At 29.7% G+C, this 57671-nt stretch carries 54 protein-coding genes and 1 tRNA gene (2 of these 55 cut by a window edge); 31 read left to right on the plus strand and 24 right to left on the minus strand.

What is annotated here, in order from left to right; all coding sequences use genetic code 11:
- Both selD and aroB read right to left on the minus strand, forming a co-directional pair.
- On the minus strand, positions 1-773 hold the 5' portion of the coding sequence (selD, locus tag MKD34_RS03615) for a selenide, water dikinase SelD (protein ID WP_407933857.1). The gene continues 205 nt to the left of window position 1, outside the view; the window shows 773 of its 978 coding nt (coding positions 1-773); it begins with the start codon at positions 771-773; its stop codon lies beyond the left edge, outside the window.
- Positions 774-869: 96 nt separating this feature from the next.
- Positions 870-2849, minus strand: coding sequence for a 3-dehydroquinate synthase (gene aroB / locus MKD34_RS03620; RefSeq protein ID WP_240219772.1), 1980 nt, complete (start codon positions 2847-2849; stop codon positions 870-872).
- Between the two features lie 141 nt (positions 2850-2990).
- Between aroB and MKD34_RS03625 the strand changes: the two genes are divergently transcribed.
- The 7 genes from MKD34_RS03625 (at position 2991) to MKD34_RS03655 (ending at position 9801) form a co-directional block, all read left to right on the plus strand.
- A complete protein-coding gene (locus MKD34_RS03625) occupies positions 2991-4583 on the plus strand; it encodes an FAD-binding protein (protein WP_240219774.1) in 1593 nt (530 codons plus the stop codon).
- 105 nt (positions 4584-4688) lie between these two features.
- Positions 4689-5525 carry a zinc metalloprotease HtpX gene (htpX, locus tag MKD34_RS03630; protein ID WP_023049606.1) on the plus strand — a complete coding sequence of 279 codons (837 nt, stop codon included), beginning with the start codon at positions 4689-4691 and terminating at the stop codon, positions 5523-5525.
- A gap of 65 nt (positions 5526-5590) precedes the next feature.
- Entirely contained in the window at positions 5591-5743 is a 153-nt protein-coding gene (locus tag MKD34_RS03635; RefSeq protein WP_023049607.1) for a hypothetical protein, read from the plus strand.
- A gap of 91 nt (positions 5744-5834) precedes the next feature.
- Positions 5835-6683, plus strand: a complete 849-nt coding sequence (locus MKD34_RS03640) for a DUF2156 domain-containing protein (protein ID WP_240219775.1) — start codon at positions 5835-5837, stop codon at positions 6681-6683.
- A gap of 12 nt (positions 6684-6695) precedes the next feature.
- Entirely contained in the window at positions 6696-8114 is a 1419-nt protein-coding gene (locus tag MKD34_RS03645) for a leucyl aminopeptidase (protein ID WP_240219776.1), read from the plus strand.
- 51 nt (positions 8115-8165) lie between these two features.
- Positions 8166-9308 carry a GNAT family N-acetyltransferase gene (locus MKD34_RS03650; protein ID WP_240219777.1) on the plus strand — a complete coding sequence of 381 codons (1143 nt, stop codon included), beginning with the start codon at positions 8166-8168 and terminating at the stop codon, positions 9306-9308.
- A gap of 25 nt (positions 9309-9333) precedes the next feature.
- A complete protein-coding gene (locus tag MKD34_RS03655; RefSeq protein ID WP_240219778.1) occupies positions 9334-9801 on the plus strand; it encodes a DUF2628 domain-containing protein in 468 nt (155 codons plus the stop codon).
- 34 nt (positions 9802-9835) lie between these two features.
- Here the strand turns inward: MKD34_RS03655 and MKD34_RS03660 are convergent, their stop codons facing one another.
- Both MKD34_RS03660 and MKD34_RS03665 read right to left on the minus strand, forming a co-directional pair.
- Positions 9836-10513 (minus strand): SIMPL domain-containing protein, encoded by a 678-nt coding sequence (locus MKD34_RS03660; RefSeq protein WP_240219779.1) that lies wholly within the window; start codon positions 10511-10513, stop codon positions 9836-9838.
- A 9-nt stretch (positions 10514-10522) separates the two neighbouring features.
- The gene (locus MKD34_RS03665) at positions 10523-11101 is read right to left on the minus strand and encodes a nitroreductase family protein (protein WP_240219780.1); all 579 of its coding nucleotides are present in this window, start codon (positions 11099-11101) and stop codon (positions 10523-10525) included.
- 140 nt (positions 11102-11241) lie between these two features.
- Between MKD34_RS03665 and MKD34_RS03670 the strand changes: the two genes are divergently transcribed.
- Positions 11242-13752 carry an AMP-binding protein gene (locus MKD34_RS03670; protein WP_240219782.1) on the plus strand — a complete coding sequence of 837 codons (2511 nt, stop codon included), beginning with the start codon at positions 11242-11244 and terminating at the stop codon, positions 13750-13752.
- 125 nt (positions 13753-13877) lie between these two features.
- A complete protein-coding gene (locus MKD34_RS03675; protein WP_240219783.1) occupies positions 13878-16340 on the plus strand; it encodes an AMP-binding protein in 2463 nt (820 codons plus the stop codon).
- A 36-nt stretch (positions 16341-16376) separates the two neighbouring features.
- Here the strand turns inward: MKD34_RS03675 and MKD34_RS03680 are convergent, their stop codons facing one another.
- From MKD34_RS03680 to MKD34_RS03695, 4 genes are all read right to left on the minus strand, one after another.
- Positions 16377-16721, minus strand: a complete 345-nt coding sequence (locus MKD34_RS03680) for a histidine triad nucleotide-binding protein (protein WP_023049616.1) — start codon at positions 16719-16721, stop codon at positions 16377-16379.
- 25 nt (positions 16722-16746) lie between these two features.
- Positions 16747-17175, minus strand: a complete 429-nt coding sequence (gene rpiB, locus MKD34_RS03685; RefSeq protein ID WP_023049617.1) for a ribose 5-phosphate isomerase B — start codon at positions 17173-17175, stop codon at positions 16747-16749.
- Positions 17176-17207: 32 nt separating this feature from the next.
- A complete protein-coding gene (locus tag MKD34_RS03690; RefSeq protein WP_023049618.1) occupies positions 17208-17693 on the minus strand; it encodes an FKBP-type peptidyl-prolyl cis-trans isomerase in 486 nt (161 codons plus the stop codon).
- A gap of 95 nt (positions 17694-17788) precedes the next feature.
- Positions 17789-18382 (minus strand): DJ-1/PfpI family protein, encoded by a 594-nt coding sequence (locus tag MKD34_RS03695; RefSeq protein WP_240219785.1) that lies wholly within the window; start codon positions 18380-18382, stop codon positions 17789-17791.
- A gap of 157 nt (positions 18383-18539) precedes the next feature.
- Here MKD34_RS03695 and MKD34_RS03700 point away from each other — a divergent pair, with 157 nt between their 5' ends.
- Positions 18540-20891, plus strand: coding sequence for an aminotransferase class I/II-fold pyridoxal phosphate-dependent enzyme (locus tag MKD34_RS03700; protein WP_040405904.1), 2352 nt, complete (start codon positions 18540-18542; stop codon positions 20889-20891).
- Between the two features lie 17 nt (positions 20892-20908).
- Positions 20909-21754 carry a MurR/RpiR family transcriptional regulator gene (locus MKD34_RS03705; protein ID WP_240219787.1) on the plus strand — a complete coding sequence of 282 codons (846 nt, stop codon included), beginning with the start codon at positions 20909-20911 and terminating at the stop codon, positions 21752-21754.
- Between the two features lie 25 nt (positions 21755-21779).
- Here MKD34_RS03705 and MKD34_RS03710 read toward each other — a convergent pair whose 3' ends face one another.
- On the minus strand, positions 21780-21917 hold the full coding sequence (locus tag MKD34_RS03710) for a hypothetical protein (protein ID WP_023049622.1): 138 nt from the start codon (positions 21915-21917) through the stop codon (positions 21780-21782).
- Between the two features lie 181 nt (positions 21918-22098).
- On the opposite strand from MKD34_RS03710, the gene MKD34_RS03715 reads away from it, so the two are divergent.
- Positions 22099-23427, plus strand: coding sequence for an APC family permease (locus MKD34_RS03715; protein WP_240219789.1), 1329 nt, complete (start codon positions 22099-22101; stop codon positions 23425-23427).
- Positions 23428-23469: 42 nt separating this feature from the next.
- Here the strand turns inward: MKD34_RS03715 and MKD34_RS03720 are convergent, their stop codons facing one another.
- The 7 genes from MKD34_RS03720 to MKD34_RS03750 form a co-directional block, all read right to left on the minus strand.
- Positions 23470-24852 carry a short-chain fatty acid transporter gene (locus MKD34_RS03720; protein ID WP_282441578.1) on the minus strand — a complete coding sequence of 461 codons (1383 nt, stop codon included), beginning with the start codon at positions 24850-24852 and terminating at the stop codon, positions 23470-23472.
- A gap of 78 nt (positions 24853-24930) precedes the next feature.
- Positions 24931-25938, minus strand: coding sequence for an electron transfer flavoprotein subunit alpha/FixB family protein (locus MKD34_RS03725; RefSeq protein ID WP_240219791.1), 1008 nt, complete (start codon positions 25936-25938; stop codon positions 24931-24933).
- A 22-nt stretch (positions 25939-25960) separates the two neighbouring features.
- A complete protein-coding gene (locus MKD34_RS03730; protein WP_023052071.1) occupies positions 25961-26746 on the minus strand; it encodes an electron transfer flavoprotein subunit beta/FixA family protein in 786 nt (261 codons plus the stop codon).
- Between the two features lie 19 nt (positions 26747-26765).
- Positions 26766-27911 carry an acyl-CoA dehydrogenase gene (locus MKD34_RS03735; protein WP_023052072.1) on the minus strand — a complete coding sequence of 382 codons (1146 nt, stop codon included), beginning with the start codon at positions 27909-27911 and terminating at the stop codon, positions 26766-26768.
- Between the two features lie 20 nt (positions 27912-27931).
- Positions 27932-29140 (minus strand): acetyl-CoA C-acetyltransferase, encoded by a 1209-nt coding sequence (locus MKD34_RS03740; protein ID WP_240219793.1) that lies wholly within the window; start codon positions 29138-29140, stop codon positions 27932-27934.
- 24 nt (positions 29141-29164) lie between these two features.
- Positions 29165-29830 (minus strand): 3-oxoacid CoA-transferase subunit B, encoded by a 666-nt coding sequence (locus MKD34_RS03745; protein WP_240219795.1) that lies wholly within the window; start codon positions 29828-29830, stop codon positions 29165-29167.
- On the minus strand, positions 29831-30481 hold the full coding sequence (locus MKD34_RS03750; RefSeq protein ID WP_023051636.1) for a CoA transferase subunit A: 651 nt from the start codon (positions 30479-30481) through the stop codon (positions 29831-29833).
- Between the two features lie 265 nt (positions 30482-30746).
- On the opposite strand from MKD34_RS03750, the gene MKD34_RS03755 reads away from it, so the two are divergent.
- Complete coding sequence (locus MKD34_RS03755; RefSeq protein ID WP_240219797.1) at positions 30747-31319, plus strand: TetR/AcrR family transcriptional regulator; 573 nt, start codon at positions 30747-30749, stop codon at positions 31317-31319.
- A gap of 49 nt (positions 31320-31368) precedes the next feature.
- Here the strand turns inward: MKD34_RS03755 and MKD34_RS03760 are convergent, their stop codons facing one another.
- Positions 31369-32208 carry a 3-hydroxybutyryl-CoA dehydrogenase gene (locus tag MKD34_RS03760; protein WP_240219799.1) on the minus strand — a complete coding sequence of 280 codons (840 nt, stop codon included), beginning with the start codon at positions 32206-32208 and terminating at the stop codon, positions 31369-31371.
- 27 nt (positions 32209-32235) lie between these two features.
- Positions 32236-33015, minus strand: coding sequence for an enoyl-CoA hydratase-related protein (locus tag MKD34_RS03765; RefSeq protein WP_023051633.1), 780 nt, complete (start codon positions 33013-33015; stop codon positions 32236-32238).
- Between the two features lie 298 nt (positions 33016-33313).
- Between MKD34_RS03765 and MKD34_RS03770 the strand changes: the two genes are divergently transcribed.
- From MKD34_RS03770 to MKD34_RS03815, 10 genes are read left to right on the plus strand one after another with little or no spacing between them, the layout of a single operon-like run.
- Positions 33314-34810: a Na+/H+ antiporter NhaC family protein gene (locus tag MKD34_RS03770; RefSeq protein ID WP_023051632.1), complete on the plus strand. Its 1497-nt coding sequence runs from the start codon at positions 33314-33316 to the stop codon at positions 34808-34810.
- A gap of 30 nt (positions 34811-34840) precedes the next feature.
- Positions 34841-35227: a 3-aminobutyryl-CoA ammonia lyase gene (gene kal / locus MKD34_RS03775; RefSeq protein ID WP_023051631.1), complete on the plus strand. Its 387-nt coding sequence runs from the start codon at positions 34841-34843 to the stop codon at positions 35225-35227.
- Between the two features lie 3 nt (positions 35228-35230).
- Complete coding sequence (kce, locus tag MKD34_RS03780; RefSeq protein WP_240219801.1) at positions 35231-36049, plus strand: 3-keto-5-aminohexanoate cleavage enzyme; 819 nt, start codon at positions 35231-35233, stop codon at positions 36047-36049.
- A 10-nt stretch (positions 36050-36059) separates the two neighbouring features.
- Complete coding sequence (gene kdd, locus MKD34_RS03785) at positions 36060-37094, plus strand: L-erythro-3,5-diaminohexanoate dehydrogenase (RefSeq protein WP_240219803.1); 1035 nt, start codon at positions 36060-36062, stop codon at positions 37092-37094.
- A gap of 60 nt (positions 37095-37154) precedes the next feature.
- On the plus strand, positions 37155-38396 hold the full coding sequence (kamA, locus tag MKD34_RS03790; RefSeq protein ID WP_240219805.1) for a lysine 2,3-aminomutase: 1242 nt from the start codon (positions 37155-37157) through the stop codon (positions 38394-38396).
- 28 nt (positions 38397-38424) lie between these two features.
- Complete coding sequence (kamB, locus tag MKD34_RS03795; RefSeq protein WP_240219807.1) at positions 38425-39447, plus strand: lysine 5,6-aminomutase reactivase subunit KamB; 1023 nt, start codon at positions 38425-38427, stop codon at positions 39445-39447.
- Entirely contained in the window at positions 39437-40771 is a 1335-nt protein-coding gene (gene kamC, locus MKD34_RS03800; protein WP_240219809.1) for a lysine 5,6-aminomutase reactivase ATPase KamC, read from the plus strand. Before kamB ends, kamC begins: the two co-directional genes overlap by 11 nt.
- Positions 40772-40782: 11 nt before the next feature.
- A complete protein-coding gene (kamD, locus tag MKD34_RS03805; protein WP_240219811.1) occupies positions 40783-42342 on the plus strand; it encodes a lysine 5,6-aminomutase subunit alpha in 1560 nt (519 codons plus the stop codon).
- Positions 42342-43130, plus strand: coding sequence for a lysine 5,6-aminomutase subunit beta (kamE, locus tag MKD34_RS03810; protein WP_023051624.1), 789 nt, complete (start codon positions 42342-42344; stop codon positions 43128-43130). The genes kamD and kamE overlap by 1 nt, the downstream gene beginning before the upstream one ends.
- 51 nt (positions 43131-43181) lie before the next feature.
- The gene (locus tag MKD34_RS03815; protein WP_240219813.1) at positions 43182-43976 is read left to right on the plus strand and encodes a PhzF family phenazine biosynthesis protein; all 795 of its coding nucleotides are present in this window, start codon (positions 43182-43184) and stop codon (positions 43974-43976) included.
- 7 nt (positions 43977-43983) lie between these two features.
- Here MKD34_RS03815 and MKD34_RS03820 read toward each other — a convergent pair whose 3' ends face one another.
- From MKD34_RS03820 to MKD34_RS03840, 5 genes are all read right to left on the minus strand, one after another.
- Positions 43984-44577 (minus strand): amino acid ABC transporter ATP-binding protein, encoded by a 594-nt coding sequence (locus MKD34_RS03820; protein WP_240219815.1) that lies wholly within the window; start codon positions 44575-44577, stop codon positions 43984-43986.
- Positions 44577-45203 (minus strand): amino acid ABC transporter permease, encoded by a 627-nt coding sequence (locus MKD34_RS03825; RefSeq protein ID WP_240219817.1) that lies wholly within the window; start codon positions 45201-45203, stop codon positions 44577-44579. Before MKD34_RS03825 ends, MKD34_RS03820 begins: the two co-directional genes overlap by 1 nt.
- Before the next feature lie 26 nt (positions 45204-45229).
- Positions 45230-45991 carry an amino acid ABC transporter substrate-binding protein gene (locus tag MKD34_RS03830; RefSeq protein ID WP_240219818.1) on the minus strand — a complete coding sequence of 254 codons (762 nt, stop codon included), beginning with the start codon at positions 45989-45991 and terminating at the stop codon, positions 45230-45232.
- 306 nt (positions 45992-46297) lie between these two features.
- Positions 46298-46744: a hypothetical protein gene (locus MKD34_RS03835; RefSeq protein ID WP_240219819.1), complete on the minus strand. Its 447-nt coding sequence runs from the start codon at positions 46742-46744 to the stop codon at positions 46298-46300.
- 14 nt (positions 46745-46758) lie between these two features.
- Positions 46759-47010: a glycine zipper 2TM domain-containing protein gene (locus tag MKD34_RS03840; protein WP_240219821.1), complete on the minus strand. Its 252-nt coding sequence runs from the start codon at positions 47008-47010 to the stop codon at positions 46759-46761.
- 140 nt (positions 47011-47150) lie between these two features.
- Here MKD34_RS03840 and MKD34_RS03845 point away from each other — a divergent pair.
- The 6 genes from MKD34_RS03845 to MKD34_RS03870 all read left to right on the plus strand — a co-directional run bounded on the left by MKD34_RS03845 (position 47151) and on the right by MKD34_RS03870 (position 54256).
- Positions 47151-47237, plus strand: a tRNA-Leu gene (locus MKD34_RS03845).
- Between the two features lie 97 nt (positions 47238-47334).
- Positions 47335-48732 carry a BglG family transcription antiterminator gene (locus MKD34_RS03850; RefSeq protein WP_240219823.1) on the plus strand — a complete coding sequence of 466 codons (1398 nt, stop codon included), beginning with the start codon at positions 47335-47337 and terminating at the stop codon, positions 48730-48732.
- A 148-nt stretch (positions 48733-48880) separates the two neighbouring features.
- Positions 48881-49573: a TIGR00266 family protein gene (locus MKD34_RS03855; RefSeq protein WP_240219825.1), complete on the plus strand. Its 693-nt coding sequence runs from the start codon at positions 48881-48883 to the stop codon at positions 49571-49573.
- 115 nt (positions 49574-49688) lie between these two features.
- Positions 49689-51011: an MATE family efflux transporter gene (locus MKD34_RS03860; RefSeq protein WP_240219827.1), complete on the plus strand. Its 1323-nt coding sequence runs from the start codon at positions 49689-49691 to the stop codon at positions 51009-51011.
- A complete protein-coding gene (gene gshAB, locus MKD34_RS03865) occupies positions 51008-53335 on the plus strand; it encodes a bifunctional glutamate--cysteine ligase GshA/glutathione synthetase GshB (RefSeq protein WP_240219835.1) in 2328 nt (775 codons plus the stop codon). Before MKD34_RS03860 ends, gshAB begins: the two co-directional genes overlap by 4 nt.
- 21 nt (positions 53336-53356) lie before the next feature.
- Entirely contained in the window at positions 53357-54256 is a 900-nt protein-coding gene (locus MKD34_RS03870) for a L,D-transpeptidase (protein WP_240219838.1), read from the plus strand.
- A gap of 93 nt (positions 54257-54349) precedes the next feature.
- On the opposite strand, the gene MKD34_RS03875 is transcribed toward MKD34_RS03870, so the two are convergent.
- On the minus strand, positions 54350-55867 hold the full coding sequence (locus MKD34_RS03875) for a Na/Pi cotransporter family protein (RefSeq protein WP_240219839.1): 1518 nt from the start codon (positions 55865-55867) through the stop codon (positions 54350-54352).
- A gap of 395 nt (positions 55868-56262) precedes the next feature.
- Between MKD34_RS03875 and MKD34_RS03880 the strand changes: the two genes are divergently transcribed.
- Entirely contained in the window at positions 56263-57006 is a 744-nt protein-coding gene (locus tag MKD34_RS03880; RefSeq protein ID WP_240219840.1) for a hypothetical protein, read from the plus strand.
- Between the two features lie 9 nt (positions 57007-57015).
- On the plus strand, positions 57016-57671 hold the 5' portion of the coding sequence (locus tag MKD34_RS03885; protein WP_240219841.1) for a cation:proton antiporter domain-containing protein. Its footprint extends 1027 nt past the window's final position; only the first 656 of its 1683 coding nucleotides appear in the window; it begins with the start codon at positions 57016-57018; the stop codon falls past the right edge of the window.

A 57671-nucleotide genomic window follows, 5' to 3' on the forward strand; every position in this document is an offset into this window, starting at 1 on the left:
TAGTTTCTATTTTTTTGTCCCATAGAGTTTATATAAAACTCTTTGGCGAACTCTTTAGCAATATCTAAATATGGAATAAGTTCTTGTTCTAAAACAAAAGTTTTTTCAGAAGCTACTGCCATTTCATATGCGTGTCCTAAAAATCCAAATCCTGTAATATCTGTACAAGCAGTTATTGGGTAGTTTCTTATAATTTCAGCAGAGTATTTATTTAAAGTTGTCATTATTTCAATCCACTCAGTTTTTACTTCATCAGAGAGAGTTTCAACTTTAGAAGCTGTAGAAATGATACCTGTTCCAAGAGGTTTTGTAATGATTAAAACATCCCCTTCTTGAGAACCGTAATTTTTAAAAACTTTATCAGGATGTACAAGTCCAGTTACAGAAAGACCATATTTAATCTCAGGATCATGAATAGAGTGTCCACCACTTAGAACAGCTCCAGATTCAGCAATTTTTTCAGCTCCACCTCTTAAAATTTCGCCTAAAATTTCGATATTTTCCTTTTCAGGAAAACAAACTATATTCATAGCTGTTCTAGGTTCTCCTCCCATTGCATAAACATCACTTAAAGAGTTAGCCGCAGCTATTTGTCCAAATATATATGGATCATCAATCATAGGTGTAAAAAAGTCTAAAGTTTGGATTAAAGCTATATCATCTGTTAATTTATATATAGCAGCATCATCAGATTTTTCAAAACCAACAATTAAATTTTTATCTTCCACACTTGGAAGGTTTTTTAATAAACTTGAAAGAACCTCCGGTCCTATTTTGCTTGCTCAACCACCAATTGAGCATCTATCTAATAAAAGTTTCATTTAGCGCCTCCTTATTCATAAAAAATGAACCTATAAATTATACCACAATTATATATTTAATACCATACCGCCTTCTAAATTATCAACTGTTGAAACTGTGATACTATTTTTATTTAAAATATCTAAAAGAGTTAATAATATTAGATTTCCAGCAATAATAACATCAGCACGGTTAGGTTCTAAACCAATAATTTTTTTACGATCTTCTAAAGTTTTACTTAAAAATAGATATAAGTTTTCTTCTAAATCCATTTTTGTTAAAACATAGCCGTTTATCTCTTTTTCATCAAACTTAGGAAGCTTTTTAACAATAGAAACGTTAGTTGTAACAGTGCCTGCAACTCCTATAATTTTAAAGTTATTACCTTCAAACTTAATTAATTCGTTAAAAAATCCTTTTAAATAGTTACGAGCAGATAAAAGAGTTTCCTCATTATAGTTTTCATCTGAAAAAAACATCTCTGTTAATTTAACAACTCCAATGGGGAAACTTTTGATATAGTCAATTCCATTGTAATCACCAATGGTAATTTCACTACTACCGCCTCCTACATCAATAGTTGCTATTTTTTCTCTATAGATGTTGCTATTTCCATTAAAACTTAATTTCGCTTCAATTTCTCCAGGAATAACTAAAGTATTTATATCAAATTCATTTTTTATTCCTTGAACAAACATACTACCATTGCTAGCCTCTCTTGTAGCAGCAGTAGCAAATGCAATCAGCTCAGTTACGCCCATAGAATCAGCTTTTTCTTTAAATCTTTTAATAATATAGTATGTTTTTTCAATAGATTCTTTTGAAAGAACACCAGTTTGATTAAGGTTTTTTCCCAATCTAGAAACTTCTAAATCCTTATATAATGGTGTAATAATCTCTATTTTATTATCAGTTTTTTCAATCTCTGCAATAAAAAGTCTACAAGAGTTAGTTCCTATATCTATAACACCTTTTAAAATTCTATTTTTAAAAGAGTGGTTAACTTCAGAGATAATCTCTTTAGAAATTGGCATATTTTCAAGAGTTCCATTTTTATCGATAATAAATTTAATTTTATCATGGGTATTTTTTTTATCTTTTTTCATAACATTTATTAAAGTTTCTTCCTCTATATATATAGGAGTGGGATCAATTTTATAAAGACTGAAAAGTTCTTTGATAGAATTAATGTATTCATCTGTAGAAAAACCTAAAAACTTAGAGATTTGCATTTCAAAAAGTATACCTTTAGCTACTCCTTCGCCGTGAGAGATATGTTGATAATCAAAAAGAGTTTCTAAAGCATGACCATAAGTATGACCTAGATTTAAAAAGGCACGATCACCTTTCTCAAATTCATCTTTTTCAACAAACTCTTTTTTTATTTTACAAGATTCATAAATCATTTCAATTAAAACTTCAGGTTTTAACTTTAAAATATCTCTATATGATTCAATTAAGAAGTTAAAATAACTTTTATCTTTTGCAATGATACTATGTTTAATAACCTCTCCCATACCAGACCTAAATTGGCATAAAGGTAGAGTTTTTAAAAAATTAATATCTATAATAACTCCAATAGGTTGTTTAAAAGAACCGATTAAGTTTTTTCCAAGAGAGTGATTAATGGCAACCTTACCTCCAATACTAGCATCAACTTGAGCTAATAAAGAAGTGGGAACTTGTAAAAAATCAAGACCTCTCATGAAAGTAGAAGCAATAAATCCTCCTAAATCGCAAACAACTCCACCTCCAACACATATGATTAAAGAGTTTCTAGAAAAATTATTCTCTATTAAAAATGAAAAAATTTCCATAGAAGTTTCCATATTCTTATATACTTCACCGTCTTCAATTTTATAGACATAGGTTTTTTTCTTTGGAAGATTACTTAAAATCTTTTGACCATAAAGTTCACCTATAGTTTTATTTGTAAGTAGTAGTATTTTGTCATAATTTTCAGTAAAATCATTAAGTCTATCTATTGTATTTTGTCCAATAAAAATGTCGTATGAATTTATAGAAGTCTTCATAACTAAATTTTTCATAATATTGGTCTCCTTTTGTTTAATTTTCTATAGTTAAAGTATAATATTTTTATAAAAAAAAAGCAAATTTACCAAAAAAATGTTTGCAGAAAAGACAAAAAATATTATAATATGAACATACAAATGATTTTGGAGGGGAAAATGAAAAGGAAAGTATTATTTTTTACAGCATTGAGTGTACTGGCGTTTGGTCAAAGTGAGAAATCTTATATTGGAAAAGGAAATGGTTATGGTGGTGAGTTAAAAGTAAATGTAAAAACAAAAGGGGAAGAGATTGTTGATTTAGAATTAATATCTCATAAAGAAACATCACCAGTTGTAAAAAGAGCATTTCCTGTTATTAAGGAGAGAATCATAGAAGCACAAAGTCCTATTGTGGATAATGTATCAGGGGCAACTTACACATCTTTTGGAGTAAAAAGAGCAGTAGCACAAGCTTTAAAAGCTCAAGGAAAAGACTATGGTAAGATTACAGTAAAAACAGGTGGACCAAAAGAGGAAATAGCATATTTAGAACCGGTAAATACAGATATAGTTATAGTAGGAGGGGGACCTGCAGGTCTTGCAGCAGCAATATCAGCTAAAGAAGCTGGAGCTAAAAATATAATATTAATAGAAAAATTAGATATTTTAAGTGGAAATGGAAAGTTTGATATGAACTTTTTTGATTTAATAAATTCAGAAGCACAAAAGAAAAATGGAACATTTGATACTGTAGAAGCTTTTGTAAAAGATAAGGCAAATAAAATGGATACGATTGAAAGAACTCAAGCTCAAGCTGAAGGAGCATTTAAACTTGATGCTTGGTTAAGAAGTATGGGAATAGAATTAAACCATAACTACGGTTTAAGAAATCATATGGCTGAGAAAGATGCATATGCTGGAGAAGAGATTCAAGATGGGCTAGAAAAGAAAGTAAAAGAGTTAGGAATAGATGTAAGAACAGGAACAAAAGGTTTAGACTTAATTGTAAAAGATGGAGAAGTAACAGGAGTTAAGGTTCAAAACAAAAATAAATTTTATGATATAAATGCTAAGGCAGTTATCCTTGCAACAGGAGGATTTTCTCATAATAAAGAACTACTTGCAAAATATGCACCTGGTTCAGAGACGTTAGCAACATCAAATCAAATGTCAGCAACAGGAGATTTTATTCCTGTATTTGAAAAGAATAATTTAAAGATGGATAACTTAGATATTTTAAGCATATTCTCTTTTATACTTGTTCCAAGTAGAGATTTAACAGGAGGAGGAGACGGGTATATACTAGTTAACCAAGAGGGAAAAACATTCTTAAAAGATAAACCAACGAGTATGGAAAGAGCTAAATCTATTGAAGCTCAAACTGGTAGTTATGCTTATTATATATATGATCAAGATTTATATGATTCTTTTTATCGTTTACAAAAACATAATAATTTAGGACTTCATACAAAGGCTAAAACAATTGAAGAGTTAGCTAAAAAGTTAAATATTCCAGTGGAAGAGTTAAAAAATTCAACAAAAACATTGAGAAAAGAGGGACCTTATTATGGAGCTAAGGTTCAATCAGCTATTCATATGACAAAAGGTGGAGTAGTAGCTGACGAAAAAACACAAGTTATAAATACAAAAGGTGAAAAGGTAAAAGGACTTTATGCAGCTGGAGAAGTTACAAGTACTAGTGCAGCATATAGTGCAGCAGTTGTATTTGGACGTATTGCAGGTGAAGAGGCTGCAAACTCTATAAAATAGCTAAAAGAAGAGGGATATTAGATTAAATATATCCCTCTGTTTATTTACAAAAAATAAAAAATATGGTACTTTATAGAAAAAAGTCAAAAAGACTGGAGGTAAAAAATGCAAGGTTTTAAAACGTTTATATTAATGCTAGTAATGACCTTATTGCTATTATTTATAGGAGGAGCTATTGGTGGAAAAACAGGAATGACAATAGCTTTAGTTTTAGCAGGAGTAATGAATTTTGTATCATATTGGTTTAGTGATAAAATTGTACTATCAATGTATGGAGCGCAAGAGATACCAGAAAACAATAAAGTTTATTGGATAACAAAGAAGTTAGCTGACAATGCAGGATTACCTATGCCAAAAGTATATATGATAAATCAAAGTCAGCCAAATGCATTTGCAACAGGAAGAAATCCTCATCATGCAGCAGTTGCAGTAACAAGAGGATTGGTTGAACTTATGGACGATAATGAGTTAGCAGGAGTAATAGGACATGAATTAGGACACGTTTCTCATAGAGATATACTAATTCAAAGTGTGGCAGCAACTTTAGCAGGAGCTATTGCATATATGGCTAATATGGCAAAGTGGGCAGCTATTTTTGGTGGGGGAAGAAGAGATGAGGATGATAATCATGGTGGAATTTTTGGGTTATTGGCAATAAGTATTTTTGCACCTTTAGCAGCAATGTTGGTTCAAATGGCTATATCTAGAAGTAGAGAGTATAAGGCTGATAATTTTGGTGGGAAAATTTGTGGTCATCCAAGATATTTAGCAAATGCTTTAAGAAAATTAGAGTCATATGCTACAAGAATTCCCATGGATGCAGCACCAGCTACAGAAAATATGTTTATTGTTTCACCTTTGGCAGGAAGTAAGATGGCAAATTTATTTAGTACTCATCCAAGTACTGCTGATAGAATAAGAAGATTAGAGGAAATGGAATAAAATAAAATTTGACAAATCCAATAATATGAAGTAAATATAAAAAGTAAAGAGATGGAGGAATAGTTATGGAAAAAACTGTTATTTCTCAAAAAATTCTACTTATATTTACATTAATATTATTGACTTATCTTATTGTTGTTCTATTTGAAAAAGATATAAACACCTTTGATGAATTAGAAAGAATTCTTCTTTTTAGACATTTTAGGCTACATATGTAGAGAGTCAGAGTTATATCTGACTCTTTTTAATTTGACACTAAAGCCTTATTGGTATATACTTGCAATAGTATATTAAGGCGGTGTAGAATAAATGGACTGGAAAAAATTAACAATAGATAGTAGAGAGGAACTACAAAAGTTTTTAAAAAATAAGTTTGAAACTTCAGATATGAATTTTACAAATCTTTTTTTATGGAGTTTTAGTGAAAACATTCAATATATAGTTGAAAATGAGATACTGTATATAAAAGGATTTTATGAAGGTAATGAATACTATTTTTCACCTGTTTCAAAAGATGATAATAAAGATAAGATGATAGATGCTGTAAAAAAAATTAAAGAAAAGAATGGGAAGATACTTTTCATTCCTGAAATATATAAAGAGTTCTTAAAAGAGGATTTTATAGTGACAGAGGAGAGAGATTCCTTTGATTATATCTATTTGCAAGAAGATTTAGCAGAACTTAAAGGAAGAAAATTTTCTTCTAAAAAAAATAAAATAAATAAATTTAAAAAAACATATAATTTTACCTATGAAAAAATATCAAGAGAAAATATAGAGGATATAAGAATTTTTCAAAGAAAATGGACTGAAAATAGAAAAGAGGATACAATTATAGTATCTGAAACTATGGGTATAGAAGAGCTTCTTAATAACTACGAAATTTTAGAATTAAGAGGAGGAGTTATAAAAGTTGATGGGAAAATAGTGGCTTATGCTATTGGAGAAAAATTAACAGAAAATATGGGAGTTATCCATATTGAAAAAGGGATATTTGATTACCAAGGAAGTTATCAGATGATAAATATGTATGTTGCAAAAGAGGAGTTTTCAGATGTTAAACTTATGAATAGAGAAGATGATTTTGGAAGCTTAGGATTAAGAGAAGCAAAACTTTCTTATCAACCAATTGAATTTATAAAAAAATACAGTATATAGAGGAGGAGTGCTATGTTTAAAGTTATCAACAAAATTGAAAAAGGTTATGATTTAAATATTGTATTATGTTTTGAGGGACAAGTTAATATTTGTGAACACATATCTTCAACAAACAAGGATTTAATAGAAAAGTTAATAAATAAAAAAGAGTTTACAGGGAAAAAAGGTGAAACTTTAAAAGTTGAATTTTTAGAAGGAACATACTTAATTTCAATGATTTTTGTAGGAATGGGTAAAGAGGAAGAGTTTAATTTAGATATATATAGAGAGGTAATGTTTGATGTATTGTCTAAAGAGAAAGGTTCAGTTTTAATATCAGCAGAGAATGAAAAATTACTAAACTATAATGTTTTAGGAGAAATTTCGTCAAATGTAAATTATAACTTTGATACATTTAAAGAGAAAAAAGGTGAAACTTTAGAAATAGAGCTATTTATTCCTGGAGAAGAAAAAGATTTTTCAGAAACAATTCTTTTAGGAGAAGCAACAGATATAGCTAGAGATTTAGTAGATCAACCTGCAAACGTGATTAATCCAATAACTTTAGCTGAAAAAGCTGTTGAACTTGGGAAAAAATATGGATTTGAAGTTGAGATTTTAGATGAAAAAGAGATTGAAAAATTAGGTATGAATCTTCTTTTAGCAGTTGGTAGAGCATCTATAACAAAACCAAGACTTATTGTAATGAGATATCTAAATGGAAAAGATAACAATGAAAAGATAGGATTAGTAGGAAAAGGATTAACATATGATACAGGTGGGCTTTGTATAAAGCCAGCAGACTCTATGTTTGAAATGAAAAGCGATATGGCAGGAGCAGCTTCTGTAATAGGTGCTATGTGTGCTATTGCTAAAGGAAAAGTTGAAAAGAATGTAGTTGCAATAGTTCCAGCATGTGAAAATGCTATAAATGAAAATGCTTATAGACCAGGAGATATTATAAAATCAATGAATGGAAAAACTGTTGAAATTATAAATACAGATGCAGAGGGAAGATTAGCACTAGCAGATGCATTAACTTATGCTGTAAGAAATGAAAAGGTGACAGAAGTTGTTGATTTAGCAACACTTACTGGGGCAATTCTTGTTGCATTAGGAACAATTACAACAGGAGTATTTTCAAATAATGATGAAAAATATGCTATGTTAGAAAAAAGTAGTAAGCTATATGGAGAAAAAGTTTGGAGAATGCCAATATTCGATGAGTATAGCGAATTATTAAAATCAACTGTTGCAGATGTAAAACATACTGGTGGAAGAATGGGTGGATCAATAACTGCAGCTAAGTTTTTAGAAGGATTTGTTGAAGGATTACCATGGATACATATGGATATAGCAGGAACTGCATTTAATAGTGGTGTAAAATGGTTTAAAAAAGGTGCTACAGGAGTTGGAGTAAAAGCACTTTATAGCTATGTAAAAAATAGATAAAATAAAAAGGTGAGAAATTCTCACCTTTTCTTATATAAGGTAGGTGGGAAAATGATAAAAAATCAATTGAAAGTTTTATGGAAGGATCTTTTTAATGATGAGTTAGATTATATAAATTGGTATTTTGATAATGTTTATAATGAAGAAAATACAAAGATATTTTTAAAAAATAATAAAGTTTATGGGATGCTATTTGAAAATAGTTACCATATATCAATTGGTGAAGATAGATTTATGGGAAGATATCTTGTAGGTGTAGGAGTAACTCCTGAAAAAAGAGGAGAGGGGGTTATGAAAGAGTTACTTTTAAAAAGCTTAAAAGAAGCATATGACTTTGGTGAAGAGTTTATATATTTAACGCCAATTGATAAAAAAATATATGAAAGATTTGGATTTGCGTATATTTCAACACTTTCTAAATATGAACTAGAGTTTCCTGTATTATGTGATTTTAAAAAAGAGTTTAAAATTGAGAAAATACAAGATGAAAGTTATGACCAAAACATTTTAATAAAATTAAAAGAGTTTTATAGAGAAGTTTCTCAAGAATATTATATAAAAGTTGCTAGGGAAAAAGAGAACTATAAGAAGATATTATCAGAAATTTTTTGTGAAGATGGCTTAATCTATATTAGCTATGATATAGCAGGAAAAATAAATGGTTATATGAGTTTAGTTAAGTCTGAAAGTATATATGTAAAAGAAATTTTATTTAAGGATAAAGATACTTTAGAAGGATTATTATCTATTTTATATGGATATAAGGATTACTATAAAAAAATAGAGATTATTCTTCCTGAAAATACATATTTAGAAGATTATTTAGATAGTGAAAATTTAGTTAAAAAAACTCTAAAAAATAAAGTACAGGTAAGAATTTTACATGTTGAAAAAGTATTAAAAAGATTAAGTAAAAGTTTAAAAGAGAATGAAGAGATTAAAATATATATACAAGACAAATATATAGAATCTAATACAGGAGTATTTAAAATAAATAAAAATGAAGTTAAGAAGATAGAGGGAGAGTTTGATTTAAGTGTGCATATAAATGATTTAGCAACCTTAGCTTATGGATTTAGAGATTATAAATCTTTAAAAAAAATAGAGAGTTTTTATATAAAAAATAAGGATAAAGAGCAAATATTAAGTAATATATTTATGAGAAGAGTAAACTATTTTAATCAAGATTTTTAGAACTTTAAATAGCTAAGGAGGGACTATGGAGAGTAGAATAGAATATGTAGAAAAACATCTAGGAAGTTTAGAAGACTTTGTAAGAAAAAATTCCAAATATTACTTAGAAAGTTGGAGAAGTGAAAAGATTAAATTTAATTTTGCAGCATTTCTATTTGAAACACTATGGTTTGCCTATCGGAAAATGTATAAAAGTGCAGTTGTACTTTTACTTACGAATCTACTTATAAATTTAGCAACATTTTTATTTTTAATAAAAACAAATTTTTTTATGGGAGGAACTATTTTAGTTCTATTTATTAGGATATATATTGGCTTTAAAGCCAATGATTTTTACTTTATGAAAGCAGAAAAAATTCTTGAAAAAAGAGGTTTTGAACCAGAAGATAGAGATTGTGGAACAAGTATGTTAGGAGTAGTAATAATAATATTTATAGCAATTGTTTTTCAAGTGTTATTAGATTTTTATTTAGGAGTGACTTTATATTATTAAAATTAAAAAACAGCTGATTTCTCAGCTGCTTTTTTTATTTTTCCATATAGAAAATTACATTCATACTTGCAGTAACATCAACATCATTTGGAACTGTTAAAGGAATTGGAGTATCATCGGCTTTAGCTGCTGAGTTTAACATAAAAGATATTGGTCTAGGCATTGAGTAATTTAAATCAATATTTTTAGGAGAAACTTTAAAGTCATCTATGCCTGCGATTAAAGAAGCTTTATATTTAGCATTTTCATAGGCTAATTTATATGCTTTATCCTCTAACTCTTTTCTATCAGCTATAAAAAAGTTAATCTCTCCAATATTATTTACACCACCATTATTAAGAGCAGTAAGTACAGTACCAGCTTTATCTAAATCATTACTAGTGATTAAAATTTGATTTCTAACAAAGTACTTCATCTCTCCATCTTTTACATTATAATCATTTCTATAATTTAAAGAGTAATTTTCAGTTTTTATATTATTTTCTTTTAAACCACTTTTCTTTAATAAACCGATGGCTTTATTAATAATATCTGTATTTTCACTAATAGCTGTTTGTGAATTTTTATTTGTTGTTTCAACAGTAGCTATTATGCTAAAAGTATCAGGTTTTCCTGAAACAGTTCCTGTTCCAGTAACAGAGATTGTAGGCGTTTCATTAGCTAAAGAGAAAGCCGAAGTTAAAAGAAATAAAGTTCCGATTGTTTTTTTCATAAAATCCTCCTAGAATTTTTTTAAAATCAAAGTTTCTAGAGAAAGTTTAGGCACATAGTGTACATTTTCCTCTACATCTCTATGATACTTTAAATTACCAATATTTCCTTTAGTTAAAATAACTTTATCAGTTGGTTTTCCTAGGGCTACTAAAATTTGAGGATTGTAAGTATCCATATCTAAATCAAGAGTTTTAGATACATCTAATTTATTAAAAGCTCCAATTAAACATCCACCAAAACCTAGTTCTGTAGCTTTTAAAAGAATATTTTGGCATGCAATTCCAATATCAATACCTAAAGTTATTGGGGATAAAAGGTTTTCTTTAAGAGTACTAATAAGGACATAAGCTTTGGGTCCCTCTTCTAAAGTTGGACTCCAAGGAATAGCTCCTGCCCAAGCTGTATGAGGAAAAATTTTGTGACATAAACTTTGAGAACTAACAAGGGTGTATCTAAGTGTTTGGCTATTTCTAGCAGATCCACCTAGATGAGCAGCATTGATTAAACTTTCTAAAGTTTCAATATCAATTTCTGTAGAATCGAAAGTTCTGTGAGAACGAGTTTTGATTAATAGTTCATTTAACATGGATAACCTCCTCAATTATTTTAACACAATACTACTTTATAAATACTAAAAAGTCAACATGTTAAGAGGAAAAAGTGGACAATTGGTGTAAGTTATTATAGAATAAGTTGTTATTTTTACAAATTAGGGAGGGAAAATTTATGAATTTTATATACGACAGAAAAAAAACTGCGGTAATTTATAAAGATAAAGAGCATTCGTACTATGAACTTATAAAGATGGCAAAGATATATTCGAGTTTAATGAATATAGAAAAAGAGGATAGAGTAGCTATTTTTATGGAGAATAGACCGGAGTATATGGGAGCTGTACTAGGAGTATGGGATAAGAAAGGGACGTGTACTAACTTAGATGCAAGTTATAATGTAGATCAATTGATATATGTTTTCAATGATTCTCATCCTAAATATATAATTACTTCTAATGAGAATATAGAGGTAGTTAAAAAAGCTAAAGAGGAATCAAATTCAAGTATAAATATATTGAATGTTGATGAAATAGATATAACAAAAGACATAGAGATTGAAAATGTGGCTGTAGAATGTTTAGAAAAAGATGCAGTAGCAGTTATGCTGTATACATCAGGGACAACAGGAAATCCAAAAGGTGTAATGTTAACTTTTGATAATATAATGTCCAATGTAGATGCTATAGAAGAGATAAAAATGGTAACACCTGAAGATAGATTACTAGCATTACTTCCATTTCATCATATACTACCACTATCTTTTACAGTATTAATGCCACTAAAATTTGGATGTTTAGTTGTTATTTTAGATGAGTTATCATCAGAAGCGATAAAAAGAAACTTACAAAAGTATAAAATAACTATTGTGATAGGAGTACCAAGAGTTTGGGAGATGTTCCACAAGGGAATTAAAGGTAAAATTAAAGAGAGTGCTTTAAGTTATAAACTTTTTAATATATGTAAATCTTTAAATATTATGCCTTTAAATAAAATTGTGTTTAAAAAAATTCAAGATGCTTTTGGAGGAAATATAAAATTCTTAGTTTCAGGTGGAGCTAAGTTAGATAAAGAGATTTGTGAAGATTTTAATATATTTGGATTTAAAATGTTAGAGGGATATGGGTTAACAGAAACGTCACCAATTATATCTTTCAATAGGATAGATAATGTTGTTGCTGGTACAGTTGGAACCCCTTTACCAGGAGTTAAAGTTAAGTTAGAAGAGGATGGAGAAATTGTTGTAAAAGGTAGAAATGTTATGAAAGGTTATTATAACAAACCTGAAGCAACAGCTGAAGCTATAGATAGTGAAGGATGGTTCCATACAGGAGATTTAGGACAGTTTGATGGAGATCATTTAAAAATAATTGGTAGAAAAAAAGAAATGATAGTTTTATCAAATGGTAAGAACATTAATCCTTCAGATATTGAAGCTGAAATTATGAAAGGAACTAATTTAATTCAAGAAGTTGCTGTAACAGAGGATGAAAAACATCTAATAGCAATTGTTTATCCTGATTTTAAAGTTTTAGAAGAGAAGAAAATTGCAAATGCTAAAGAAGCTATTAAATGGGAAGTTATAGATAAATATAATGTAACAGCACCAAAATATAAAAAAATATTAGATATAGTTATAGTAAAAGAGGAGTTGCCAAAAACAAAGCTTGGAAAACTTAGAAGATTTATGTTAAAAGATTTACTGAAAGGAAGTAATTTAATTAAAGGAATACCAGATGAAATAGTACCAGAGAAAGAGGTTGAAAAAAGAGGATCTACATCTAAAGAGATTAATACTCAAGAGTTTAAAGCAATTTCAAAATTTATTGGAACTCTTCATGATGAAATAGAGATAATTCCAGAATCACACTTAGAAATTGATTTAGGACTAGATTCGTTAGATATAGTTGAAATAATAACATTTATTCAAAATACTTTTGGTGTTGATATTTCAGAAGAGGATTTCTCAAGAATAAAAACTGTAGAAGCTCTTTGTCAATATGTAAGAGAAAAAGGTGGAAATTTTGAAGAGAAAGAGATTAATTGGAAGAAGATATTTGAGGAACCAGTTGATTTAAAAATGCCTAGTTCAAAATATGTTATTCCAATAACAACGATATTAAAACCTTTATTTACTTGGTATATAAAATTAGAAAAAAATATAAATAAATTGGAAAAAACATCTCCTGTTATATATATAGGAAACCATCAAAGTATGTTAGATGCTTTTGCTTTTGGACAAGCCTTACCAAAGGATATATTAAAAAATACATATTTCTTAGCTATAAATATTCATTTTGAAGGTAAAATAAAGAAATATTTAGCAGAAAATGGAAATGTTATTTTAATTGATGTTAATAAAAATTTAAAAGAAACATTGAAAATAGCAGCTAAAGTTTTAAAGGAAGGGAAAAATTTAGTGATATTTCCAGAGGGAGCTAGAACAAGAGATGGAGAGTTACAAGATTTCAAAAAAACATTTGCTATGTTATCAAAAGAGCTTGATATTCCAGTCGTTCCTTTTGCAATAAATGGAGCTTATGATTTAATGCCATATGGAAAAGGAGTTCCAAGTTCAGGAAAAATGAGTATTACGATTTTAGATAAAATATTACCTGGAAATAAATCAGTAGAAGAGATTGTAAAAGTAACTAGAGACTCAATAGAAAAAAGTATAAATAACTAAAAATAAAAGCTGACATAGAAAATATGTCAGCTTTTTACTTACTTCATGATATTGAAATAATAACACAATTATGCTATAATCACTTGATGATTAAAAAAACACCTGTAATAATTTGGGAGGAAAAATTGGAATTTGTAAAGAATCATAATAAAACAGCGATATTTTATGAGGGGAAAGAATATTCGTATAAAGAGTTAATTGCTGGAGCTAAAGAGTATGCATCACTTTTAGATTTAGCAAAAGAGGAAAAAGCAGTAATATTTATGGAAAATAGACCAGAACTACTATATGCTTTTTTAGGGATTTGGGATAAAAAAGGAACGTGTGTATGTTTAGATGCTGCTTCAAAAGTATCTGAGTTTCAATATTTTATAGAGGATTGCACACCTAAATACATATTTGTTTCAAATAATACTTATGACATAGCAAAAGAAGCGATTGATCTATCTGGAGTCCAAACAATAGTTTTAAATGTAGATGAGATAGATTTATCAAAAGCAGATAAAGAGGGAATTATTTATGCTCCAGATAGAGAGGCAGTGGCATTAATACTATATACATCTGGAACAACTGGAAGTCCAAAAGGAGTAATGTTAACTTTTGATAATATATTGGTAAATATAGAGGGGTTAAATAAATATAAAATGTATGAACCAACAGATAGAGTTTTAGCACTATTACCAATGCATCATATATTCCCACTTTTAGGATCTGGAATTGTTCCGTTACAACAAGGAGCAACAATAGCATTCTTAAAAGAGTTATCATCTCAAGCAATGGTAGATGCTTTGAAAAATTATAAGATAACTATGATGATTGGAGTACCTAGACTTTGGGAGATGTTACATAAAAAAATAATGGAAAAAATAAACTCAAATAAAGTTATAAAATCATTGTTTAAATTATGTGAAAAGCTCGATAATAAAGAGCTAAGTAAGAAAATCTTTAAAAAGGTTCACGAAGGATTTGGAGGAAATATAAGATTTTTTGTATCGGGAGGATCTAAACTAAATCCAGAAGTATCGAGAGATTTTAAAACTTTAGGAATAGATGTATGTGAAGGATATGGACTTACAGAAACAGCACCGATGATATCTTTTACACCTATAAATCAAGTAGTACCTGGGTCAGCTGGTAAAATAATGGATGGAGTTCAGGTAAAAATAGCTGAAGATGGTGAAATTTTATCTAAGGGTAGAAACCTAATGAAAGGGTACTATAAAAAACCTGAGGCAACAGCAGAGGTTATAGATTCAGAGGGATGGTTCCACACAGGAGATTTAGGAGAGTTAAAAAATGATTATCTTTTTGTAACAGGAAGAAAAAAAGAGATGATAGTTTTATCAAATGGAAAAAATATAAATCCTGTAGAAATTGAGCAGTTTATTTTATCAAAAACAGATTTAATAGAAGAGATGGTTGTAATAGAGTATAACTCTTTACTTACAGCAGTTATATACCCTAATTTTACTAAGGTAAAAGAGCATAGAGTTACAAATATAGCTGAGACACTAAAAACTGGTATAATAGATAAGTATAATGGTTCTACACCAAATTACAAAAAGATTTTAGATTTAAAAATAGTACAACAAGAGTTACCAAAAACAAAGATTGGAAAGATAAGAAGATTTATGGTTCCGGCTCTTTTAGAAGGTAAAATAGAAGAGGAAAAAGAGGAAAATATTCCAACTTTTGAAGAGTATAAGGCTATTTCAGATTATTTAACGAACTTAAAAGGTAAAAAAGTTATGTCAAATGCTCATCTTGAGTTAGACTTAGGATTAGATTCTTTGGATTTAGTTGAATTTATAGCTTTTGTTGAAAGTAGCTTCGGAGTTACTTTGACAGAGGAGGTTTTAACAGAAAATCCTACAGTAATTAAAATTGCAGAATATTTAAAGGAAAATTCAACAAGTTTAGAGATAAAGGATGTTGATTGGAAAAAAATATTAGAAAAAGATAATTTTGAAGGATTACCAAAATCCAACTCTATGGGAAAATTAGTAAAAGCACTATTTAAACCACTATTTTCATTATATATAAAGATAGAAAAAGAAGGTTTAGAGAATTCTAAAGTTACAAAGCCAACAGTATTTGTTGGAAATCATCAAAGTTTTTTAGATGGTTTTATATTTACTCAAAGTATAGATAATAAAACTTTAGATAATACATATTTCTTAGCAAAAGTAGCACACTTTAAAAAAGGATTTATGAGTTATTTAGGAGAAAATTCTAATATTATGTTAATTGATATTAATAAAAATTTAGCAGAAACACTACAGTGTGCTGCAACAGCTTTAAGACAGGGGAAAAATATAGTTATATTCCCTGAAGGAACAAGAAGTAGAGATGGAGAGATGAGAGAGTTTAAAAAGTTCTATGGAATATTAGCTAAAGAATTAAATGCAGATATAGTTCCTTTTGGAATAAAAGGAGCATATGAGTTATTCCCAGCTCATAGAAAAATGCCAAAAAGTGGAACAGTAAAAATAAAATTCTTCCCTAGAGTTTCTTCTGAAACTTTACCTGTTGAAGATATTGTAAAAAACAACTTTAATGAGATTAAAGAGTGGGTAGATAAGATATAAAAAAAGGTTGCCAATAGGCAACCTTTTTAATTACTATTAAATTGATAGCATAGGACCAAGGTGTTGTCCACCTAACAAATGGAAATGTAAGTGAAACACTTCCTGTCCTCCATGAGTATTGCAGTTTGCAATAACTCTATATCCATCTTCAGAAATATTTAAATCCTTAGCAATATCTTTAATAGCTAGATACATAGCAGTTAAATATTCAGAATCCTCAGCAGTAATATCATTTAAAGTTGGTATCTCTTTTTTAGGTACAACTAGAATATGAATTGGAGCTTGAGGATTTATATCTTTAAAAGCTATAACTTTATCATTTTCAAAAATGATAGAAGCTGGAATCTCTCTATTTATAATTTTAGTAAATATAGTAGCCATTGTATTTTACTCCTTTAATAAAAGATTAAAGTTCGATAGCTTGGATTCTTGTTAAGTGTCTTCCACCTAAGAATTCAGTTTTTAAGAATTCGTCTACAATTTCAAGAGCTAAAACGTCTCCAGTCATTCTAGCACCAAGGGCAAGAATGTTAGCGTCATTATGCTCTCTAGTTAATTTAGCCATAGTAGTATTTGAACATAAAGCTGCTCTTATTCCTTTAAATCTGTTGGCTGCAATTGAAATTCCAATTCCAGTACCACAAATAAGGATACCAAAATCTGCTTCTTTATTAAGAATAGAGTTAGCTACAGCTTTTGCATAAACAGGATAATCAACTGATTCAGTTGAATAACATCCTTTATCTAAAACTTCAAATCCTTTATCTTCTAAGTGTTTCTTAACAATCTCTTTTAAAGCAAATCCACCATGATCTGCACCTAAAGCTATTTTCATCTATTTATACTCCTTAATTCTTATAGTAATAATTAGTCTTCAAAACCGTGGAAATGAGGATGTCCGTGCTCAATCTCCTCTTCAGTAGCATCTCTAACATCAGAAACAGTAACTTCAAATCTTAAATCTTTACCTGCAAAAGGATGGTTTCCATCTGCTGTGATAATTTCATCTTCGATTTTTGTGATGATAAATGATTGCTCAGAACCATCATCCATATCAGCTATAAAGTCAAGTCCTTCATAGATATCATCAAATTCAACAAACTCAGATTTTTCCATATCAACGATTAAATCCTCGTCGTACTCTCCGTATCCTTCTTCTGGAGTTAATTCAATAGTAGTAGTATATCCTTTTTCTTTTCCTTCTAAAGCTTCTTCGATAGCTGGAACAAAGTTTCCAAATCCGTGGATATAGAAAAATGGTCCTACATCTTGTGTGTCCTCTAAAAGTTCTCCGTTGTTTTTGTCGTAAACTTTAAACTCAAGTGTTACTACTTTTCCTTCTTCTATTTTCATATAAAACACCTCACTAAAATCCCTATACAAGATAGGGTTATTTGACACTTTAAAGCATAACATAAAATACAAGAAATTTCATTAAAAATCTTAAATTATTTAAAAAAATTCATATTTTTTTTAACTACCATACAATTTTCTTGATCAGTTAGTTTTTCAAGGAGATAAAAAGCTAAATCAATAGCAGTACCAGGACCTGAAGAAGTAATAATGTTATCAGATATTACAATATCTTTTTTAATAGGAATGGCATTATACTGCTCTAATTGTTTAAAATATCTTTCATTATCTAAGAGGTATGTTGTAGCAGGAATGTTTTTTAAATATCCATGAATTCCAATTGCTAAAGCTCCAGTGCATATTCCAATTATAGTTTTTTTATTTGAAATAAAATGATTTAACAAGGAATTTAGTGTTTCTGATTGAATATCATTAAAGAATCCAGCTTTACCAAATCCCCCAGGAATTATTAAGGCATGAAACTCATTTAGATTAATAGATGTTTTTAATAAGTTAACTTCAGGAATAATTTTTAAATTCCAAGTGGCGCTAAGTACATCATGAATGGCACAAATTGTGGGGAAAACTTTTTTAGTTCCAACAATATTATTCCAACCAAAAACATCTATAAATGGCGATAATTCGAGGCTTTCAAAGCCGTTAGATGCAAAAATTAAAATTTTTTTCATAAATTTTATGGTTCCTTTCAAAAAATAGTTGACTTAATTTCCAAAAAGCTCTACAATATCTCGTATTTTAAAAGAAATTAATAATGTAAATTATATATTATTTTATAACTTTTTGATATCATTTTTAAGAACAAAATTTATTAAACAAGGAGGTAAGATGACTAAATTAAATCAATATCAAACACCTATATTCTCAACACTGAAGGACGTATATGCGAAAAGAGACATAATTCCTTTCCATGTTCCAGGGCATAAGAGAGGAAAGGGAATGGATAAAGAGTTTTACGAGTTTATGGGACCTAATCCCTTCTCAATTGATGTAACTATCTTTAAGATGGTTGATGGATTACACAATCCAAAGAGTTGTATAAAAGAAGCACAAGAGTTAGCAGCTGACGCTTATGGAGTAAAGAAAACCTTTTTCGCTGTCAACGGAACATCAGGAGCGATTCAAGCTATGATTATGTCTGTTGTAAAGCCAGGAGAGAAAATATTAGTCCCTAGAAATGTGCACAAATCAGTTTCTGGTGGAATTATATTAAGTGGATCAGTTCCAGTATATATGAATCCTGAAGTAGATGACGAATTAGGAATAGCTCATGGAGTTAGACCAGAAGTTGTTGAAAATATGCTTAAGCAGCATCCAGATACAAAAGCTGTATTAATCATTAACCCAACATACTATGGAGCGGCAACTGATATCAAAAAGATTGCAGATATAGTTCATAGCTATGATATTCCTTTAATAGTTGATGAGGCTCACGGAGCTCACTTACACTTCCATGAAGAGTTACCAATATCAGCAATAGATGCAGGAGCAGATATTTGCTGTCAAAGTACTCATAAAATAATTGGAGCAATGACACAAATGTCAATGTTACATGTAAACTCAACAAGAGTAGACGTAAATAGAATACAGCAGATATTAAGTATTCTACATACAACATCACCTTCATATCCACTAATGGCATCATTAGATTGTGCTAGAAGACAGATAGCTACAGAAGGAAGAGAGTTATTAACAAGAACATTGAAATTAGCAAGAGATTTAAGAGCAGAAGTTAATAAAATTCCAGGAATTTTCTCTTTTGGAAAAGAGATTGTAGGAAGATACGGAATACATGATTTCGATGAAACAAAACTTTCTATATCAGCAAGAGAGTTAGGATTAACAGGATTTGAGTTAGAAACTTTACTTGTTGACGATTATAATATCCAAGTTGAGTTATCAGATTTCTATAATGTATTGGGACTAATTACATTAGGAGATGACGAAGTAAGTACAGGGAAATTACTTGATGCTTTAAAAGATATCAGTAAGAGATTCTTTGGAAAAGGAAAGAAAATAGGGGAATCAGTTGGAAAAATGCCAACTATACCTGAATCGATCTTAATCCCAAGAGAAGCTTTCTACAGTGAAAATAATAAAATTAAATTCTTAGAAAGCGAAGGAAAAATTTGTGCTGAGATGATTATGGCATATCCACCAGGAATTCCAGTAATCTATCCAGGAGAAAGAATTACAAGAGATATAATCACATATATTCAAAACTTAAAGGCAGCAAAACTTCACGTTCAAGGAATGGAAGACCCTGAGTTAGAGTATATTAAAGTTATAGATGAAGAAGATGCAGTATATTTATATACTGAAAAAATGAAAAATAAAATGTTTGCTGTTCCAATGAACTTAGGAGCAAATAAAGCAGGTATTGAATTTGGACCAGAAGTTTTAGAGGAGTACTTCCCAGATACATTTGGTGAGATGACTTATATAGATATTGAAAAGCAAAGAGAGAATTTTAATGAGTGGTCGTTAAAATATAAAAATACAATACTTAATACTTGTGAGAAGTTAGCAACAGCAGTAAACGAAGCAGTAAGAGATGGATATAGACCTATAACTATTGGAGGAGATCACTCAATAGCACTAGGATCAATATCAGGGGTAGCGTTAGAAAAAGAAGTTGGGGTAGTGTGGATTGATGCTCACGGAGATATGAATACTGATGAAACAACAATGTCAGGAAATATTCATGGAATGCCGTTAGCACTTTTACAAGGAGCTGGAGATAGAGATTTAGTAAATTGTTTCTATGAAGGAGCTAAAATTGACAGCAAAAATGTTGTAATTTTAGGAGCAAGAGATTTAGATGTAAAAGAAAGAGACGTTATTGAAGAGTTAGGAGTAAAAGTAATTCCTTATGATGAAGTTGTTCATAAAGGATTAGATAATGTTTTAGATGAGATAAGAGACTACTTAAAGATTGATAATATCCATATAAGTTTTGATGTGGATTCAGTTGATCCAGAGTTTGCTCCAGGAGTAAGTACACCAGTTAGAAATGGATTCACTCCAGAAGAGATGTTCAAAACATTTAGATTCTTATTTAAAAACTACTCTATAACATCAGTAGATATAGTAGAATACAATCCAGTAAACGATAAAAATGAGAAGACTATGAATTTTGTAAATGATTTAACGGAGTTTGTATTAAATCCAAACGTATAAGTATATAGAGGTGTGAGATGAAAAAGGCGGTATTAGCTAATTTAGAGCAGAATTATTCAACGTATAGTAAGAGTTTTAAAAAGATTGTGGACTTTATAAAACATAATCAGAGTATAGTATCATTTATTTCAATAAATGAGCTAGCTAAAGAGACAGGAACAAGTCCAGCTACAATAACAAGATTTTCAAAAAATTTAGGGTTTAAAGGTTATCCTGATTTCCAAAGAGTTTTTCAAAAAGATGTTGAAATATCAACTTCTCAAATGAAAGAGTTTAGAGAAGAGATTGACTCAATGTCAGGAGATGGAATACTATCTGAAATCATAACTACGAACATAGAGCTTTTAGAGGAGATAGATACTGTAGCTATAGAAGAGCAATTAGAAAAAGCTATGGAAATGATAAAAACTAGTAGAAAGTTATATATATTAGGAGCAAGAGGATCATATGCTCTAGCATACTATCTATATTTTATGTTAAAAGAATTAAGAGAAGATGTAGAGTTAATGATATCAGGAGCGTCTGATTTTACAGATAAGCTACTTTATTCAAGCCCGGATGATGTACTATTTACAATATCGTTCCATCCATATACAAACTTTACTTGTCAAGTAACTGAGTTTTTTAAAGAGCAAGGAAATAGAATAATTACTATGACTGATAAAAAAGATTCTGTATTAGGTAATATATCTGATTTAGTGATCACCACAAAAAATGGAGGAAAAGCTTATACTTTTGTTCCAGGTATAATTATTTTAAATGCTTTACTTTTAAAATTTGGAAAACAAAATAAAGAGGAAAGTATTGAAAGATTAGACAAACTAAAGAAAATAACAGATAGATTTAATATCTATCAAAGATAAAAAAAGAGAGCGAAAGCTCTCTTTTTTATCTTTGATATTTTAACTTTATAAATAGATTATCTAAACTTCTTAATATGAGACCAATTAAAAGCAGCGGAAATAAGTAGAACTTTGCTGAATAATCTACTATAGAGTTATTATTAGTTCTTTTCTTTTCTAACATTTTGATTTTGTTCACCCCTTTTATTTACAAAAGTAATTATATACCACTTTTTCCATTTATGCAAGAAATAAAAAATACTTGTTTTGAAAGGTGAATTGTGATAAAATGTTTAATCGAAAAGTGCTTTAAAATAAGTAAAGAAATACTAAAAAAGTAGAATACATTAACAAGGAGAAAAGAAATGAGTGAAAATTTAGAAAAAAGATACGGCTTTTCAGTAGCTTTTTCAATGGTTGTAGGAATTGTTATTGGAATTGGAATCTTCTTTAAAGCTGGTCAAATTTTAGTAGCAGCTAATATGAATCCAAAAATTGCAATTGCAGCTTGGGTGCTTGGAGGTATTATATCAATATTATCAGGTCTTACTGCAGCAGAAGTTGGAGCAGCTATTCCTGAAACAGGTGGTATGATTGCATGGATTAAGAAAATTTATGGAAAAAGAATAGCCTTTTTAGTTGGATGGGCTCAATTAATAATATATTTTCCAGCTTTAATAGGTTTAATTGCATATTATTTTGCAGTATTTACAGGAAATTTTTTAAATATAGATCCTAGTAATACTATGTTTTTAGGAGGAACAGCATTTGTTGCTATATCTTTCCTATTTGCAATAAATATATTTACTAAAAATGTAGGTGGAAAAATTCAAACACTAGCTACAGTAGCTAAAATTGTACCACTATTATTGATAACTATATTTGGATTTTTATCTGGAGATAATTCATCTGGAATGTTTTATATGACAGAGATTACAAGAGAAGCTACATCTTCATCACCTTTAGTTTTATTAGGATTATCATTAGTGCCAATTATGTTTGCTTTTGATGGATGGATATATGTTGGAACAATTGCAGGAGATTTAAAAAATGTAAAAAAAGATCTTCCTAGAGCAATTATATTAGGATTAGGATTTATAGCGATATTTTATGTGGCATTAAACCTAGCACTATTAAACGTATTCACAGCAGAGGAGATTGTAAAAGTTGGAATGTTTGGAGTAGCTACAAAATTATTTGGACCAATGGGAGCTAAGTTTATATTCTTAGGAATTATGATATCAGCATTTGGTGGACTAAATGGTATGATATTAGCATCAACAAGAATACCGTATACTTTAGCAATAGAGGGACACCTTCCAAAGAAGGAGTTTTTTGCTAAAATAGATGATAAACATAAACAACCTATAAATTCTTCAGTAGTTATGTATCTATTATCAGTTTTCTTCTTAATAGCTATGATTATAACAGGAAATCCAGATGTATTTGGTGATATTCCAGTAGCATTATTTTGGTTATTCTACTGTTTAGTATTTTTAGGATTATTTATTTTAAGAAAAAATGAACCAAATTTAGAAAGACCATACAGAGTTCCATTCTATCCAGTTGTGCCAATACTTGCATTAATAGGTGGAGCATCAATATTTATTTATGCAGCTATATCAAATCCAACGTATATGGCAGTATCAGTGGCATTAACTTTAACAGGTCTTTTTGTTTATAGAGAAAATTAATAAGATATAAAAAAAGGTTGCTTTAAAGCAACCTTTTTTTATTTATAGGAAAGTTAATCCTAACATAATAATGATACCAGAGTAAATTGTAATAATTACTCCATATCCCATAATATCTTTTGCACCTAACTTAGCAATACCTAAGGCAGGTAGAGCCCAGAACGGTTGAATCATATTAGTCCAAGCATCTCCCCAAGCTATAGCCATTCCAGTTTTTGCTGTTGAAACTCCAAGTTCCACACTTGCTGGCATCATAATAGGAGCCTGAACAGCCCATTGTCCACCACCAGAAGGAACAAAGAAGTTTACAATTCCAGCACTTAAAAAAGTTAAGCTTGGGAATGAAAGAGCTGTAGATGAGCTTATAAAACTTTGTGATATAATACCTGCTAAAGAAGCGCCATCACTATTTTGTCCAACCATCATTCCCATAATTCCAGCATAAAAAGGAAATTGTAATATAATTCCAGCTGCTCCTTTACATGCATTTCCAAAAGCTAAAAGAAGATTTTTAGGAGTTTTATGAGCAATTATAGCAGTAACTAAAAAAATCATATTAACAATATTAAGATTCAAATCAAATCCCTTTTGAAGAAAATATCCAATTATATATGTATATCCAAGAACACCAATTAAAATGTTAACAACTGGACTATTTTCAATTTTGTCAGCAGGAGTCATTTCAGTTTTATCAAAAGTAACCGATTGTACATCATCTTCTAATAACGTAGGATCAACTTGAAAAACATCCTCTTTATTTTTAGGGTGCATAGCAGCATTTAATAAAGGAAGCGTAAATAATAAAGTAAAAAGAATGATTAAGTTATATGATGAAAATAGAGTTTGAGATGTACTAATTCCTTTATCTAAAGCTCCAGCAGTAGCTTTTGAAAGGTTTCCAGAAGCTAAAGTAAGAGGAATAGATCCAGAAATTCCTCCATGCCATAACAAGAAACCAGAGTAAGCAGAAGCAATAAGAAGACGATAGTCAACACCTTTAATTTTCTTTGCAATCTCTTTAGCATAGATTGCTCCAATAACAAGTCCAAATCCCCAGTTTAAAATACAAGCTACTCCAGATACAAAAGTAACATACATAATAGCTTGAATAGGAGATTTTGGAAGATTAGAAAGCTTATCTAAGATTCTTTTGAAAAAAGGAGCAGTTGCTAAAGTATGACCTGTTACAAGAACCATAACCATTTGCATAGAAAAAGCTAAAAGAGACCAAACACCATTACCCCAATGCATAGCTATTTGGAAAGGTGATTGTTTAGTCATTATAGTTGCAGCAATAAAAACAATAAAAGTAAGGATTGCTGCAAAAAGGAAAGCATCAGGAAGATACTTTTGCATTATAGTAACACAAAGTTGAGTGAATTTTTCAAAAAGATTAAACTGTTTATTTTTAACTGTATTATCCAATTTTCATACCCCCATATCTTATTTAAAAAAGCAAAGGATATTTTTTATCCTTTGCTTTAAAGTGGTAACTTTTAAGGTTTATTTTTCAGCTTTTGCTTTTCTAATCTCTTCAACTAAATAAGTTGCTGTTTTTCCTAAATCAGTTACTAATCCTAAATCTGCTACTCCAAAAATAGGTGCCGCTTTATCCTTATTTATAGCTATTATGTACTCTGACTCTTCCATTCCAGCTAAGTGCTGTATTGCTCCAGAGATTCCAAATGCAAAGTATACATCTGGTCTAACTGTTTTTCCTGTTTGTCCAACTTGTCTATCGTGGCTTACTATTCCAGCATCAACTAACGCTCTAGAAGCCGCGGCTACTCCACCAAGTTCATTTGCAAGAAGTTCTAAGTTGTCAAATCCACCTTGAGCTCCAACTCCTCTTCCTCCTGAAACTAGTATTTTAGCCTCTGTAATATCTACTTTTGCTTTTGCTTCTTTTATTATATTTAAAACTTTTACTTTCATTTTTGAATAATCAAAGTTAACTTTGAAATCTGTAATTTTTCCATCTCTATTCTCATCTTTTGATAATCTTGTCATAACTCCAGGTCTAACCGTTGACATTTGAGGTCTATGATCAGGACAGATGATAGTGGCCATTAAGTTTCCACCAAAAGCTGGTCTTGTCATTAAAAACTCTCTATTTTCTCCAATTTCTAACATTGTACAATCAGCTGTAAGTCCTGTTTCAATTCTAGATGAGATTCTAGGTCCTAAATCTCTTCCAAGTGTAGTTGCTCCAATTAATACAATCTCAGGTTTTCTTTCGTTAATAACTGCTGAAAAGGCTTGTGTATAAGCTTCAGTATCATATATTGCTAACTCTTTTGAATCAACTACTACAACTTCGTCAGCACCATAAGCAACTAACTCTTTAGCTAAATTTTGGATGTTATATCCTAAAAGTACAGCTGTAACTTTCTCATCAAGAGATTTAGCTAACTCTTTTCCTTTACCGATTAACTCTAATCCAACATTTTGTAGTACTCCCTCTCTTTGCTCAGCAAAAACAAGGATCCCTCTATATTCATTTAAATTCATGACATTCTCCTTCTTTAAAATTTTAGATTATAAATTTTTCCTTTAATTTTTCAACAATAATTTTCGCTGCTTCTTGAGGGTCAACTTCATAAAGTTGTCCAACTGCTTTAACACCTTTAGTAAATGATTTTTTAACTTTTGTTGGAGAACCTTTAAGTCCTAATTTTTCTTCGTCTATATCAGATAATCTATCTACTCCCCAAACTTCAACCTCTTTATTGAAAGCTTCTACAATGTTTTTAACGTTCATGTATCTTGGTTTATTTGCTTCTGCTAAGATTGTCATTAAACAAGGTTTTTGAACTTGAAGTAACATGTATCCCTCTTCAGTAGCTCTTTTTACTTCAAATGTATCTTTTCCATCAAACTTAATATCATTTACATATGTAATTTGTGGAAGGTTTAAAAACTCGGCAATTTGTGGCCCAACTTGTGCAGTATCTCCATCAATAGCTTGTCTTCCTGCAATAATAAGATCGTAATCTAACTCTTTTAAAGCTGCTGATATTGCATGAGATGTAGCTAATGTATCAGCTCCAGCAAATTTTCTATCAGTTAAAAGTATCGCTCTATCTACTCCCATAGCAATAGCTTCTCTTAAAGCTGAATCAGCTTGAGGAGGTCCCATTGTTATAGCAGTAACGTGAGCTCCAAATTTATCTTTTAATCTTAATGCTTCTTCTAATCCACCTTTATCATCTGGATTTATGATACTAGGTACTCCATCTCTAATAAGAGTTCCTTTAACAGGATCTAATCTAATCTCTGTAGTATCAGGTACTTGTTTTATACATACAACTATTTTCATTCTGTTTAATCCTCCTAATTTACTTTAGTAATGATCCTGCGATAACCATTCTTTGAACTTCTGAAGTTCCCTCATAAATCTCAGTAATTTTAGCATCTCTCATCATTCTCTCAACAGGATACTCTCTTGTATATCCATATCCTCCATGAAGTTGAACAGCTTTTGTTGTTACATCCATAGCTGTTTCAGCAGCAAATAGTTTTGCTGTAGCAGCATCAACTGAGTAGTTTTCTTTTCTAGATTTTTTCCAAGCAGCTTTGTAAACTAGGTGTTTTGAAGCTTCCACTTTTGCATACATATCAGCAATTTGGAACTGTGTATTTTGGAATTGAGAAAGAGCTCTTCCAAATTGTTTTCTCTCTTTTACATATTTAATAGTTTCATCTAAAGCTCCACCAGCAATTCCAAGAGCTTGAGCAGCAATTCCAATTCTTCCTCCATCAAGAGTCATCATTGCAATTTTAAATCCTTTTCCAATAGCTCCAACTAAGTTTTCCTTTGGAATTCTACAATCTTCAAAGATTAACTCACAAGTAGCTGAACCTTTAATTCCAAGCTTTTTCTCTTTTTTACCTACAGAGAATCCAGGAGTATCAGCTTCAACTATGAAAGTAGAGATACCTTTTAAACCAGCTGATTTATCAGTCATGGCAAATATAATATAAACGTGAGCATATCCAGCATTTGTTATGAATATTTTAGAACCGTTTAATACCCACTCATTAGTTTTTTCATCAAACCAAGCAGTAGTTTGTTGTCCAGCAGCGTCAGTACCAGCGTTTGGTTCAGTTAAACCAAAAGCACCAATCCATTCACCAGAAGCCATTTTAGGAAGATACTTTTGCTTTTGCTCCTCAGTTCCAAACTCTAAAATAGGAGCAACTCCTAAAGATGTATGAGCAGAAAGGATAACTCCAGTAGTACCACAAACTTTTGAAAGCTCTTCAACAGCCATAGTATACATAATTTGGTCTCCACCAGCACCACCGTATTGAGTAGGAATAACAATTCCCATAAGACCAGTTTTACTCATTTTTTCAACAGTTTCAACAGGGAATCTCTCTTCCTCATCAATTTCAGCAGCAAGAGGTTTAACTTCATTTTCAGCAAAAGCTGTAATCATTTGCTTAAAAAGTTCTTGCGATTTAGTTAATGTAAAATCCATTTATTTCCTCCTAATATATTTTATTGAACATTTTTTACTATTATTGCAGTCCCCATTCCTCCACCGATACAAAGACTTGCTAAACCATATTCAGATTTTCTTTTTTTCATTTCATGTACAAGGGTAGTTAGTATTCTAGCTCCACTAGCACCAACAGGGTGTCCTAAAGCAATTGCACCACCGTTAACATTAGTTTTATCGTTAAACCAAGCAGGGTCTATTGAATACATTTCACAAAGCTCTTTCATAACTCCAAGAGATTGAACTGCAAAAGCTTCATTAAGTTCTAAGATATCCATATCTTCTAATTTCATTCCAGTTTTATCTAAAACATTTTTTATAGCTGGAACAGGTCCAAGCCCCATAACTAAAGGATCAACTCCTCCTTGTCCAACTCCAACAATCTCAACTAAAGGAGTTAAGTTATATTTTTTAACAGCTGATTCAGAAGCTATAAGTAAAATCGCAGCTCCATCATTTATACCAGAAGCGTTTCCAGCTGTAACAGAACCATCTTTTTTGAATGCAGGTCTAAGTTGAGAAAGCTTTTCTAAAGATGTTTTTCTATTTGGATATTCATCTGTATCAACAACTATTGTTTCTTTTCTATCCTTTACTTCAATAGGAACAATCTCATCTTTGAAACGTCCACTATCAATTGCAGTAATTGCCTTTTGTTGAGACTCTATAGAAAAATGATCTTGCTCTTCTCTAGAGATATTATGCTTTTCAGCTATATTTTCAGCAGTTATTCCCATGTGAATTCCATGGAAAGCATCTGTTAAAGCATCTAAAATCATATGATCTTTAGCTAAAGAATCTCCCATTTTAATTCCTGTTCTGATGTTGTGATTAAGTAGATGTGGAGCTTGTGACATAGATTCAGTTCCACCTGCTAAAATAAGAGAAGCTTCACCAGATTTTATAATTTGATATGCTGACATAACAGCTTTCATTCCACTTCCGCAGATAATATTTAAAGAGTAAGCTGGAACTGAGTAAGGAACTCCTCCTCTAATAGCTGATTGTCTTCCAACTCCTTGAGCATGTCCAGCAGATAAAACATTTCCAATAATAACTTCATCTAAGTTATTAGGATCAACTTTAGTTTCTTCAAGAATATTTTTTATAACTTCTCCAGCTAAATGGCTTGGAGATATTTTGTTTAAAGAACCTAAAAAAGATCCAATGGGAGTTCTTTTTGCAGCTACAATATAGATTTTTTCCATTTATTTAAAAACCTCCTAGTAAATTTATACTTCCATAACTTTTAAATCTTCATCAATAATTAAAGTAGCTTCAGTAGAGTTTTTAATATCCTCAATAGATGAGTATGGACTAAGTTCTTTTAAAATAATACCTTTATCAGTAACTTCCATAACACCTTTTTCTGTAATAATCATATTAACTTCACTAGCGGCTGTAAGAGGTAACGTACAGTTTTTTAAGATTTTTGGAGCTCCTTTAGCTGTATGTTCCATAGCAATAATAACTTTTTTAGCTCCCACAACTAAATCCATAGCTCCTCCCATTCCAGGAACCATTTTCCCAGGAACCATCCAGTTTGCTAGGTTTCCTTTTTCATCAACTTGTAAAGCTCCTAAAACAGTGGCATCTACATGCCCACCACGAATGATTCCAAATGATGTGAAGCTATCAAAGAAACATCCCCCAGGAGCAATAGTAACTAATGATCCTCCTGCATTAGATATTCTACAATCCTTTTCAGCTTCACAAGGAGTAGGCCCCATACCAATTAAACCATTTTCAGATTGTAGTGCAACATATATAGAATCGGGGATATAGTTAGCAACTTCTGTAGGTAATCCAATTCCTAAATTAACTACGTCTCCATCTTTAAATTCTTTAGCAACTCTTCTAGCTATAATCTCTCTAACTCTTTCTTTTGTAAGTTCCATTTATCTTCCTCCCTTAACGATATAGTCCACAAATATTCCTGGAATAACCACTTCGTTAGGATCTAAGCATCCATCAATAATTTCTTCAGCTTCAACAATTACTGTATCAGCAGCAGTAGCCATTATAGTATTAAAGTTTCTAGTTGAACCGTGAAATGATACGTTTCCAAAAGAATCAACTTTTGTTCCGTAAATAAGTGCTACATCAGCTCTTAATGGTTTTTCAAGAAGATATTTCTTTCCATCTACTTCAATAACCTCTTTTCCCTCTTGAACAACAGTTCCAATTCCAGTTGGAGTTAAAATCCCACCAAGTCCAGCTCCAGCAGCTCGAATTCTTTCAGCAAGAGTTCCTTGAGGAACTAGCACAACTTCCATTTCACCACTATGCATCTGTTTACCAGTTTCAGGATTAGTACCAATGTGAGATACAATAGCTTTTTTAATTCTTTTGTTAACAACAAGCTTTCCTCTTTCAAAATCTGGAAAACTTGTATCATTGGCAATAAGAGTTAAGTCCTTAGTACCATTTTCCAATAATTTTTCGATAACCTCCTTAGGAGAGCCACACTTTAAAAAACCTCCAGTCATAAGAGATGAACCGTCTTTAATAAGTGATGCTGCAAAATCAACAGAGACCAATTTTTTCATAACTTCACTCCTTTGTTTAAGTTAGCAAGTACATACTTGCCTATTTTCAGTATGAATATATACCTCATATAGAAAGTAAAAGTCAATAGTGAAATAAAAAATATTTTTTTTCGAACATAAAAAAGGTGTTACAAACATATAATTAGAGAGAGTTTTTTAAAATAAAAAAATATTTTTATTTTTCCAAAAAATATTTGACAAAAGAGTCAAAAGTAAGGTATATATTGGGATAACATTTAAAAATATGGGCAGAACTGGAGGAATGATGAAAACACGGGATAAAATTTTAGATTGTGCACAAAGACTCTTTTCAGAAGAGGGATTTGATAAAGTTTCAACAAAACGTATTGCCAAGGAAGCAGAGTGTAATGAAGTTACTATTTTTAGATTGTTTGGAACTAAAAATAGAGTTTTAGAGGAGATAATAAATAAATTTGTAGAGGAGAGTAAAATTATTCGTTCTTTACACGAAAGTTTAACGGGAGAGCTAGAACAAGATATAGCTAAAAGTATATTACTTTATCAAAATTTCTTACATCAACATGAGATAATTTTTAGACTTCAACTAAAATTGTCAGATAGTGAGAATCAAAAATTTCTTAGAACAATTGATTTTAAAAACTACTTAGTAGATCATTTTATTGGAGTTTTTCACGAACATAAAATTCATTATTCTCCTGAAATTTTTGTAAATGATATGTTAAGTAGTGTAATGGGTAGTTTTCTTTTAAAAATTTTAACGCAGGGAAAATTCACAGGAGAAAGGGATGGGCATTTTTTAAGTGAAAAAATTAAATTTTATCAAAATTCAATTAATCAATATAAAAAAACTGAGTAAAGAAAAGTAAAAAAGAGAAAACCCTAAAAGCAGGTTTTCTCTTTTTTTATTAGTATTTATAGAATCCTTCACCAGATTTTCTTCCAAGTTTTCCAGCTCTAACCATTTTCTTTAAAAGTGAGTGAGCTCTATACTTAGGGTCTCCAAACTCTGTAGCTAAAACATCCATAATTGCTAAAACAACATCAAGTCCAACTAAATCTCCTAAAGCTAGTGGTCCAATTGGGTGATTTGCACCGTATTTCATAGCGTTATCAATATCTTCAGCAGTAGCAACACCATCAGCTAAAATTCCAATAGCTTCGTTAATCATAGGAATTAAAACTCTATTTACAACAAATCCAGGAGCTTCTTCACATAAAACAGGTTCTTTTCCAAGTTCTTTAGAAAGTTTTAAAATAGTTTCATAAACTTCTTGACTTGTAGTATAGCCTTTAATAATTTCAATAAGCTTCATAACAGGAGCAGGATTGAAGAAGTGCATTCCTATAACTCTTTCAGGATGCTTTGTAGCACACGCAATCTCAGTTATAGAAAGCGAAGATGTATTAGTTGCAAATATAGCTTTCTCAGAACAGATTTCATCTAATTTAGAAAATAATTCTTTTTTAATATTCATTCTTTCAGATACAGCTTCAATAACTAAATCAGCATCTTTTGCATCAGCAATATTTGAAGTTGTATGGATCTTTGCTAAAATCTCATTTTTTCTATCCTCTGTAATTTTCTCTTTTTCAACTAACTTACTTAAACTTTTTACAAAACCTTTTTTTGCTTTTTCAAGAGCTTCAGCACAAATGTCTGTCATTAAAACCTCATGACCACCCGTTGCAAAAACTTGAGCAATACCACTTGCCATAACTCCAGCACCTACAATAAATACTTTCATTGTTCCTCCTTATAACTTTTGTATAGTTTATTTGTTAATAAAGTTTGCTTTTCTTTTTTCTAAAAATGCAGACATACCCTCTTTTTGATCCTCTGTTGAGAAACAAAGTCCAAATAAGCTGCTTTCAATGAACATTGACGTAGTTTCATCCACTTGAATTCCTTTATTTATAGCTTCTTTTGAATACTGAACTGCCAATTTAGCATTAGAACTAATTTTATTTGCCATATTTAGTGCATATTCCATAAGTTTATCATGCTCAATAACTTGATTAACTAAACCGATAGATTTAGCTTCTTGAGCATCAATAATATTACCTGTATATATAAGCTCTTTAGCTTTAGCTAGACCAACTAATCGAGGAAGTCTTTGAGTTCCACCTGAACCTGGAGTAATACCAAGTGTAACCTCAGGTTGCCCAAGTTTTGCTTTATCAGAAGCAATTCTAATATCACAAGACATAGCAAGTTCGCATCCACCACCAAGAGCAAATCCATTAATAACAGCAATAACAACTTTATTGATATTTTCCACTGCATTAAAAGCATTTGTACCTAAAATACCGAATTCTTTAGCCTCTTTTGTACTTAAATCTTTCATAAAAGAGATGTCAGCTCCTGCCACAAAAGAACGCCCCTCACCTGTTAGTAAAATAACATCAATCTCATCATTTTTTTCTAACTGAGAAAAGCACTGGTGAATCTCTTTGTAAGTTTCTTCGTTTAAAGCATTTAAAGATTCAGGTCTGTTAATTTTAACTATACAGATTTTTCCATGAATTTCAGTTAAAAGATTTTTAAATACCATTTTTTCCTCCTTGTTACACAAATTGTAGTTAAAAAATACTTAACGAGACCCTTATTACCTCATAAAAGTTAAATTTGTCAAATTTTTTTATTTTAAAAAAATTTTTTAATGACCAGAAGTGTCTGCAATAGGAAGTTTTAGTACTAAAACAAAACTTAGTAAAAGAAAAAAGTTTTAAATTACTATTGACTTAGAAAAAAACGTGAGGTATATATAGCTACTGACAAAACTAAAGTAAGCACTCACTTACATCCTACTTGAAAAATTTATGAGAAATTAAACATTCTAGGAGGAAAATATGGGAACGGTAACGGCGATAATAAAGCTTAGTCCAGTTTTAGTTTTGGCAGGACTAATGATGAGTGGGTATGATGCATTATTAGCAGCACCTTTAGCAACAGTATATGCAGCACTTGTAGCATCACTTGTGGCAAAGAAAAAAATAAGTGATATTATAGATGCTTGTATAAAAAATGCAAGAGAGATGCAAATAGCCTTTTTTATCCTAATGATGGCATATGCAATGGCAGAAGCTTTTATGTCAACAGGAGTTGGAGCTTCTATAATTAACATAGCTTTAGGGTTTGGATTAACAGCTAGAACTGTTGCAGTAGTTGGAGTTATAGTAACATCGATTCTATCAATTGCTACAGGAACAAGTTGGGGAACGTTTGCAGCATGTGCACCAATATTCTTATGGCTAAACCATATAGTTCAAGGAAATATGTTCTTAACTTTAGCAGCAATAGCTGGCGGAGCATGTTTTGGAGATAACATTGGTCTTATATCAGATACAACAATAGTAAGTTCTGGAATTCAAAGAGTTGAAGTTGTAAAAAGAATAAGACATCAAGGGGTTTGGTCAGGTTTAGTACTTGTGTGTGCAGTAATAACTTTCTATGTAGTGAGTGTTGCTATGGGATTACCAACAGAGGTTGGAAGTCCAGTTGAGGCTATAAATCAAATACCTGAATCAGCATGGGCCGCTCTAGCAGAAAAAAGAGAGAGTGCAGTAGCATTGCTTAATCAAGTTAAAAGTGGAGTACCTTATTATATGGTTATTCCTCTAATTCTAGTTTTAGTTTCAGCATTTAAAGGAGTAAATACACTATTATGTTTATTCCTTGGAATTTTTGCATCTTTTGTATGTGGAACTTTTGCTGGAACTGTTGAAAGTCCATCAGCGTTTTTAGATCTAATCTACACAGGATTTGAAGGAGCAGGATCTTGGGTTATCGTAATGATGATGTGGGTTGCAGCATTTGGTGGAATAATGAAAATTATGGATGCCTTCAGACCGGTATCGATTCTTATTAAAAGGATTTCTGGAAATGTTAGACAACTTATGTTTTACAATGGTGTTTTATCAGTATTAGGAAACGCTGCTTTAGCAGATGAAATGGCACAAATTGTGACTATAGGACCAATTATAAAAGAACTTGTTGAAAAAAATGTAAAAGGAAGTCCACAAGATATTGAGACTTTAAGACTTAGAAACGCAACATTTAGTGATGCATTAGGAGTTTTTGGATCTCAACTAATTCCATGGCACGTTTACATAGGGTTCTACTTAGGAATTGCAAATGCAGTGTATCCTTTAGCATCATTTACAGCAATGAGTATTATAAAGTTTAACTTTATGGCTTACATAGCTGTTGGAAGTATTTTAATACTTACTTTAACAGGGCTTGATAGATTTATTCCAAGATTTGCGTTACCATCAGAGCCAAATGTGCAGTTAGCAGGAGAAAACGAAGAGGTAGAAGTAGCAGCAGAAACAGAAGAGTTAGCATAATAAAAAACATGTGAAGGAGAGATAGGAGTTATGACAAAATCAATGATAAGATTAAGAATGAGTTCAGCAGATGCTCATTATGGTGGAAATTTAGTAGACGGAGCAAGAATTTTACAGTTATTTGGAGACGTAGCAACAGAGCTACTTATAAAGCATGATGGGGATGAAGGTTTATTCAAGGCTTATAGTGAGGTAGAGTTCATGGCTCCTGTATATGCTGGAGATTATTTAGAGGTTGTAGGAGAGATTACAAAAGTTGGGAATACTTCAAGAGCTATGAGTTTTGAAGCTAGAAAAGTAATTATTCCAAGAGCTGATATTTGTGATTCAGCAGCAGATTTTTTAGAAGAACCTATTGTAGTGTGTAAAGCAGTTGGTACTTGTGTTGTTCCAAAAGCTGTTCAGAGAAAGGGGTAGACTATGGAAAAGTTGATAATAACAGCAGCAATTTGTGGTGCTGAAGTAACAAAAGAACACAATCCAGCTGTACCGTATACAGTAGAAGAGATTGCTAGAGAAGCTTACAGTGCATATAAAGCGGGAGCGAGTGTTATCCATCTTCATGTTAGAGAGGACGATGGAACTCCAACTCAAAGAAAAGAAAGATATGATGAGTGCATAAAAGCTATAAAAGAGAGATGTCCAGATGTAATAGTTCAACCTTCTACAGGGGGGTCAGTGGGGATGACCTCAGCTGAAAGATTGGAGCCAGTTGATTTAAAACCAGAGATGGCAACATTAGATTGTGGAACATTAAACTTTGGTGGCGACGAAATTTTTGTGAACACTGAGAATATGATTAAAGAGTTTGGAAAAAAGATGATAGATTTGGGTGTTAAGCCAGAGGTTGAAGTTTTTGATAAATCAATGATAGACATGGCAATTAGATTGTGCAAAAAAGGATTTATTAAAGAGCCGATTCACTTTAGTTTTGTAATGGGAGTAAATGGTGGAATTTCTGGAGATTTAAGAGATTTCATATTTTTAAAAGAGAGCATACCTTGTGGATCTACATATTCAGTTGCTGGAATTGGAAGATTTGAATTCACTCTTGCGGCGGCTTCTATAATATCAGGAGGTCACGTAAGAGTTGGATTTGAAGACAATGTATATATTGAAAAAGGTGTATTAGCAAAAAGTAATGGTGAATTAGTTGAAAAAGTTGTAAGACTTGCAAAGGAGTTTGGAAGAGAGATTGCAAATCCAACTGAGGCAAGAAAAATATTAGGTTTAAATTAAGGAGGATATTATGAAAAAGGGATGCAAATTTGGAACACACAGAGTAATAGAGCCTGTTGGATCATTACCACAAGGAGCATTAAAAATATCTAATGATATGGAGATTATGTCAAATGAAGTATTAATTAATGTACAAACTCTAAATATTGATTCAGCTAGTTTTACACAAATTAAAGAAGCATGTAATAAAGATGAGAAAAAAATGGCAGAGATGATTGAAAGTATCGTAGCAGAGAGAGGAAAAATGCAAAATCCTGTTACAGGGTCAGGAGGAATGTTAATTGGAACTATTGAAAAAATAGGACCAGATTTCCCGGATAAAAACTTAAAGGTTGGAGATAAAATAGCAACTTTAGTTTCTCTTTCGTTAACGCCTTTAAAAATAGAGAAGATTAAAAAGATTAATATTTCAAATGATCAAGTAGACGTAGATGCAAAAGCAATTTTATTTGAAAGTGGAATATATGCTGTTTTACCAAATGATGTTCCTGAAAAATTAGCACTTGCAGCACTAGATGTAGCTGGAGCACCTGCTCAAGTTGAAAAGTTAGTTAAAGAGGGAGATACAGTTTGTATAATTGGTGGAGGAGGAAAATCAGGAATCCTTTGCTGTTATCAAGCTATGAAAAATGTAGGGAAAACTGGAAAAGTTATAGTATTTGAATATTCAGAAGCAAATGCTCAAAGAATTAGAGACTTAGGACTTGCTCATGCTGTATTAGTAGGAGACGCAACAAAGCCAGTAGAAATCTATAATAAAATAAATGAAATCACAAATGGGGAGTTATGTGATGTTGTAATAAATAACGTAAATGTTCCTGGAACAGAGATGTCATCAATATTAATAACAAAAGATGATGGAGTAGTTTACTTCTTCTCAATGGCCACATCATTTACAAAAGCTGCTTTAGGAGCAGAGGGTGTAGGTAAAGATGTAACTATGATAGTTGGAAATGGATATACAAAAGGACATGCTAATTTAACTTTAGAAATTATAAGAGAATCAAAATCAATTAGAGAGTTGTTTGAAAAGCTATACGTTTAATTAAAAAATTTATTAAAAAATAAAAAAGGTTTCGATAGAAAATTTTGGAGGAGTTTATCAATGATGAATTTGAGAGAAAGATTTAACGTAACAGATGAGCAGTGGAATGACTGGAGATGGCAAGTTAGAAATAGAATAGAGACTTTAGAGCAACTTGAAAGTTTAATGACATTAACAGAGCAAGAGAAAGAGGGGATTAAAAAGTCTTTAGAAACTATTAGAATGGGAATTACTCCATACTATTTAAGTATAATGGATCCTAATGATCCTAAGTGCCCAGTTAGAATGCAAGCAGTACCATCTATAAATGAGCTACATAAATCAGCGGCAGATCAATTGGATCCACTTCATGAAGATGGGGACTCACCTGTTCCAGGATTAACTCATAGATATCCAGATAGAGTATTACTTTTAGTAACTGATATGTGTTCGATGTATTGTAGACACTGCACAAGAAGAAGATTTGCAGGGCAAACAGACCATGCTTTACCAATGGAAAGAATTGAAAAAGCTATTGAATATATAAGAAATACACCTCAAGTAAGAGATGTACTACTTTCTGGAGGAGATCCATTACTTTTATCTGATGAGAACTTAGAGCATATCATTAGTAAATTAAGAGAGATTCCTCACGTTGAAATTGTAAGAATTGGATCAAGAACTCCAGTTGTTATGCCTCAAAGAATAACTCCAGAACTTTGTAACATGTTAAAAAAATACCACCCAATCTGGTTAAATACTCACTTTAATCACTCTAAAGAGATAACTCCAGAAGCAATTAAAGCTTGTAATATGCTAGCAGATGCAGGAGTTCCTTTAGGAAATCAATCAGTTTTATTAAAAGGAGTAAACGATTGTGTGCATATAATGAAAGATTTAGTTCACAACTTAGTTAAAATGAGAGTTAGACCATACTACATCTATCAATGTGACTTATCAATGGGAATTGAGCACTTTAGAACACCTGTATCTAAGGGTATTGAAATCATTGAAGGATTAAGAGGTCATACATCAGGATATGCAGTGCCTACATTTGTTGTAGATGCTCCAGGTGGAGGTGGAAAAACTCCAGTTATGCCAAACTACATAATCTCTCAATCTCCAGATAAAGTTGTTCTTAGAAACTTTGAGGGAGTAATCACAACATATACTCAACCTACAAACTATGAGAATACTTGTGAATGTGATGTTTGTAAAGGTGAAACAAAGAAAAAACAAGTTGGAGTTGCAGGACTTATGAGTGGATGTGAAGAGACTTTAGAGCCAAGACAACTTGATAGAAAACAAAGAAACGCTCATTAATATATAGAAAGCTTGAAAGGAGAGAATCATGCCCTTTATAAAAGATATAAAAAATTATAAAAGCATAGCAACTATTGGATTAGAAAAAAATGTTGGTAAGACAGAAACTATGAATTATATCTTAAAAAGATTGAAGGATGAAGGGGTTACAACAGCCGTTACCTCAATAGGAATAGATGGAGAAACAGTTGACATAGTGACAGATACATCAAAACCTGAAATAACAATCTATGAAGGGATGATTTTTGTAACTAGTGAAAAACACTATATAAAAAAGAGATTTCAAGCTGAAATTTTAGATGTTAGTGAAAAATCCACTGCTCTAGGGCGTCTTGTAACAGCAAGAGCCCTAGGAGAGGGAAAAGTTTTACTATCTGGACCATCTAATGGAACTTGGGTAAAAGATATTATAGAGGAAGTTCTAGAAAAAGGTGTAGACAGTGTATTAGTAGATGGGGCCCTATCACGTTTAAGTGTGGGGTCTCCTATTATTACAGAGGGAATAGTTCTATCAACAGGAGCGGCAGTTTCTATTAATAGTAAAGAGGTTATAAAAAAAACAAAGCATGTTATAAATCTTTTAAAATTAGATAGTTTAGAGAGGGAAAGAAAAGAGAAAATAATAGATTTAGAGGATGGAATTTATAAAATTATATGGGAAAAAGATATTATAAATAAACTACCAATTAAATCAATACTAAATTTTTCACAGTTGGAAGAAAATATATTTCAAGAGAATTGTTCTCTTTATATAACAGGAGTTTTAACAGAAAGATTTATAGAGAGCTTAACAAAGCAGAGTTTTTTAAAAAACATAGAGATAGTTGTAAAAGATTTTACCAAAGTATTTGTATCTGGAGAGATACTAAGTAGATTTATAAGAAAAGGTGGGAAATTAAAGGTATTATTAAAAACAAAACTAGTAGCAATAACAGTTAATCCAGTGGCTCCAACAGGGCAGATATTAGATTCAAAGGAGCTCATAAAAGCTATAGAGGAGTTTACAGAGGTACCTGTTGTTAATCTAAGGGAGGAAGGTTATGAACTTTGAAAAAATAGGATTTGATTATATAATTGACACCTTAGATATAGTTAGTAGATTGGGAAAAAGAACATTAAAAAGTGTTGAGTTTTCAAAAGATATTTTGAAATTGGAAAAAGAGTTTGAAAATTTACAAAGTGTAATAACTCTTTTAGAAAATAATCCCAAGATTTATACTACACTAAAGAGAAAATTATCAGCATTAAAAGATATTGAGAGTATTATAAATAGATTGTCTAATGGATATATATTAGATGATGTTGAACTTTTTGAAATTAAAATTTTTTCCATGATCTCCCAAGAGATATATGAAATTTTGAGTGAAAATTATAAATTTTTAGCTCCTCAAAATTTGGAAAAAGTAATTGATATATTGGATCCAGATAAACTTAGAATAGCAAGTTTTCATATATATAGTTCCTACTCCATAGAATTATCTGAAGTTAGAAAAGCAATAAAAGAAACTAAAGATGAGACATTATATGAAACTGAGATGCAGTTGGAAGATGATGTAAGAAAGGTTATTAGTAGGAAATTATCAAACTATAATCAAGTTTTAAAAAGTTCTATAAAAAGATTAGGATATTTAGATTTAATTTTAGCAAAAGCACACCAAGCTCAGAAATTAAATTTAGTGAAACCTATATTTACAAATAAAACTGAGATTAAAGGTGTTTTCAATCCAAAGGTTTTAAAAATATTAGAGGATAAAGACAAGACATACCAAAAGGTTGATATAACATTGCACAATGGCGTGACAGTTATAACTGGAGCAAATATGTCTGGAAAAACTCTTACATTGAAAACTTTAGGATTGGTACAAAATATGGCACAAATGGGATTTTATATTCCAGCAATAGAGGGAAAAATACAACTTGTTGATGAGATATGCTTATCAATTGGAGATACTCAATCTTTAGAAGAGGGACTATCATCTTTTGCAGCAGAGATGTTAGAGATAGATAGAATAGTTAAAAAGATAAAAAAAGGTGTAAGGCCTCTTGTCTTAATAGATGAATTAGCAAGAACGACTAATCCACAAGAAGGTAGAGCTCTTTTAAAAAGTGTAATAACGATTCTTAATAATTATTTTATAGAGTCTGTAATAACAACTCATTATGATCAAGTTGGAGAAGATGTTGTAAAGCTAAGAGTTAAAGGGATTAAAAAAACAGAAATAGAAGAGGATGTAAACTGTAAAAATATTGAAGATTATATAGATTACTCTCTAATTGAAGTAGATGATGATAGTGTTCCAGAAGAAGCATTGACAATAGGAAAACTATTAAAAATAGATGAAGATATTATAAATAACGCATATAAGTATTTATAAGGAGGACGTTAATGTTTAAAAGTAAGTTAGGTTTAGATTTTAATAAGGTAGATAAAGCTAGAGGACTAGCTAAAGATATAGCAGTAGATGTGCAAAAATTTGTAGACTCATATACAACTGTTGCAGTTGAAAGAACAATTTGTAGATTGTTAGAGATAGATGGAGTAGATTGTGACGAGGTACCATTACCAAACATTGTGGTAGATCATTTAAAAGATAAGGGTGTTTTATCAGAAGGGGTAATGTATTTTATAGGAAACGCTATGCTAGAAACAGGAATGTCTCCTCAAGAGATAGCTGAAAAAGTAAGTTCTGGAGAGTTGGATCTAACTAAGATTAAACAACATAGTAAAGATGAGGTTCAAAAAGCAGTAGAACCTGTTGTAAACAAAGTTGTAGAAAGAATCAAATCAAATAGAGAGCAAAGAGATAAGTATTTAACAACTATTGGAGAGGGACCAAAACCTTATCTATATGTAATAGTTGCAACAGGAAACATATATGAGGACGTTATACAAGCTCAAGCTGCAGCAAGACAAGGAGCAGATATAATAGCTGTTATTAGAACTACAGGACAAAGTTTATTAGACTATGTTCCTTATGGAGCCACAACAGAAGGGTTTGGAGGAACTTTTGCGACTCAAGAAAACTTTAGAATTATGAGAAAAGCTTTAGACGAAGTTGGAGAAGAGGTAGGAAGATATATAAGACTTTGTAACTATTGTTCAGGTCTTTGTATGCCAGAGATTGCAGCTATGGGAGCTTTAGAAAGACTTGATGTAATGTTAAATGACGCATTATATGGAATTTTGTTTAGAGATATAAATATGCAAAGAACATTAGTTGACCAGTTCTTCTCAAGAGTAATAAATGGATTTGCAGGAGTTATAATAAATACAGGAGAGGACAACTACTTAACAACAGCTGATGCAGTGGAAAATGCTCATACAGTTTTAGCATCAGATTTAATAAATGAGCAATTAGCATTTATGGCAGGTCTTCCTGAAGAGCAGATGGGATTAGGACATGCATTTGAAATGGATCCAGAGTTAGAAAATGGATTCTTACTAGAATTAGCACAAGCACAAATGACTAGAGAGATCTTCCCTAAGGCACCATTAAAATATATGCCACCTACAAAGTTTATGACAGGAAATATATTTAAAGGGCACATTCAAGATGCACTATTTAATCAAGTTGCAATAATGACAGGACAAGGACTTCAACTGTTAGGAATGATGACAGAGGCTATTCATACACCATTTATGTCAGATAGATATTTATCAATAGAAAATGCAAGATATATATTTAACAATATGAGAGATTTTGGATCTGAAATTGAGTTTAAAGCAGATGGAATAATTCAAAAAAGAGCTCAGCTTGTTTTAGATGAATCAGTGGAGCTACTTGAGAAAATGGTTGAAGATGGACTATTTAATTCACTAGAAAAGGGAACTTTTGCAGATATAAAAAGAAGTAGAACAGGTGGAAAAGGATTAGCTGGAGTTGTAGAAAAGGGTTCTAGCTATATGAATCTGTTTATTCCAAAAATGTTAGGAGGGGTTAAGTAATGAGTGGTGGATTATATTCAATGGAAGAAAGAACATTTGATACAACACTAGATTTAAAAGCAGTTAAACCATATGGAGATACAATGAACGATGGAAAAACTCAACTTTCATTTACTTTACCAGTTCCAGCAGGAGCAGAGGGAGTTGAAGCAGCTAAACAACTTATGAAGAAAATGGGATTTGAAAATCCACAAGTTTCATACTTTAAAGAGTTAACAGATGGATTTACATTTTTTAACTGTTATGGAAACTGTACTCATACAGTTGATTATGAGTCTATCTATGTTCCAAAAGTAGAATCAACAACTTGGTCAATGGAGGAAACTGATAAGTTTGTAAAAGAAAATATTGGAAGAAAAATAGTTGTATTAGGTGCAAGTACAGGAACAGATGCGCATACTGTTGGAATAGATGCTGTAATGAACATGAAAGGTTATGCAGGACACTATGGATTAGAAAGATATGAAATGATAGAGGCTTTAAATATGGGGAGTCAGGTTTTAAATGAGGACTTTATAGCTAAAGCTATTGAAATAGGTGCTGATGTGCTTTTAGTTTCTCAAACAGTTACTCAAAAGGATGTTCATATTAAAAACTTAATTGAGCTTATTGAAATGTTAGAGGCAGAGGGATTAAGAGATAAGATGTTGGTAATTTGTGGTGGAGCTAGAATCACTCATGAGTTAGCTAAAGAGTTGGGATATGATGCTGGATTTGGAACTGGAACATATGCAGATGATGTAGCTTCATACGCTGTTCAAGAGTTAGCAAAAAGACTGAATAAATAAAAAGAATTGGGTGTACTTATGTATACCCTTTTATTTTTAAAAAGGAGAGTTATGGAGTTTGTAGTTAATGTTTTTACACATAATGGAAAAGGTGGGAATAAAGCTGGAGTAGTAATGTTAAAAGAGGATATTTCAAAAGAGGAGTGTCAAAAAAAAGCTAAAGATTTGGGATTTTCAGAGACAGTTTTTGTAAAAAAAATATCTGAAAAAATATTTGAATTAAAATTTTATACTCCTCAGTGTGAAATAGAGTTTTGTGGTCATGCTTCTTTAGGAGCTTTTTATATTTTGAAAAAAACTGGCATTATTGGAGAGGGGGAGTATATAGAAAGGTTGGATTTTAAGGATTTAAAAGTTAGAGTAGAAGAAAGAGAGATATTTTTAGAACAAGATAGTATAAAAATAGAGAAGATATCAGAAATAGAGAAAATATTGAACTCCATAGGAGTAAAAAAAGAGGAGTTACATGAAAATTTAGAAATAGTTATTGGATATAGTGGATTAAGAGATATATTGATTCCAGTTAAAAATAGAAAGGTATTAAATAATTTAAAGATTGTTTTAGAAAAAATAAAGTATATATCAAAAGATTATAATGCAGTGGGATATCACGTATATACTATTGAAAACAATAGAGTTTATTGTAGAAATTTTGCACCACTTTATGGAATAGATGAGGAAGCAGCAACTGGAAGTTCAAATGGAGCACTTTTTGGATATTTAAATACAATTGAAAGATATAAAAGTGATTATTTGGAGTTTTTTCAAGGAGAAAACTATGGAGCTTGTTCTAAAATAACAGGTAGAGTTATTGATGGTAAGATATATGTAGGGAGCGAGTTTTAAGCAAAGCTTAAAACTCAATTATTCTAGTTGAGATTTTATTAACAAAATCCATTTCATGACTAACAATAACCATAGTCATATCTTTATTATCTTTTAACTCTTCAATAACTTTTAAAACTTCTGCAGTCATAAAAGGGTCTAAAGCTGAAGTAGGTTCATCAAAAAGTAAAACTTCAGGGTCTTTTGCTAGAGCACGAGCAATAGCGACTCTTTGTTTTTGTCCACCAGAAAGATATTTGGGATAAGTATTTTCCTTATCAGATAATCCAACTCTTTCTAGAAGTTTTTTAGCTTTTTCAATGGCAGTAGCTTTTTCAATTTTATCAACTAATATAAGAGGTTCAGTAATATTTTCTAATACTGTTTTATTTGGAAAAAGGTTAAAATTTTGAAAAACCATACCCATTCTTTTTCGATTGCATATAATTTCACCAGAACCAAACTCTTCAAGGCCAATTAGACATCTCAAAAATGTTGATTTTCCTTTTCCAGAAGGTCCAATAATTGAGACAATCTCTCCTTTTTTTATTTCTAGAGTTAAATTATTAAAAACATTGTTCTCTCCAAAAGATTTATTTAAATTTTTAACTTGAATAGCCATTATATAGTCACCTTCTTCTCGATATTTTTTAAAATTAAAATGATAACAGTTGATAATCCTAAGTAGATTCCAGCACATATAATAAATGGCGTAATTGTAAACTCTCTTGTAACAATCTCTTTTGAATTTCTTAGTATTTCAGCCATTCCAATAGCAGAAACTAAAGAGGTATCTTTAATAAGAGCAATAGCTTCATTTGAAAGAGCTGGTAAAGCTGTAATTAAGCTCTGTGGAAGAATTATTTTAAACATAGTTTGCCAATAACTATAACCTAAAACTTGAGCAGCTTCAAATTGCCCAGAATCAACTCCTAAAATACTTCCTCTAAAAATTTCAGATATATATGCAGCATAATTAATTGTAAAAGTTATAAGTGCTGCATGAAAAGGTTCTAAAACAACTCCAAAAACAGGTAAACCATAATAAACGAAGAAAAGTTGTAATAAAAGAGGTGTTCCTCTAAATATCCATGTGTATATTTGAATTCCAACATTTAATATTTTATTTTTTGAAACTCTTCCAAGAGAAAGTAAAATTCCTAAAGGTAAAGATAAAATCAAAGTAAAGAAGTAAAGTTTTAAAGTTAGAGTTAATCCTTGTAGTATATAAAATAAATTGTTTTCCATAAATAATCCTTCCTTAAAATAAAGTTTTAGTTATTACCAAACCATTTTTGGTAAATTTTATTAAATGAACCGTCAGCTTTCATATTAGCTAAAGTTTCATCTATTTTATTTTTTAGTGATAAATCTTGCTTTCTCATACCAATTCCCATTTGTTGTTTATCTAAAATTTCATTTAAAACAACAAAGTCACCTTTTTTAGCAACATAGTATTTACCGACAACAGCATCAATAACAACAGCATCAGTTCTACCTGCTTCTAAATCTAAAAGAGCTTCAACATTTGTAGAGTATTTATTAACTTTACCAGTTGTTTTAGATAAAGGCGAATTTTCAAAGGCAAAGTATGAAGCACTACCTAATTGGACACCAATATTTTTCCCTTTTAAATCTTCAAAAGATTTTATATTAGGATTTCTAACAATAACAATTTGATCATCATCAAAATAAGGTGTAGAAAAAGCTATTTGCTGCTCTCTTTGAGGAGTTATAGTAAGACCATTCCAAATTAAATCAATCTTTTTACTTCTTAAATCAAATATTATTCCATCCCATTCGCATGGTTTAAAGATAGCTTTAACTCCCATTCTATTAGCAACTTCATTAGCTAAATCAATATCAAAGCCAATGATATTTCCTTTTTCATCTCTAAATCCCATAGGAGCAAAAGTATCGTCAAGACCAATAACCATCTCTCCTTTTTCTTGAAGATTTTTTAAAGCATTATCCTTAGCAAAAGATATTGAAAATATAGTGAAAGTCAATAATAAAAGTTTAAATATTTTTTTCATAAAATTCCTCCTTAATAGATTATTAAAAACAAAAAAGCCACCTAGAACGTATCTAGATGGCTTTAAAAGAAGAGATATTTTTCTTTTTCGTTGTCATCATAGATACAGACTCAAGTTTGCAATACAACAAGAGTCTGTATCTATGAAAAATTCACAGGAACAAACTCTAATATCTATGATGATGATGTAATGAGTTTAAAACAACGAACAATTGCGACATATCTTCCTCCTAAATTTTTTTTGTTTTATGTTTTATAATAATACTGCTAAATTTTTAATATGTCAAGAAAAAATAAAAAAATATTTTTATTTTTTAGTAGGTTTTAAAGTTTCTTGTAAAGTTTTTACAGAGAATTCAACCTCTTTTGGTGCTCCACCAGTATTTAACATAATATTTTGTTTATAATTTGCAGAAAGAACAAAAGCGTAATTTTTTATAGTTGGATTAGTAAAAACTAATATACCATTTCCAAAGTCACACTCTTGAGGAACTAGTTTAAATCCTTTTTCTTCTAATAAGTTTATAGAGTTAGCTATAGCATCATTTAACTTAGCATAATTTTTATAATCTGTAACTTCAACATGAGAATCCCCTTTTTTAAAACTGAATCCCTCATCTTTTTTCACATACTCTAATTTATAACCATCTTTTTCCATTTTTTCTTTTAGCTTAGGAAAGTTGTAATTGTCACTACTAGCTAGTATACTTGCAGAAAGAGTAAGAGAGAATAAAAATAATAATATTTTTTTCATTGAAAACCTCCTAATTAATAATAGTATCTGTTTCTATAATAGTTTTTTTGTCTTTCATTTCCAATAGCAGCTCCAGCAAGAGCACCTACTCCAGCACCAATCAAAGTACCAGCAGTATTTCTACCAATAAGTTGACCAGCTATTGCACCAACAGCAGCTCCACCAAGTGCATCTCTTCTAACCATTGGAGTGTTATAAAAACCATTATTTGCACATCCAACTAAAGCAGAGACTAAAACTGATAAAAAAATAAATCTCTTAAGCATATAAGATACCTCCTTAAAATTATTAAAAAAATTTGGATACTAAACTTTAAATTATTTACGGATAAAGATAAAGTATTCCTTTAAAAAAATAGAAAAGTTATTGACAAAGCTCTCTAATTGGTATAAAATAACAACGAAAGGCCTGAGTGACGGAATTGGTAGACGTAGCGGACTCAAAATCCGCCGGTGTTTGCACCTTGGGGGTTCGAGTCCCCCCTCAGGCACCAATAAGTTTTTAATCATATATATTTTATTAAAATTATACTAAAAAGTATTATTTAAATAGAATATATATGATTTTTTTTTTAGTAATAGGGGGATAAAATGAATGATACTAATATTAGAATATTAATGCTTTTATTACAAGATAGTTTTATATTGGAAGAACTCTCAATGTATTTAGATTTAGAGAAGAGTTCTATAAGTAAATCAATAAAGCAGATAAATAATTTTTTAGAAGAGAAAAACTACCCAAAAATAAAATTAAATGAGGATAGATATATTATTTTTTTATCAAAACAACAACAAGAGGAGTTATTTAATAAAAAAATATTAATGACTTCAGATGAAATACATGATTATTTGTATGTAAAATTTGTTCATAATAGATTTATAAATTTAGAAGAGGAGAGAGATAAACTTGCTTTATCAAGAAGTACTATTTTTAGAATTTTTACAAAAGTAAAAGATAGTTTAAATAAAAATGGATCAAAGTATATATATGTTCATGGGAAAGGAATGGAACTATATTATATTTCTCCTACAGATTTACATATTTTTTTTAAAACTTTAGTTAAATATTTTTTTAAAATTGACTTTTCTTTAAATAGAGTCAATCTTTTAGATGAAGTTTTAAAAAATTATAATATAACAGAATTGACTATTAATTTAGGAAAAGTTTTTAAAGAGAATAAAATTTCTTTTAGTAGTTTTTTAATTGCATTTTTATCTGCTTTAAATATCTGTGTTAAAGTATTTGAAAATATTGATTTAAAGTTAGATGAAGATTATCGTAAATATGATAATCTTAGAAATAGTTTAAATAATCATTTGAAAGAATTTGATTTAAAATATAAAGAACAAGTTTTTTATTTTTTAGCGAATAATTTAAGTAGTGCGGTACCATTCGAGCCAGAAATTTTATCCAAGGCCAAAAAAATTTTACCAAGTATAAAAGAAATATTTAATTTAGAATATATAGAAGATAATTATAAAAAAATGTTATTAAAAAAACTATGTTATTCTATTTTTAAATATGAAGGAAAAATATTAAAAGTTAAAAAATTTGATTTAAAAAATATTGATTTGATATTTTTAAATATTTTTAATGATATTTTAAAGAAAGAAAATATGGAAATATATTTTAGTGATAAAGTTAAGATGATTCAAATATTGAAAAGAATCATTTTAGATAAAAATAAAATGAACTCTAGTAAAATTTTATTATTATTTAATGAAGTAAATATAATAGATGATACTTTTTTAAGAAATGAATTGAAAAGATATTTTATTAATTGTGAGTTTACAATAGAACCATCATTTTTTTATAAAATAAATAGAGAAATTTATAATAATAAGTTTGACTTAATATTGAGTGATGAAGCGAGTTTAAAAAATAATACAAATATTATAAATATTTTAGATTTAAATGACATTATTGAAAAAATTAATAATTATATTTTAGAAAATCATTTAAAAAGGAGAAAAGCCTCTATGAATTAGAGGCTTTTTTAGGGATTAATTATTTTTATCTTTTAACACTTATAAACTTTAGACTATTAAAATAGTTAAAAAAGTTTTAAAATTATAATAAATTTATTATAATTTTAAATTTAGTGTAGTTTTATAAAAATATTACGAGGTGAGAAAATTGAAAATAGTTCAAACATCATCAACAAGTGCATCTCTTGTTGAATTTCAGTTAGAAAAGGGAGAAAGTATTCGAATTGAACCAGGTTGTATGGTTTATAAAGATGGATGTATAAATTTAGAGGGGAAAGTTAATGGTGGTTTTTTTGCAGCTATAGGGAAAGCATTTTTAGGAGGAGAAAGCTTTTTTACATCTGTAGCTACAGCTAAATCTTCGGGAAGAGTTGCAGTTGCTCCAAAAGGATTTGGAAATATAAAAGTTTTAAATGTATCTTCAGGAAATCAATGGTATATTAATGATGGAGCATTTTTAGCATGTAATACTTCAGTTGATTATACATCGACAAGACAAAAAAGACTTTTAAACTCTATTTTAGGAGGAACAGGTGGATTTTTTATTTTAAAATCTAAAGGGGAAGGTGAACTTTTAGTCAATGGATTTGGAGATTTAATTGAGATAGAGTTAGATGGTTCACAACCTTTTCAAATAGACAATGGTCATGTAGTTTGTTGGCAAGAAACACTAGATTATAGATTAGAAATAGCAAGTGGTTTATTTGGATTTAAATCAGGAGAGGGATTATTAAATACATTTAAGGGGAGAGGAAAAGTAATTATTCAAACGAGAAACATTCAATCTTTCGTGGATATTTTAGTTGATTATATACCATTTCCAAAGCAGGATAAGAACTAGATAGTTAGTAAAGATGTGAGAGATCACATCTTTTTTTATCTAATTAATTTGACAAAATATATGAAAAGTGTTAAAGTCATATTAGAAAAAACTAATATACTTTGAAGGAGATTTTATGAAAAAAGTAGATTTAACAACAGGAGACATAAAAAAAATACTACTCTCATTAGCTTTTCCAATAATGGGATCATCATTTTTACAGATGATATATGGATTAGTAGATATGTTTTGGGTGGGTAAAATAGGTAGTAATGCTGTAGCAGCAGTTGGAACTGCAAGTTTTTTTATAAATTTAGGATATGCAATTAACTCAATGATTGTAATAGGAGCAGGAATAAAAGTTTCTCATGTAATAGGGGCGAAGGATATTGAAAGTACTAAAGAGTATATAAAAGCATCATGTACCTTAAATTTTTTAATGGCAATATTATTTATTCTTCCGATTGTAATTTTTTCTAAAAATTTAGTAAAATTTTTTAATTTAGAAAATGAAGTTGAAAAAATGGCTCAAATATATCTAATTATTGGTGGAGTTGGATTGATTTTCAAGTTTTTTAATTTCTTATATACAAGAATTTTAAATAGTTATGGTGAAAGTAAGTTACCTTTTAAAATAAGTAGTGTGGGAGTTATTTTAAATATAATTTTAGATCCTATATTTATTTTTGTGTTCGATTGGGGAGTAGCTGGTGCTGCAATAGCTACAGTTTTAGCTGAGGGAATAAATACATATTTATTTGTAAAAAAATCAAAAGATTATTTTAGACTTGAAAGTTATATATCAAAAAGTTGGAATAAAATGAAAGAGATGATGATTTTAGGAACTCCAATTGCTATTCAAAGAGTTTTATTTACAGGATTTGGAATAGCTATAGCAAAAATAATATCTCAGTGGGGACCAGATGCTATTGCGGCTCAAAAAATTGGTTTACAAATAGAGTCTATAACTTTTATGACTATAGCTGGTCTACAAGGTGCTATTTCAAGTTTTATAGGTCAAAATTATGGTGCACGTCTAGACGATAGAATAAAATCTGGATATAAGACAGCTATGTATCTTTGTACAGGAATTGGAGTGATAACTACTGGAATATTTATATTTTTTCCTGGATATTTAGTTAAAATATTTGTAGAAAAACCTGAAACAGTAGAGATTTCTATAAATTATATGAGAATAATAGGATTATCTCAATTATTTATGTGTTATGAGATAGTAACAAATGGAGCTTTCAGTGGAATTGGGAAACCAAAAGTACCATCAATAATAAGTATAATATTTACATCGTTAAGAATACCAGCTGCTTTGATTTTATCAAGAGAAGAGTATTTTGGATTAAATGGAGTATGGATAAGTATAGCGTTATCGAGTGTAGTGAAAGGAATTTTATCACCATTGATTTTTAAAAAATACTTAAATGAAGGAGTTGATAAAAAATGAATACAATAGAAAAAATTATTAAAGAAAATTCTTTAGGGGCAGATATAAAAAAGGGAAGATTTGGAATTGAAAAAGAAAGTGTGAGGGTAAATGAAAACGGAGAGCTAGCTACAACACCTCATCCAGAGATTTTTGGAGAAAAAACAGAAAATCCTTATATAACAGTTGATTTTTCTGAAAGTCAAATTGAAATGATTACTCCTACAGTAAATAGTGTAGAAAAAGCTTATGATTTTTTAAGAAATATTCATGAGATAGTTGCAACAAATTTAAAAGATGAATATTTATGGTCTCAAAGTGTACCTCCAATATTACCATCTGAGGAGTTAATTCCACTTGGAAAGTTTCCTCAAAATAAAGAGTTAGAGAGATATAGAGAAAAGTTAGCATTAAAATATGGTAGAAAAAAACAACTTTTATCAGGAATACATTTTAATTTTTCTTTTGACGATGAATTTTTAAAGGAGCTATATGAGTTATCTAAGGAGAAAATATCATTTAAAGAGTTTAAAAATAATATTTATTTAAAAATATCTAGAAATTACTTTAAATATGGTTGGATGATTATATATCTATTAGGTGCAAGCCCTGTTATTCATGAGACATACCTTCAAAAATGTATAGACAAAATGAAAAAATTTACTGATGATACATACTATTTTGAAAATTTAGTTTCTTTTAGAAATGGTAGCTGTGGTTATAGAAATGAAAAAGATTTTTTTGTAAATTATGAAAATGTAGATAAATATGTTGAAAGCTTGGAGAAGTTAATAGAAAAAGAGAGTATTTCAAGTGCAAAAGAGTACTATAGTCCAATTAGATTAAAAACAAAAAACCCTAAAGAGATATTAAAAGAGTTAAAAAATAGTGGAATTGAGTATTTAGAGTTTAGATCAATAGATTTAAATCCATTTTCAGAGATAGGAATAGAGAAAGTAGATTTAGAATTTTTACATCTATTTATATTATTTTTATTCTTAAAAGATGATGAGCCTTTTGAGGAGAAAGATTATTTTAGATATTTAAAAAATCAAGAGATACTTGCAAATAGAGGAAATTCAGATGAATTTAGATTAATTTGCTGTGAGGATAAAAGTGTTTCACCTAAAGAATACTCTATGGTTATTTTAGAAGAGATAGAAAGACATTTAAAAAATATAGGAGTATTTACAAGTAAAGATGAGAGTACTTTACAATACCAAAAGAATAAAGTTTTATCTAATACTTTATATTCAGATTTAGTTTTAAAAGGAGTAAGAACAAAAGGATTTGTAAAATTTCATATAGATAAAGCTAAAAAGTTTTTACTTGAGATGAAAAAAACTCCATATACTCTTAAAGGATTTGAAGATTTGGAATTATCTACTCAGATACTATTAAAAGCAGCTATAAAAAATGGAGTTAAATTTGAAATTTTAGATAGAGATGAAAATTTTGTATATTTAGAAAAAAATGGGAAAGTAGAATATGTGAAACAAGCTACTAAGACATCTTTAGATTCATATGTGACTATGCTTATTATGGAGAACAAAGTTGTAACTAAAAAAGTTTTGGAAAAAGAGAATATTATAGTTCCTCAAGGAAAAGATTATTTTAATATTGAAGAAGCTAAAAGTGACTATAGAAAATATGGAGCTGGAACAGTTATAAAACCTAAATCTACAAATTTTGGACTTGGTATTACAATATTTAAAGAGGAGTTTTCAAAAGAGGATTATGAAAAAGCATTGGAAATAGCTTTTAAAGAGGATAATGCAATTCTTATAGAGAAATTTGTAAAAGGAAAAGAGTATAGAATTTTTGTTATAGGAGATGAAGTAGTTGGTATTTTACACAGAGTTCCTGCCAATGTAAGAGGAGATGGAGAGAGAAGCATAAAAGAGCTCGTAGAAGAAAAAAATTTAGATCCGTTGAGAGGTATTGGGTATAAAACTCCTTTAGAGAAGATAAAATTAGAGGATCCAGAAAAACTATTTTTAAAAGGACAGGGATTAACGATGGAATATATTCCTAAAAAGGATGAAGTTGTATACCTAAGAGAAAATTCAAATATAAGTACAGGTGGGGATAGCTTAGACTACACAGATGATATTTTAGATACGTATAAAGAGATTGCTATAAAGGCTTCTAAAGCCGTGGGGGCTAGAATATGTGGTGTAGATATGATGATAGAGGATATAAAAAATCCAAATCCAAAGGAAAATTACGCTATAATAGAGTTAAATTTTAATCCAGCAATACATATCCACTGCTATCCATATAAGGGTAAAAATAGAAATTTAGGAGAAAAGATATTAAAAGCATTGGGATATATTGAAGAATAACTATCTAGAAGGAGAGGTATTATGAAAAAAATAATCATCGGTCTTTTTACTTTATTTAGTTTAACTTTTTCAAATGAAGTTATTTTAAAAAAAGAGTTAACTTATAATAAATACACTTTAGAAAATTTTTATAAATATAAAAATACATCTAGAGAGTTTCAATGGGAAAAAATTGAGAATAAAATATCAGCCATAGAGAGATTTAAAAGTAAATATCCTAAAATAGGAACTTTAAGAAATTTTAAAAATTCAAATGGTAATCCAGCTCAATTAGAAAGTTTTTTAACATCTCCAGAAAGAGATAAATATGGTGTTAGAAGATATCAAGGTATACCACTATATCAATCGTTAGATAAAAAACCATTAAGATATGGATGGGATGGATCTTTAGTGGGGATTATAGAAGAAAAGGATGGTTTTGTAAAAATAAAAATAAAGGGTATAGATGGAGAGTGGTGGACACCAAAGAGGTATGTAAAACAGATATTAAATGAACCTACAGATAAATTAATATTTATAGATAGGAGAAATCAAAATATAGTTACTTTACAGAACAATAATGATGTTTGGTTAATTAGAAGTATGAATCCAGCTACTACAGGGTTAGATAAGTTACCTCATAACTATCCAACACCTTTAGGAACTTTTGTTGTTCAAGATAAAAAACCTAGAATGAATTATTTAAAACTAGGAAGTTCATCTGAAATTGCTGGATTTGCACCATATGCAACTAGATTTTCAGGTGGAGGATATATTCATGGAATACCAGTAGAGCTACCTAGAACAGAGATTATTGAATACTCTCCAACTTTAGGGTCAACACCTAGATCTAGAATGTGTGTTAGGAACGCTTCATCTCATGCTAAATATGTTTACGAGTGGGTTAAACCCCTTAGAACTATTATTGTTATCATTGAATAATTCATAATTTAAATGTGAGATAAGAAAGTTATTAAATAAAAAGAGCTTTAAAGTTGACTAAACTCTAAAGCTCTTTTTTATAAATTGATATCTTTAATTTCTTATATATAATTTTACTAAATCTCTAAAGTGAATTATTACTCGCTTATATAGTGTTAATATTTTTAAATTTTCTAAACTTGTCTCTTTCTCTTGAAAAGCTACTATCTCTTTTTCTAAAAACGTTATATTTTCTAAAGTATCATCTAATCCATTAGTTTTCTTATCCTCATAAGATTCTCTAATATCATTAAAGATAATATTTAAGATTTTATAAAAATTTGTAATTTCTTTTTTTTGATTCTCTTTTGATAAAGTTTTCTTTATTTTTAGTAAATATTTAGCAATGGTTTTCAATTCAGATAAAATTTTAATATACCGATATATTTTAAAACTATCTATATTTTTTTCTAAAGTACCTGATTTTAAAATAAAATATTCTGTAATCTCTTTATCTATTAGCACTATTTTTTTATAGCTTTCATTCTCTTCATTTTTTGAAAAAATATCTTCAATAATCTTCATAACTTTTACTATCTCTTTGTTAAAGATGTTTATCATTGTATTTGATGTTATCTCTAAAAATGTATTTAATTCTGTCTCTGAAATGGATACTTTATCAATCTTACCTTTATAAATATTAGAAAATACTCTTTCTATCGTTCCAAAAAAAGGTAAAAATATAACAGTATTTATTACATTTACAAAAGTATTTGCCACTGCTGTTTTTATTGCTATTCCACTAGATACTGTTAAAGTCTCTATAATTTTTACATATACAGGAAATATCAAAATAAAGAATATCGCCAAAATAAATTTTATAAAAAAACAAAGCATAGCTGTTCTTTTAGCTTCATAATTACTATTTAAAGCTGATATAATTGGTGTTATTGTTGTTCCTATATTGGCTCCTAACACTAAAGCTAATATTGTTTCTAAGTTTATTAGCCCTTGAAGACCTAGTGCTAAAATAATCCCCACTGCTGCAGATGATGATTGAATTATCGCTGTTACAACTGCTCCTATGGCAACAACTTTTATTATATTAAAATATGTGTCAGCTTTGAAAAGTGTAAAAAGAGCTATAAAGTTAGGATCATTTCTCAGTGGGTTTATAGAGTTACTCATATATTGAAGACCTAAAAGTAGCAACCCAAATCCAAAGATAAACTTTCCTTTTGATTTCTTTACTTCTTTATTTGAGAAAAAATAAATTATACTACCCACAGATATTAGAGGTATTGAAAAAGCTGTTATTTTAATGCTAAATATCCATCCTGTTACTGTAGTTCCTATATTCGTTCCTAAAATTAATCCTATTGAATCTCTTAAATTTAAAATTCCTGAATTTACCAAGTTAACAATTAAAACTGATACAACTGAAGAGGACTGAACTATACCTGTTACAATAGCTCCTGTAGCAATAGCCTTATATTTATTTTCAGTTAATCTTTTTAAATATTCTTTTATATTTTCTCCAAAAACTTTTTGACTTTCCTTTGACACTAATTCTAGTGCATATAAAAATATCCCTAAACTTCCTATGAAATCAATTAAAATAGCCCAAATCATACGCACCTCTTCTTCTATAATAAACTAATTGCCATAACAATCATTCCACTAATCAACCCATAAATAGACAAATGATGCTCTCCATTTTTTTCTCCAGCACCACTAATAAGAGCTTCTTGAGCTTTAGGAAAAATCTCTATAAATGAAACCTAAATCATAACACCAGCAGAAAATCCTAGTGTTAAAAGAAAGGAAAATAAAATATTATCCAAATAAAATCCTCCTCCAAAACTTATTTTATAGTAAGTATCTAGTTAAAAGTTTTTCTTGATATAGTTTTTCAAATAAAAAATAAAAATCCTTGTAAATAAATCTAAATAAAAAAAGATTATTATCTATTCTAAAGTAATAAATAAAATAAGTATACTTTTAAAATGTATAGCAGGGAGGGTAAAATGAAAAAAGCGATGGTTATTTTTAAAAATACAAATGATTTAAACTATCTAATAGAAAGTTGTAAATTTTTAAAAGAAAATTATGGTTATGTTATAAAACCAGTATATATGGTAAATCCTGCAATTATTGATTTAAGTAAAGATAATTTAAAAGATATAGTTAATAAAGTTGAGGATAAATTTTTTAAAAATTTAAACATAAAATTAAGAGAGGAAAATTTAACAGGTGAGTATATATCTTTAATAGATGAAAATAGTAATTCAGTAAAAGAGTTGTTAAAAACTACTGATATTATCCTAATCAGTGAAGAACCTGGACTAAATAACTTTATATTAGAAATTTTAAAGAAGCTATATAAACCAATGATTATTTTAAAGGGAAAGAAGTTAAGCTTTGATAATATTGTGTTAACAAGTGATAATGGAGTAAAGATAAATAAAAGTTTTCATGATTTTTATTTAAATTTTTATAAAGAGGATATAAAAAAAATAGATGTGTTAACATGGAATTATACTGAATTAGATCACAGTTTAATTGAGCTAATAGAGAGTAAAAATATAAAAGTTGAACTTTATAAGTATTTTCCAAAAGAGAATAGTTTAAATGAATTTATTGAAAAAATAGATGGGGAAGATTTATTGATAATGGGAAATTTAAGTAAAAGATTTTTTCTAGAAAAAGTTATGAATAAATTAGGAGTCCAAATTTTAGAGAGAGTAAAGACTAATATATTTATAAGTTAGGAGGAAAATATGATAGGAATTGATGAGACTAATATATTTTATCTACTACTTCAGTTATCAATAATCTTTATATTAACAAATTTTGTAAATAGTTTTTTAAAAAAAATTAATCAGCCAACTATAACGGGGGATTTATTGGTAGGTATTATTTTAGGACCCACTATATTAGGGTCATTTTTTCCTAAAATATATAACTTTATATTTCCCCGAAATCTTGTTCAAGTAGCTATGTTAGATACATTAGGATGGTTTGGACTATTTTTAGTTCTTTTATCAACTGGAATAGAGGTAGATTTTTCAAGTATTTGGAAACAAAGGAAAAATGCTCTAGTTATTTCAACTTTAGATATAATAGTACCTATAATATTTTCAATGGCTTTCATATATTTTTTACCAAGTAGGTATTTTGAATTTAGTGATAATAAGTTTATAACCTCATTTTTTATCTCAGTTATTATGACTATAAGTGCTTTGCCCATAGCTATTAGAGCTTTAAGAGAAGTTGGAATAATGAAAAGTGATTTGGGATTTTTAATAATATCAGCACTAACAATTAACGATATTATAGGTTGGATTATATTTACTCTTTTACTTTCTCTTTTTTCAATGAAATTTTTTGATTGGGAGATAGCTATAAAAATAACTCTATACACAGGTGTATTTAC

The sequence above is a fragment of the Cetobacterium somerae genome (assembly GCF_022430525.1).
Classification (GTDB): domain Bacteria; phylum Fusobacteriota; class Fusobacteriia; order Fusobacteriales; family Fusobacteriaceae; genus Cetobacterium_A.

Excerpts from the sequence above, each read along its gene's own strand:
- aroB (WP_240219772.1), bottom strand. The coding sequence starts at position 2,849 with ATGAAAAATTTAGTTATGAAGACTTCTATAAATTCATACGACATTTTT.
- MKD34_RS03625 (WP_240219774.1), top strand. The coding sequence starts at position 2,991 with ATGAAAAGGAAAGTATTATTTTTTACAGCATTGAGTGTACTGGCGTTT.
- htpX (WP_023049606.1), top strand. The coding sequence starts at position 4,689 with ATGCAAGGTTTTAAAACGTTTATATTAATGCTAGTAATGACCTTATTG.
- MKD34_RS03635 (WP_023049607.1), top strand. The coding sequence starts at position 5,591 with ATGGAAAAAACTGTTATTTCTCAAAAAATTCTACTTATATTTACATTA.
- MKD34_RS03640 (WP_240219775.1), top strand. The coding sequence starts at position 5,835 with ATGGACTGGAAAAAATTAACAATAGATAGTAGAGAGGAACTACAAAAG.
- MKD34_RS03645 (WP_240219776.1), top strand. The coding sequence starts at position 6,696 with ATGTTTAAAGTTATCAACAAAATTGAAAAAGGTTATGATTTAAATATT.
- MKD34_RS03650 (WP_240219777.1), top strand. The coding sequence starts at position 8,166 with ATGATAAAAAATCAATTGAAAGTTTTATGGAAGGATCTTTTTAATGAT.
- MKD34_RS03655 (WP_240219778.1), top strand. The coding sequence starts at position 9,334 with ATGGAGAGTAGAATAGAATATGTAGAAAAACATCTAGGAAGTTTAGAA.
- MKD34_RS03660 (WP_240219779.1), bottom strand. The coding sequence starts at position 10,513 with ATGAAAAAAACAATCGGAACTTTATTTCTTTTAACTTCGGCTTTCTCT.
- MKD34_RS03665 (WP_240219780.1), bottom strand. The coding sequence starts at position 11,101 with ATGTTAAATGAACTATTAATCAAAACTCGTTCTCACAGAACTTTCGAT.
- MKD34_RS03670 (WP_240219782.1), top strand. The coding sequence starts at position 11,242 with ATGAATTTTATATACGACAGAAAAAAAACTGCGGTAATTTATAAAGAT.
- MKD34_RS03680 (WP_023049616.1), bottom strand. The coding sequence starts at position 16,721 with ATGGCTACTATATTTACTAAAATTATAAATAGAGAGATTCCAGCTTCT.
- rpiB (WP_023049617.1), bottom strand. The coding sequence starts at position 17,175 with ATGAAAATAGCTTTAGGTGCAGATCATGGTGGATTTGCTTTAAAAGAG.
- MKD34_RS03690 (WP_023049618.1), bottom strand. The coding sequence starts at position 17,693 with ATGAAAATAGAAGAAGGAAAAGTAGTAACACTTGAGTTTAAAGTTTAC.
- MKD34_RS03695 (WP_240219785.1), bottom strand. The coding sequence starts at position 18,382 with ATGAAAAAAATTTTAATTTTTGCATCTAACGGCTTTGAAAGCCTCGAA.
- MKD34_RS03700 (WP_040405904.1), top strand. The coding sequence starts at position 18,540 with ATGACTAAATTAAATCAATATCAAACACCTATATTCTCAACACTGAAG.
- MKD34_RS03705 (WP_240219787.1), top strand. The coding sequence starts at position 20,909 with ATGAAAAAGGCGGTATTAGCTAATTTAGAGCAGAATTATTCAACGTAT.
- MKD34_RS03710 (WP_023049622.1), bottom strand. The coding sequence starts at position 21,917 with ATGTTAGAAAAGAAAAGAACTAATAATAACTCTATAGTAGATTATTCA.
- MKD34_RS03715 (WP_240219789.1), top strand. The coding sequence starts at position 22,099 with ATGAGTGAAAATTTAGAAAAAAGATACGGCTTTTCAGTAGCTTTTTCA.
- MKD34_RS03725 (WP_240219791.1), bottom strand. The coding sequence starts at position 25,938 with ATGAATTTAAATGAATATAGAGGGATCCTTGTTTTTGCTGAGCAAAGA.
- MKD34_RS03730 (WP_023052071.1), bottom strand. The coding sequence starts at position 26,746 with ATGAAAATAGTTGTATGTATAAAACAAGTACCTGATACTACAGAGATT.
- MKD34_RS03735 (WP_023052072.1), bottom strand. The coding sequence starts at position 27,911 with ATGGATTTTACATTAACTAAATCGCAAGAACTTTTTAAGCAAATGATT.
- MKD34_RS03740 (WP_240219793.1), bottom strand. The coding sequence starts at position 29,140 with ATGGAAAAAATCTATATTGTAGCTGCAAAAAGAACTCCCATTGGATCT.
- MKD34_RS03745 (WP_240219795.1), bottom strand. The coding sequence starts at position 29,830 with ATGGAACTTACAAAAGAAAGAGTTAGAGAGATTATAGCTAGAAGAGTT.
- MKD34_RS03750 (WP_023051636.1), bottom strand. The coding sequence starts at position 30,481 with ATGAAAAAATTGGTCTCTGTTGATTTTGCAGCATCACTTATTAAAGAC.
- MKD34_RS03755 (WP_240219797.1), top strand. The coding sequence starts at position 30,747 with ATGAAAACACGGGATAAAATTTTAGATTGTGCACAAAGACTCTTTTCA.
- MKD34_RS03760 (WP_240219799.1), bottom strand. The coding sequence starts at position 32,208 with ATGAAAGTATTTATTGTAGGTGCTGGAGTTATGGCAAGTGGTATTGCT.
- MKD34_RS03765 (WP_023051633.1), bottom strand. The coding sequence starts at position 33,015 with ATGGTATTTAAAAATCTTTTAACTGAAATTCATGGAAAAATCTGTATA.
- MKD34_RS03770 (WP_023051632.1), top strand. The coding sequence starts at position 33,314 with ATGGGAACGGTAACGGCGATAATAAAGCTTAGTCCAGTTTTAGTTTTG.
- kal (WP_023051631.1), top strand. The coding sequence starts at position 34,841 with ATGACAAAATCAATGATAAGATTAAGAATGAGTTCAGCAGATGCTCAT.
- kce (WP_240219801.1), top strand. The coding sequence starts at position 35,231 with ATGGAAAAGTTGATAATAACAGCAGCAATTTGTGGTGCTGAAGTAACA.
- kdd (WP_240219803.1), top strand. The coding sequence starts at position 36,060 with ATGAAAAAGGGATGCAAATTTGGAACACACAGAGTAATAGAGCCTGTT.
- kamA (WP_240219805.1), top strand. The coding sequence starts at position 37,155 with ATGATGAATTTGAGAGAAAGATTTAACGTAACAGATGAGCAGTGGAAT.
- kamB (WP_240219807.1), top strand. The coding sequence starts at position 38,425 with ATGCCCTTTATAAAAGATATAAAAAATTATAAAAGCATAGCAACTATT.
- kamC (WP_240219809.1), top strand. The coding sequence starts at position 39,437 with ATGAACTTTGAAAAAATAGGATTTGATTATATAATTGACACCTTAGAT.
- kamD (WP_240219811.1), top strand. The coding sequence starts at position 40,783 with ATGTTTAAAAGTAAGTTAGGTTTAGATTTTAATAAGGTAGATAAAGCT.
- kamE (WP_023051624.1), top strand. The coding sequence starts at position 42,342 with ATGAGTGGTGGATTATATTCAATGGAAGAAAGAACATTTGATACAACA.
- MKD34_RS03815 (WP_240219813.1), top strand. The coding sequence starts at position 43,182 with ATGGAGTTTGTAGTTAATGTTTTTACACATAATGGAAAAGGTGGGAAT.
- MKD34_RS03820 (WP_240219815.1), bottom strand. The coding sequence starts at position 44,577 with ATGGCTATTCAAGTTAAAAATTTAAATAAATCTTTTGGAGAGAACAAT.
- MKD34_RS03825 (WP_240219817.1), bottom strand. The coding sequence starts at position 45,203 with ATGGAAAACAATTTATTTTATATACTACAAGGATTAACTCTAACTTTA.
- MKD34_RS03830 (WP_240219818.1), bottom strand. The coding sequence starts at position 45,991 with ATGAAAAAAATATTTAAACTTTTATTATTGACTTTCACTATATTTTCA.
- MKD34_RS03835 (WP_240219819.1), bottom strand. The coding sequence starts at position 46,744 with ATGAAAAAAATATTATTATTTTTATTCTCTCTTACTCTTTCTGCAAGT.
- MKD34_RS03840 (WP_240219821.1), bottom strand. The coding sequence starts at position 47,010 with ATGCTTAAGAGATTTATTTTTTTATCAGTTTTAGTCTCTGCTTTAGTT.
- MKD34_RS03850 (WP_240219823.1), top strand. The coding sequence starts at position 47,335 with ATGAATGATACTAATATTAGAATATTAATGCTTTTATTACAAGATAGT.
- MKD34_RS03860 (WP_240219827.1), top strand. The coding sequence starts at position 49,689 with ATGAAAAAAGTAGATTTAACAACAGGAGACATAAAAAAAATACTACTC.
- gshAB (WP_240219835.1), top strand. The coding sequence starts at position 51,008 with ATGAATACAATAGAAAAAATTATTAAAGAAAATTCTTTAGGGGCAGAT.
- MKD34_RS03870 (WP_240219838.1), top strand. The coding sequence starts at position 53,357 with ATGAAAAAAATAATCATCGGTCTTTTTACTTTATTTAGTTTAACTTTT.
- MKD34_RS03875 (WP_240219839.1), bottom strand. The coding sequence starts at position 55,867 with ATGATTTGGGCTATTTTAATTGATTTCATAGGAAGTTTAGGGATATTT.
- MKD34_RS03880 (WP_240219840.1), top strand. The coding sequence starts at position 56,263 with ATGAAAAAAGCGATGGTTATTTTTAAAAATACAAATGATTTAAACTAT.